The following is a 42,250-nucleotide window of genomic DNA, read 5'->3' as shown; positions in this document are numbered from 1 at the left end:
GCGAACCCATCATAAGGGGGAAAACTGTTACCTATGTATCCGGTTCAAAGTGTTACCCATCTATCGGCTGGACAAGCGATTGTTCCATCTTTGCCAATGTTGCTTCCGCTGGCTAGTATGGCGGCCAATCCCAATCCGAGACCACCGCCATGCACCTCACATCGCTGCTGATCTTCGCCGCCGCCCTGTTCGTCGCCGCCGGGTCGCCCGGCCCGTCGATCGCCGCCCTCGTCGCACGCGTCATCTCGAAGGGCTTTCGCGATGTCTTCCCGTTCCTGCTCGCCATGTTGATCGGCGAGGGCATCTGGCTGTCGCTGGCGGTGTACGGGCTCGCCGTCGTGGCGCAGACCTTCCACTACGCCTTTGTCGTGGTGAAGTGGGTGGGCGTCGCCTATCTCGCCTGGCTGGCGTTCAAGATGTGGACCGCGCCAGTGGATGCCAAGGAAGGCGAGATGCCGCGCGAGGATTCGCCTTTGAAACTGTTCTTTGCCGGCATGGCGGTGACGCTCGGCAACCCGAAGATCATGATGTTCTATCTGGCGCTGCTGCCGACCATCATCGATCTTGCATCGGTTAGCGTGGTCGGCTGGGTCGAGCTGACGCTGACCATGGCCCTGGTTCTGGTCGTCATCTACCTCGCCTGGGTGCTGGCCGCTTCCCAGGCGCGCCGGCTCCTGAAGAGCAAGCGCGCCATGAGGATCGCCAACCGCGTCAGCGCCACGACGATGGCGGGTGCTGCCGCGGCAATCGCCGCCCGTTCTTAGAGCAATTCCAGGAAAAGTGTGGGCGGTCAGGTTCGGCGTCTTCGCCGTAACCTTCCGCGAGGAATTGCATCAAAACAAAGGCTTAAGGCGCGTCGACTGAGACCGTTTCAGCGCGACGCGCTTTTAAGCGCTACATCATCTCGATGATCGGCGCGATCTCGACACTGAAAGCGGGGTCCATCAGGATCGGGCACTGCTTCGCCTTGGCGACCGCGTCATCGATATCCTTGGCTTCGACGATGGTGTAGCCGGCGGTCGGATTGCTGCCGCCATTGTTCTCGATTTTGCCGCTCGGCAGCACCGTCTTCGACATGCCGACCGGATTGCCGCCATCGACCACGGCCGAGCCGAGCTTGTCATACCAGCCGGTCCAGGCATCCATAGACGCTTTGCGTTCGGCTTCGTCGGTCGGCATCTTGCCGGTGCCGTGATAGACGTAGAGAAATTTCGCCATGTTCTCCTCCCTTGTTGGCGGCGTCGAACCGGCATGCGGCCGCGCCGCTTGGTCATGATCGGACCAAATGGGCTGAGAAGCAACGAGAATGCGCAACGGCTAATATAATGTGACCGCTACCTTGCCATGGCGTGGTATTCGGCGTTCGGGCGCATGTCGACGGCGGCCGCCACCCGGTTCGACATGTTGAAGAAGGCGGCGGTCGAGGCGATGTCCCAGATGTCGCGGTCTGAAAAGCCGGCCTTGCGCAAGGCGGCGCGGTCGGCCTCGACGATCCTGGCCGGCTCCTCTGTCAGCTTGACCGCGAATTCGAGCATCGCGCGCTGGCGGTCCGACAGGTCGGCGGCGCGGAAGTTCATCGCCATCATCTCGCCAAGCGCCGGCTCGCCCGACAGTTGGCGCACCGCCGCGCCATGCGCGGTCAGGCAGTAGTAGCAATGGTTGATCGAAGAGACGGCGACCGCGATCATCTCGCGCTCCAGCTTCGACAGGCCGGACTCGCCCAGCATCAGATCGTTGTACATGTCGGTGAAGGCGCGCAGCTTCTTCTCGTCGAAGGCGTAGGCCAGAAGCACGTTGGGGACGAGGCCGAGCTTCTCCTCGCATTTGGCGAAATAGGCTTTTGTCGACTCGCTGAGCTCCGCCTGGACAAGGTCGAGCGCGGTAATCTTGTCGGTCATGGGTCGTTCTCCTTGCAAGGCACGGCGTCAGCTCGAAATTTTTAATGCGTCGTCAAACCTTTGTCGCGAAACAACGGTCATCTGCTACGATAGTCGCAAAAGCATACGATGGGAGGGAATAGGCGTCATGGCCAGCGTGAAATCCAAGCCAAAGAAGAAAGCCGCCGGCGCGAAAGCGGTGGAGAAACCCGCAAGGCTTGCCGACTATCTGCTTGCCCGGGCGCCTGCCGAGGACATCGCAGCCTATGACGTGGCAGACCTCGAGCGCGCCGGTGAACTCGCGGGCCGGGCGGTCGCGAACCATAGGACGGGCGAAAGCGTCGTTGCCGTCGAAGCCGATTCAGGCGTTGCCTGCGACGGCCGGCCGGTCACAGTCATCACCGTCGTCAACGACAACATGCCGTTCCTGTTCGATTCCATCCTCGGCGAGATCACCGAGATCAGCGGCGAGCCGACGCTGGTCACCCATCCGATTGTCACGGTTCGCCACGGCAAGGCCGGTGTGGTCGATATTCTCAGCGATAGCGGCAAGGAGGATGACGAACACGACCGGCTGAGCGTCGTCCATGTCCATATCCCGCGACTGACCGCCGACCAGGCGAAGAACCTCACCGAGCGGCTTCGCAAGATGCTTTCCCAGGTCCGCGCCGCCGTCGTCGACTGGAAGCGCATGCTCGCCCGCCTCGATCAGGCGATTTCCGAATTCCGCTACTCGGCGGTGCCGCTCGACAAGCAGAGCGTCGCCGAGGCGATCGCTTTCCTCGAATGGCTGCGCGACGACAATTTCACCTTCCTCGGCATGCGCGAGTTCAAATATGTCGGCGGCGAGGAGAGCGGTTCGCTGGAGCGCGCCGAGAAACCCGGCATGGGTATCCTGTCGGATCCCGATGTGCTGGTGCTGCGGCGCGGCACCGAAGCGGTGACGACGACGCCGGAGATCCGCGCCTTCCTGCATGGTCCGGAGCCGTTGATCGTCACCAAGGCCAACGCCAAGTCGTCGGTGCATCGCCGCATCTATCTCGATTACATCGGTATCAAGACCTATACGTCGAAGGGTGCGCTGGCGGGCGAATTGCGCATCGTCGGCCTGTTCACCTCGACCGCCTACACGCGTTCGGTGATGAAGATCCCCTATCTGCGCTCGAAAGCCGAGACCGTGATCTCGAAATCCGGCTTCGACCCGCACGATCACTCGGGCAAGGCGCTGATCAATGTGCTGGAAAGCTATCCGCGCGACGAGCTTTTCCAGGTTCCGATTCCCATTCTGCGCAAGCATGCCAGCGCCATACTCGGGCTGATCGAGCGGCCGCGCGTCAGGGCGCTGGTGCGCGTCGACCAGTTCGACCGCTTCGTCTCGATCCTCGTCTTCGTGCCGCGCGACCGCTACGACAGCGTCGTGCGCGAAAAGATCGGCACCTATTTGAAGACCGTCTTCGAGGGCCGGCTTTCGGCCTACTATCCCGCCTTCCCGGAAGGCGGGCTGGCGCGCGTGCATTTCATCATCGGCCGTTCCGGCGGCAAGACGCCGAAGGTCGAGCAGACGGCCATCGAAGCGGCGATCCGCGACATCGTGCGCACCTGGGAGGACGCTCTTTCCGAAGCCGCCGAAGCCGCCGGCAGCGATCCGTCGCTGAAGGCGATCGCAGCGCGGTTTCCTGAAAGCTATCGCGACACTTTCTCGGCAGCCGTAGCGCTGGCCGATGCCGGGCGTATCGCCAGGATCAGCGCCGAAAATCCGATCGCCATCGACTATTACCGCCATGCCGACCAGAAGCCGCAGCAGGCGGCGCTGAAGATTTATCACCATGGCAGCCCGGTGGCGCTGTCGCGGCGCGTGCCGGTGCTGGAAAACATCGGCTTCCGCGTGATCAGCGAGCGCACTTTCGAGGTCGGCGACGATCCGGCCGGCAAGGTGTTCATCCACGACATGGAGCTGGAGAACAGCTACGGCGCGCGAATAGATCTTACCGATGGCGGCGCGCTGTTCGAGGACGCATTCCTCTCCGTCTGGCGCGGCGATGTCGACAATGACGGCTATAACGGCCTGGCGCAGACCGCGGGCCTGTGGTCGGGCGAGGTCACCATCCTGCGCGCCTATGGCCGCTATCTGCAGCAGGCCGGCATTCCGCAGAGCCAGGATTTCATCGCCGCCGCGCTCAACCGCTACCCCGAGATCGCGCGCGGCCTGCATGCGCTGTTCGTCGCCCGGCTCGGGCCGACGGCGCAAGGTGACGGCGTGGTCGCGGCCAAGCACCTCAAGGCCAAGATCAAGGACGCGCTGGAGGAGGTGCCCAATATCGACGACGACACCATCATCCGCCGCTACCTCAATTTGATCGAAGCCTCGCTCCGCACCAATCATTTCGTTGCCGATACGAAAGAAAAAGGGCAATCGCTGGCGATCAAGCTCGACTCGCAGGCGGTCGAGGGACTGCCCGCGCCGCGGCCATGGCGCGAGATTTTCGTCTACGGCTCAGAGGTCGAGGGCGTGCATCTGCGCTTCGGCCCGGTGGCGCGTGGCGGCCTGCGCTGGTCGGACCGCGCCCAGGATTACCGCACCGAGGTGCTCGGGCTGGTGAAGGCGCAGCAGGTCAAGAACGCGGTCATCGTGCCGGTCGGCGCCAAGGGCGGCTTCTATCCAAAGAAGCTGCCGATGAGCGCCGGGCGCGACGCCATCTTCGAAGCCGGTACATCGGCCTACAAGAATTTCGTCTCCAGCCTTCTGTCGATCACCGACAATATCGGCGTCGACGGGGTCATCCCGCCGGCCGGCGTGGTGCGGCGCGACCAGGACGATCCCTATTTCGTCGTCGCCGCCGACAAGGGCACGGCAACCTTCTCCGACACCGCCAACGCCATTTCCGAAAAGCACAATTTCTGGCTGGACGATGCCTTCGCCAGCGGCGGCTCGGCCGGTTACGACCACAAGAAGATGGGCATCACCGCCAAGGGCGCCTGGGAAGCGGTGAAACGGCACTTCCGCGAGATCAACCGCGACATCCAGACCTCGCCCTTCACCGTGGTCGGCGTCGGCGATATGTCGGGCGACGTCTTCGGCAACGGCATGCTCTTGTCGCCGCAGACCCGGCTGATCGCCGCTTTCGACCACCGCGACATCTTCATCGATCCCGATCCGGACATGGCGGCCTCGATGGCAGAGCGGGTGCGCATGTTCGCGCTGCCGCGCTCGTCGTGGCAGGACTACGACAAGTCGAAGCTGTCGGAAGGCGGCGTCATCGTCTCGCGCAACCAGAAATCGATCGCGCTGCCGCAGGCGGCGGCGGCCGCCATCGGCCTTACCAAGACGACGGCGACGCCGGTCGAGATCATGAACGCCATCCTCAAGGCGCCGGTCGACCTTCTGTGGTTCGGCGGCATCGGCACCTATGTGCGGGCTTCCGGCGAGAGCAATGCCGATGTCGGCGATCGCGCCAACGACGCCGTCCGCGTCACCGCGCTCGACCTGCGCGCCAAAGTGATCGGCGAGGGCGCCAATCTCGGCGTCACGCAGCGGGCGCGCATCGAGTTCGGCATGAATGGCGGCCGCTGCAATTCCGACGCCATCGACAATTCGGGCGGCGTCAACTGCTCCGACGTCGAGGTCAACATCAAGATCGCGCTGGCATCCGCGATGCGCAAAGGCTCGCTGACGCGGCCGGCGCGCAACAAGCTGCTCGCCGAAATGACCGACGAGGTCGGCGCGCTGGTGCTGTCCAACAACTACCAGCAGACGCTGGCGCTTTCGCTGGCGCGCAAGCGCGGACTGGCCGACATCGCGCACCAGGCGCGTTTCATGACGGCGCTGGAGGCGCGCGGCCTGCTCGACCGCGCGGTCGAGACACTGCCGTCGCCGGCAGCCCTTGCCGAGCGCGAGGCGCGCGGCGAGCCGCTGACCAGGGCCGAGCTCGGCGTGCTGCTCGCCTACGCCAAGATCGTGCTGTTCTCCGACGTCGTCGCTAGCGACGTGCCGGACGATGCGCATTTCGACCGCGACCTGATGGGCTATTTCCCGGAACGCATGGCAAAGAAATTCGCCGGCGAGATCCGCGACCACAGGCTGCGCCGCGAGATCATCACGCGCGTCATCGCCAACGATCTCGTCAATCGCGGCGGGCCGTCCTTCGTCAACCGGTTGCAGGAAGCGACGGGCCGCACCGCAGCCGATGTCGTGCGCACCTTTACCATGGTCCGAGACGGCTTTGCGCTGCCTGGGCTCTACAAGGAGATCGACGCGCTCGACAACCAGATCGACGGCCAGATCCAGCTCGATCTCTATCAGGCTATTAGCCGGCTCATCTTCGTGACCAGCGGCTGGTACCTGAAGAACGAAGCCGGTTCCGTACCGCTCGGCCAGCGCATCGCCGAACTGCAGGAAGCCCGCAAGGCGCTCGAGCCGAAGCTGGCGTCGCTGCTGCCGGCCTTCTCGCGCGAGCGCATCGAGGAGCGGCGGCACGGCCTGTTCAAAGGCGGCGCGCCGGAGAAACTCGCCGGGCAGCTCGCTCTGGCCGAGGTGGCCGAGCTGATCCCGGACGTCGCGCTCACCGCGCGCACGGCCAATGCCGACATCGTCAGCGCGGCCAAGGCCTTCTTCGCCGTCAGCGACGCCTTCCGCATCCCGCGCGTCGAGGAAGCGGCGCGCTCGATCATGCCGTCCGACTATTACGACCAGCTGGCGCTGTCGCGCGCAACCGACACGATCGGCGTGGCGCGCCGCGGCATCGCGGTGGCCGCCCTCACTAGCCACGGCTCGGCTGCGGATCCGGTGGCGGCCTGGCTCGAAGCGGGCGGCGAACGCGTCGCGCGCATCCGCGAGCGGCTGCAGGCGCTGACCGAAGGCGGCGACATCACCGTGTCGCGGCTGTCGGTGGCGTCGGGCCTGATGAGCGACCTGACGGGGATGTAGGCTTACCCTCTCCCTTGGGGGAGGGTCGCGGCGAAGCAGCGGGGCGGAGGTGCGGCGCCGACCCCCACCCGGACCTGCGGTCCGACCCTCCCCACAAGGGGGAGGTAGGGGTTGACGCTCTTCATCCCTCTGCCAGGAAAATCAGGATGAGCACCAATGGCAGGCGGCACTGCTTGTTCATTTGCGTCGCTGCGTGAAAACATGCAGACATGGCGCCCGACGCGAGCGATGCCAGGGGAATCAGCATGGCGGCAGTAGAGACAGTGCAGCGGGCATCGGGGCGCGGCATCTGGGGCTGGATGTTCTTCGACTGGGCGGCGCAGCCCTTCTTCACCGTCGTCACCACCTTCATCTTCGGACCCTATTTCGTCTCGCGCATGGCGAGCGACCCGACCAGCGGACAGGCCGCCTGGGGTTACGGTATCGCCGCCGCGGGGCTCGTCATCGCGGTGCTGTCGCCGGTGCTCGGTTCGATCGCCGACCAGACCGGGCCGCGCAAACCATGGATCGCTTTCTTCGCCGCGATCAAGATCTCCAGCCTTGCGCTTTTGTGGTTCGCCGCACCTGGCTCGAACCTGTTCCTGGTCGTGCTGTTGTTCTCGCTGGCTTCGGTCGCGGCCGAATTCTCCACCGTGTTCAACGATTCCATGATGCCGCGGCTGGTGCCGAAGGCCGAAATCGGCAGGGTCTCCAACATCGCCTGGGGGCTTGGCTATCTCGGCGGCATGATCGCGCTGATCTTCGTCGTCCTGTTCCTGGCCGGCAATCTGGAAACCGGCAAGACGCTCATCGGGCTCGACCCGCTGTTCGGGCTCGACCCGAAGCTCGGCGAGGACGCGCGCTTCACCGGACCGATGTCGGCCGGATGGTATTTCCTGTTCATCCTGCCGATGTTCTTCTTCACGCCCGACGCCATCAAGGGCATCCCGATCCGCCCGGCCGTGCGCGAGGGCTTGTCCGAATTGAAGTCGACCTTGGTGGAGGTGCGCCAGCGCAGCGGCATCCTGCGCTTCCTCCTGGCGCGCATGATCTACCAGGACGGCGTCAACGCGCTGCTGGCGCTCGGCGGCACTTTTGCCGCCGGCATGTTCCACTGGTCGATCACCGAGATCGGCCTATTCGGCATCATCCTCAATGTCGTCGCCATCTTCGGCTGCTGGATCGCGGCGCGGCTCGATACCGCGCTCGGCTCGAAGCACGTTGTGATGATTGCGCTGGTGATGCTTTCGGTCGCCACCATCGGCGTCGTCTCGACCGGCCCGGGGTTCACCTTGCTCGGCCTGATCCCCCTGTCGACCGCCGATTCAGGCGGCCTGTTCGGCACGGCTGCCGAAAAAGCCTACATCCTCTATGGGCTGCTGATCGGACTTGCCTTCGGTCCGGTGCAGGCCTCGTCGCGCTCGTATATGGCGCGCAGCGTGACGGCTGCGGAATCCGGCCGCTATTTCGGCATCTATGCGCTGGCGGGACGCGCAACCAGCTTCCTGGCGCCGTTCATGGTGGCGACCATCACCACCGTAAGCGCTTCGCCACGGCTCGGGATGGCGGCGATCATCCTGTTCCTCGGCATCGGCATGGCGATCCTCGTGGGGACGCCATATCCGGCGGACAAGCCGAGGGGGTAGCGTTCTCCCTTCTCCCACAAGGGGAGAAGGGAAAGGCGCTCAATGCCTGAAGTGCCTAACCCCAGTGAACACCATGGCGATGCCGTGCTCGTCGGCGGCGGTGATCACGTCCTCGTCGCGCATCGAGCCGCCGGGCTGGATGACGGCGGTGGCGCCGGCCTCGATCGCCGACAGCAGGCCGTCGGCGAAGGGGAAGAAGGCGTCAGAGGCGACGACCGAGCCCTTGGTCAGCGGTTCGGCAAAACCAGCCGCTTCGGCCGCATCCAGCGCCTTGCGGGCGGCGATGCGCGAGGAATCGACGCGGCTCATCTGGCCAGCGCCTATGCCGACCGTCGCCCCGTCCCTGGCATAGACGATGGCGTTGGACTTGACGTGCTTGGCGACGCGGAAGGCGAATTTGAGATCTTCCATCTCGGCGGCCGTCGGGGCGCGTTTGGTCACCACTTTCAGCTCGAGGTCGTCGACCACCGCATTGTCGCGGCTTTGCACAAGCAGCCCGCCGGCAACCGATTTGACCATGGTGCCGGCAGCGCGTGGGTCGGGCAGGCCGCGGGTGACCAGCAGGCGCAAATTCTTCTTCGCAGCGACGATCGCGGCCGCTTCGTCGGTCGCATCCGGCGCGATGATGACCTCGGTGAAGGTTTTTACGATCTCTTGCGCCGCTTCGGCATCGAGGATGCGGTTCATGGCGACGATGCCGCCGAAGGCCGAGACCGGGTCGCAGGCCAGCGCCTTGGCATAGGCTGCTTTCAGCGAAGAGCCTTCGGCGACGCCGCAGGGGTTGGCGTGCTTGATGATGGCGATCGCCGCCGAACGGGCGGGATCGAACTCGCCGACCAGCTCGAAGGCGGCGTCGGTGTCGTTGATGTTGTTGTAGGAGAGCTGCTTGCCCTGCAGCTGCCTGGCGGTCGCGACGCCCGGCCGCCTGTCGCCGGAGAGGTAGAAGCCGGCGCCCTGGTGCGGGTTCTCGCCGTAGCGCATCACCTGGTCGAGGCGGCCGCCGAAAGCGCGCCATGCCGGGTGCTCGATCGCGAGCGCCTCGGCGAACCAGCCGGAGATCGCCGCGTCGTAGGTAGCGGTGCGGGCAAAGGCCTTGGCCGCCAGCATCTTGCGGAAGTCGAGCGACAGCGAGCCGAGATTCATCTCCATCGCGTTGACGACGGAAGCATAGTCGGCCGGATCGGTGACGATGGCGACGTAAGCGTGGTTCTTGGCCGAGGCGCGGATCATCGCGGGCCCGCCTATGTCGATGTTCTCGACGATCGAGGCGTAGCCGGCGCCGGAGCGGCGGACTTCCTCGAATGGATAGAGATTGCTGACGACGAGATCGATCGGCTCGATGTGATGGTCGCGCATGGCCTTGGCATGCTCGGCGTCGTCGCGGATGCCGAGCAGCGCGCCGTGCACCGACGGATGCAGGGTCTTCACCCGGCCGTCCATGATCTCGGGAAAGCCGGTGAGGTCGGAAACGTCGCGGACAGCCAGGCCTGCCTCGGCGATGGCCTTCGCCGTGCCGCCGGTCGAAACCAGTTCGACGCCGGCGGCGGCGAGCGCCCTGGCGAAGTCGATCAGGCCGGTCTTGTCGAAGACGGAAAGCAGCGCCCGGCGGACCGGAACGAGGTCGGGCGCCGGAATGTTCTTGGCGGGGACGGCCATGGGCTGGCGGCCTTTCACGGCTGGATTGGAAGATGCCCGCGCCGTAGCACATGAGGCCCGGAAATCAAGCGCGGCACGCTATTTCCGGGACGTATCGCGACGTTCAAGACAGTTCGCCCTCGCTGGAGTAAGCTCGTTCATCACAGGAGGAAACCATGGCATTCGTGCGAGTCGGTCAGTTCAAGGCGCTCCCGGACAGGACCGAAGAGCTGCGAGCGATCTACGAAACGGAAGCGATCCCAGCCATTCGCGCGGCGAGCGGCAACATCAGCGCCGTCCTGCTGCAGCAGCACCAGGAGCGCGAAGAGTTCATGGCCGTCACCGTCTGGAAAACAGCGGAAGATGCCGAGCGCTATGACCGCAGCGGCCAGGCCGCGGCCATGGTCGACAAGATACGCTTCGCCTTCGCCGGCCCGCCTTCGCTCGGCACTTACGATGCCTTTGGCGTGCCGCAGCAGGGTTGAGCGGACCGTCGCTTCCGCAAGGCAGGGGCTTTTAAGGCGCGTCGTGCTGAAACGAATTCAACTGACGCGCTTTAAATCTTTGTTTTGATGCATGCCGTTTCCCCAAAACCGCTGCGCACTTTTGGGGCGACATGCATTAGTTGTTTTCGGGGTAGCCGGTGATGTGGGTGCGGGTCAGCTGCCAGTGGACCTCAGCAACCTCCGAGGCCTTGAAGGCGAGCACGATCTGCCGGTTGCGACGCGGGCCGCTCAGCCCGGCGAAATAGATCGATTCCTCGACCTCCGGCGCCACTTCGGCGCAGGTGAAAACCCAGGTGTCGCCTTGCGCGGCGGCAAGGGTCAGGCGGTCGTGGTCGTCCTGCAGCAGGCTAATGTCGGGGTGCACGTGGAAGCGCACCGTGACGAAGTCGCGGCCGCTGTTGCGGATCGCCGTGCCGCCCGGGCGCAGGAAACGGTCGCGGCCGGCAAGCACGTTGCCGTTCGTGGTCAGCTTCAGCTCGCGCTCATGCAGGAAGCCGAATTGCGGGATATAGCCGTCGTGGCGGGCGATGAAGCCATGCACGCCCTTCTGGTCGAGGCGCTTGCAGGGCACGTGTTGCGGGCCGCCGATCAGCGGTGAACCCAAAAGGTCGCTGACGCGCAGCGAGTGGCTGAAGCGCGCCGACGAGGTGTCGTTGACCGTGGCGGTCGAATGCGCGGCGGTGGCGCGCGCCAGCGGCCGGAATTCCGGGGCGCCGTAAGTGTCGATGCCGGCATTGACGATGAAGTGCTGGCGCCCGGAGGAGAGCTCGAAGGCGAGGCAGCCGGCATGCGCGGCGTTGGAGACGTCGACCGGCGGCGGCAGGCCGGTGTCGGCGATCACCGTCACGCCGCCCATCGAAAGGCGTTCATAGCCGGAATGCGGTGCGTGCAGCAGCGGCGCGCCGACCGTGTCGTCGTGGCGCATAATAGTGGCGATGCGGTCATGGATGGTGGCGCCCATGCCGTTGAAGCGGGCAAGGCTGCCGTCCTGGTGGCGGAAGAAGCGCAGCGCTGGCAACATGCGGTCGATGGCGCCGATCAAGGCCGCGGGCGGCGCCTCGGCCTGGTTGGCGTAGGTCTGGCGCAGCGGCAGAAGATCGGCCAGCAGCTCCAGCACCGCCATCGGGTTGCGCGAGATGTGGCCGCCGTCGGGCAGGATCTGGTGCTCCAGCTCTTCGGCCAGGTTGCGCGTCGCGGCGCGCAGCGCCGAGGCCGGCGCCGGCAGGGACAGCGCGGCGAAGGCGAGCGCGATGCGGGCGCGCAGCCTGCCCTCGCCATCCGGCATCTCGCGCGTCACCGAGCGCAGATAGCGGATCTGCACCGCAAGCGATTTGAGGAAGGCGCGATAGAAGGGGAATTCGGCGCCTTGCAGCACCACCGAGGAATGCTGCAGCCAGGCGATCACCCGCTTGGCCGTCGTTCCCGGTTCCCAGGCGATGCCGGAGATCTGGTTGCCATGCACGGCGATCCAGTCGCTCACCAGCGCCCTGGCGTTGGCGGCGGCGAGCTCGGTGCCGGTGGCGCGCATGTGGCGCAGCCAGCGGAAGCCGTGCAGCGATTTCTGCCAGCCGCGATTGGGTACGTCGAGCTGAAAGGGCGAGGTGCCGCCGGTCTCGACCAGATGGCCGGACAGCGGATAGCGGCCGTAATAAATCTCCAGCGCGATCTGCGGATCGGCGAGCCGCAAATCTGGCGGGGCGATCAGGACGCGTTCGGGCGTGCGGCCGGAATAGCGCCAGCGATAGACCGGGCCGGCGCGCAAACGCCGGCGCGTCTTGCGCCAGAACTCCTTCGCGACAAGCGTCCATAGACGCGTCGTGCTGCCGGCAACAAGTGCCAAAAGCCCTCCTGATGTCCCCATAACCCGAGCACAAGCTTATGCGATTCAAGAACTTATGCGAAGGCGGATTTCGCTGAAGTGAACCACTTCACGCCGCCGCAGCGGGGTCGTCCCGAAAAAAGTCATGGCTTGCCGGCGATACCGCCGGTGCGCCGCGGCCTATGTCCTCCTGTGATAGCGTCGGAACTCGCTCGGCGAACAATTTTCCCGGCTCCGAAAAAGCCGGGAAAAGTAGAAGGCATCACGAAAGCCCACGGCCTCCGCCACCGCATCGACGGGCCAATCGGTCGCGGCCAGCAGCTGCTTGGCGAGGTCGAGCCGGATGCGCAACTGGAATGACTTTGGTGACAGGCCGGTTTGCAGCGCGAACCTGCGCCGCAACGTCGCCGGCGACATGCCAAACCTGGCGGCAAACGCGCTGAAGTCGATGGGCTCGGCAGCGCGGTCGCGCAAACCCTCGATGGCGTTGCGGAAGTCGGGATGGACGTCGCCGCCGCTTCGGTCTGCTCCTTGGCGGGCGGCCTGCACGACCAGCCGATACATGGTGGCGGCAGCCTCCGCCTGGCTGAGCGGCGTGTCCGGGGACAGCTCGGAATGGAGCCTGTCGAACAGATGGCGCATGCCGCCGAGGTCGGACAAGGGAACGACCGGGGCCGGCTCGACGATGAGTCGCATGCGGGTGAAATCTCGCGTCAGGGCTCCACCGAAAAGCGCCCAGCGTTCGCTCCAGCCCGGGCCGTCGGGTCCATAGGAATGGGTCGTGTCCGGGAACAGCCAGAAAAGACTGGGCGCAACGATCGCCTGCCTGCCGGCGGCCCTGGTTTCCAACCAGCCTTGGCCTTCTTCAACCAGGACAACTGCAAAATCCGGCAGCTTTCGCCTGATGATGGCCCGGCCGACGTGATGCCGGCCTATTCCCCTCACCGACAGCCCACCCATGGCGGCCGGCGGCGATCGGTACAGCGCGTAGGACGAATCCGGCATGAGCGAAAAATCCAGGTTGGAATTTCTGTCCATGGGAGATGTCGTTAGATTAAGCCATTGTCCGGGGCAATTGGAAGAAGGCCGGATGATTGAAATGTCGATATCTTCCCTCGAGAACGTTTCCGCAAATGAAGTATCCAAGATCGCCCTGTCAGCCAATGGCAAGGCATTGTCCACGGCGCCGGATAGGCTGGGCTATCTCTCGCCAACCGATCCCTCGGCCGGCGTCGAGACCATTCGCCGTCTCTATGCAATGCAGGGCTATGTCTGGCTGAAGGGCCTTTTGCCGCGCCGCGACGTGATCGATTTTCGCGGCTTCGCGCTTTCGTATCTTGCCGCAAGCGGGTTGCTGAAGCCGGGGACCGACGCTTCGCTCGGCACAGCGTCCGCCAGCGCGTTCGATCGCCAGCTCGCCGACCGCCGGCTGATGTCGCTGGTCCGCTCGAGCGCCTATGAAGGCTTTTGCGCGCAGCCGCGTCTGTCCCGGCTGATGGATGCGCTTGTCGGAGGCCTGTCCTATCTGCACAAGCGAAAGATCATGCGCTTCACCATGCCCGGAACGGCAACCGCCACACCGGCGCATTACGACCTCGTCTACCTGCGCGGCGGCACAAGCCGCGTGGTGACGGTATGGATTCCCATCGGCGATACCTCCATCGACATGGGCGGGCTTATCTACCTGGAAGGATCGCACGCCGTCGGCGCCGCGATGGAGGCCCGGTTCAGCAGCGACGATGCCGGGCTCAGCCCGGAGGAGCGCGTCAGCGCCTACAACCGCAACATGAGCGAAGGCGGCTGGGTGTCGAAGGACCTGCCCGCGATGGCCGAGCGGTTCGACACGCGCTGGCTCATGGCGGACTACGAGGCGGGCGACGTCGTGCTGCACTCGCCCTACATGATCCACGCCTCCACGGCCAACCAGAGTGTCGATGGCTTGATCCGGCTGTCGACGGACATCCGGTACCAGAATGTCGACGACGAAATCGACGCCCGCTGGGGGAGCCACTGGAGCCTCGACGACATGCTTTAGGGTGGGTGGATATTCAGGTGAGGCCGGTCTGCAAACGAAGGCTTCCTGCGCTTCCGGTGCTCACGTACGAAAAGTACGCTCCGCTCCGGTTCTCGGAAGCCTTCGTTTTCGCCTCGGCCTGACCTGAATCTCCACCCACCCTTCGGCGTTATGCCATCCGCCGCATCCGCGCTGCGAAGAAGCCGTCCAGGCCGGAGATCGCCGGTGAGTCCAGCGCCAGGTCCGCAGGCGTCGTACGCAGCGTGCCCTCCGGCGTCAGGAACGGATCGACGCCGGCAATTTCGCCAGGCCGGATCGGATCGGCGGCCACGCCAGGGTTCCCGGCGAGGAAATTGCGATAGAGTTCCTCGCCCTCGATCGGGTCGAGCGAGCAGTTGGAAAAGACGATCCGGCCGCCGGGCCTGACGAGACCGACGGCATGGGCAAGCAGCCGGCGCTGGAGGTCGGCGAGTTTTTCGACATCGGCCATGGTCTTGGTCCAGGGCACGTCGGGATGGCGGCGCACGGTGCCGGTCGAGGAGCAGGGCGCGTCGAGCAGAACGGCGTCGAACAATTGCGCTGGCCGGTAATCCAGGAGGTCGGTCTGGACGAGATCGGCTGTCAGGCGCAGGCGGTCGAGATTCTGCGCCAGGCGCGCCAGCCGGTTCTTCGAGGTGTCGACCGCGGTGACCTCGGCGCCGGCCAGGATAAGCTGCGCCGTCTTGCCGCCGGGTGCGGCGCACAGATCGGCGACGCGCTGTCCACGGATATCGCCGAACAGGCGCGCGGGCAGGCTTGCCGCCGCATCCTGCACCCACCAGGCGCCGTCGGCAAAACCGGGCAGGTCGACAACATTGGCGGAGAGCTTTTCGACACGCACCGTGCCGGTCGGCAGCACGATGCCGCCTAGACGTTCGGCCCAGAGCGCGGGATCGGCCTTGACCGTGAAATCGACCGGCGCCTCGTGGCGATGCGCGGCAAGAATGGCACGCGCCGTGTCGGCTCCGTAGGCGGCGGCCAGCCGCTCGGAAAACCATTGCGGCGCCTCGCTGGTGGCGGCAAGCGCTGGGGCAAGCTCGGCTTCCTTGGCGCGGGCAAGCGAACGCAGCACGCCGTTGACGAGGCCGGAGAAGCGCAGCGTTCGCGGATCGGATTTGGCGTGGGTGACGGCAAGGTCGACGGCGGCGCTGTCCGGAACGTCGAGGAACAGGATCTGCGCCGCCGCCGCATGCAGGATGTGCGACAGCGCGGTGGCGTTGGGCGGCAACGGCTTTTCCAGCCGCTTTGACAGCAGCCCGGCAATGGCCATGCGATGGCGCAGCGCCGTGACCAGGATGGCGCGCACCAGCGCGCGGTCGCGGCCATCGAGCGCCTTGTATTGCGGATGGCCGTGCTCGTTGTCGGTCAAGCCGTCCAGCGGCGTGCGGGCATCGATGACGGCGGCAAGCAGGCGCGCCGCCGCTTTGCGCGCGGCAAGGCCGGCAACGCTCTCGTCATCGGCCTTGTGTTGCGGATTGCCTGGATGCCCGCGCCTCGGCGGCGTCATGACCAGGGACCCTTCGACCGCACATTGCGCGGCCCGGTCGGGTTGCGGCCCCAGGGATTGGATTTCGGCCGCGCCGATTCGGCAGGCGGCGCGGGCTCCGCCGGCTTGCCCCATGGGCCAGCCGGCGTTTCGTCGGCGGAGGTCGGCGCGGTTGCCTCGCGTCGAGCGGCCGGCGGTGCGCCCGCGCGCGCCATGTCCTGCAGCGCCGCGATGCGGTTCCCGGTGCTCGGATGGGTCGAGAACAGATTGTCCATGCGCTCGCCCGAAAGCGGATTGATGATGAAGAGATGCGCCATCGCCGGATTGCGCTCGGCGTCCGGGTTGGGGATACGCTCGGCCCCGCGCGCGATCTTGTCGAGCGCCGAAGCCAGCCACAGCGGGTGGCCGCAGATCTCGGCGCCGCGCCGGTCGGCTTCGTATTCCCGGGTGCGGCTCACCGCCATCTGGACGATCATGGCGGCAAAAGGCGCCACCAGCATGGCGACCAGCACGCCGACGAAGCCGAACGGGTTGTTGTTGTCGCGGCTGCCGCCGAAGAAGAAAGCGAAATTGCCGAGCATGGAGATCGCGCCGGCAAGCGTTGCCACGATCGTCATGGTCAGCGTGTCGCGATGCTGCACATGGGCAAGCTCATGCGCCATCACCGCCGCGACCTCTTCATGGGAGAGCCGCTCAAGCAGGCCCGTGGACGCGGCCACGGCGGCATTCTCCGGGTTGCGGCCGGTGGCGAAGGCGTTGGGCTGCGGGCTGTCGATCAGATAGGTCTTCGGCATCGGCAGGCCGGCTTGCTTCGCCAGCGCCTGGACGATGGCGTGATATTCGGGCGCGTTCTTCTCGTCGACCTCGACGGCGCGGTTCATCGACAGCACCATCTTGTCGGCGTTCCAATAGCTGAACAGGTTCATGCCGGCGGCAATCAAAAGCGCGATGATCATGCCGCCCGAGCCGCCGATCAGGAAGCCGACGCCCATGAACAGCGCCGTCATTGCGGCAAGAAGCATGGCTGTGCGAAGCGTATTCATCGTTTCATCCGTCTGACTTGGTGTCGGAGGGGCCAGAGCATCGGACCGAAAAGTGGAATCCGGTTTTTGGAATATTCCGATGCTCATTAATTAGGGTCGATCCTTCTGGCGTCATGGCTATATGATGGGAGACGCTGGTCCCGGTTTCAATCGGCGGGAGTATCGCATGACCGAAGAGCCAAACAAAAACGAACCAGTTGCGGGAACCGGCGCGCCGCGAAGGGCGCCGACGCCGGAAGCACAACGGGCGTTAGCAGAGGCGGAAGCTCGTCGTCAAAAGTATCGAGCGGCGGAAGCGCAATTACCGAAGGAAATCGGCGGCCGCGGCGGCAAGGAGCCCGGGCGCTACGGCGACTGGGAGGTCAAGGGCCTGACGAGCGATTTCTGACGAGAACTGGATTCCCGAGCGCGGATAGAGGTTACGCAGATTGCATGCGTTGGCGATTGGCCGAACCCCCATCGCTTCGTCATCCTATGGCGGAGCAAGGAGCGAAGCGACGCGCGCAGACCATAGGATCCATTCCGTGACGTCGAGGCGTTACTACGGTGCAGAATTCTGCTCCGCTGCTTTCCTCGGCCAAGGTCACGGCATGGATCCTCGGGTCTGCGCTCCGCTGCGCGTCGCTCCGCCCGTGGATGACGAAGTTCGTAGGCTTCGGCTAGGCCGCAGCTCGTGTTGGCGACAACGCGATGAAACCGCTGTCGTCGACCGTGATGCCGATTTCGTCATAGGAACGGATTGCCGGGTGCGGCGTGACGAGCGGGTGGACATGGGTGGCGCTGATCACCATCACCGAGGCGCCGGAAGCCTCGCCGGCCGCAATGCCCGCGGGCGCATCCTCGAAGACCAGGCAGTCGCGCGCCTCGACGCCGAGACGCTTTGCCGCGAGCAGGAAGCAGTCCGGCGCCGGCTTGCCATGGGTCACATCTTCCGCCGTGACCATCATGGCGGGAACCGGAATGCCGGCCGCCCTGAGGCGCAGCAGCGCCAGTTCGCGCGGCGCCGAGGTGACGATCGCCCAGCGCTCCGGCGGCAGCGATTCCAGGAAAGCGACCGCGCCGGGAATCGGGACGATGCCTTCGAGGTCGTCGGCTTCGGCCTTGAGCAGCGCTTCGGCTTCCGCAACCGCGTCGACGCCCGGAAGCATCAATCCGGCGATCGTCTCGATCGCCCGCTTGCCGTGGATCGTCGGCAGGAAGGTCGCCACATCGAGGCCGTGAAGCTTAGCCCACTTTGTCCACACCCGCTCCGCCGCGGCGATCGAGTTGAGCACCGTGCCGTCCATGTCGAACAGGAAGGCGGCGAACTTTGAGCCTGCGAACATCGGATTTCCTGGGGAATCGTTTTCGGGGAGGGCGAAACGCAAGCTCCAGCTTAAACCGGCCAGCACCGGCTGAGAAGGCGAGATGCCGGCATTTCGACCTGGCATGGGAACAACCTCGGTTTCGTGGCGTTGAACAGAAAGTCTTTCCAAAATCATGACGGGGGGAATTCGATGCTGATCCGGCTCGGCTATGAAATCGCCATCGAATGCGCGGCGGCGACGCCGATCATCTCGCTTCTCGACATCCATCCCGACCGCCATGCCGACATCAAGCGGCAGACGCGGGTCCTGACCTCGCCCTCGGTGCCGACCCGGGTCTATCGCGACCGCCACGGCAATATCTGCCGTCGTTTCACAGCGCCCACCGGAAGTTTCCGGGTCCTCTACGATGCGGCAATCGAGGACAGCGGCGAGACCGATACGGTCAATGCGCTGGCGCGGGAAACGCCGGTCGCGGAACTACCAGACGACGTGCTGGTCTATCTGCTCGGCAGCCGTTACTGCGAGACCGATCACCTCAGCAACATCGCGTGGCAGCTCTTCGGCCACCTGCCGCCCGGCTGGGGGCGCGTCCAGGCCATCGTCGGCTACGTCAACAGCCGGCTTTCCTTCGGCTACGGCTATGCGCGCGGCACCCGCACGGCGGCCCAGGCGCATGATGAACGGGTCGGCGTCTGCCGCGATTTCGCGCATCTGGCGATAACGCTTTGCCGCTGCATGAACATTCCGGCGCGTTACGTGAACGGCTATCTCGGCGACATCGGTGTGCCGGCCGATCCGGCGCCGATGGACTTCTCGGCCTGGATGGAAGTCTTCCTCGACGGCAAGTGGTACACGTTCGATCCGCGCCACAACCGGCCACGCATCGGCCGCGTCGTCGTAGCGCGCGGGCGCGACGCCACCGACGTGCCGCTCCTGCACAGCTTCGGTTTGCACCGGCTCACCTTGTTCAAGGTCTGGACCTACGAGCAGGAAGGCAACCGCTTCAATCCCCCGCACCATGGCGTCGACCGGACGGCCAGCGCGCAGATGCTGGCGTAGGGTCTGTTGATATTCACGTAATGCCGGCCCGCTGATCCGCTTCGGCACAGCCCGTTTGTGCCGAAGCGGGAACGCCCGCGACAGCCGCCGGCGTCATGGTAAGCGCTTCGTGAACGTCTCTCTGCCAGCGCATTTTCGTTTACTTCCCGTTCACCGAAAAATTCGCCGAAAACCAGCAAAAACAATGAATTAACCGACTGTTAAGTGTCTTTCGGCGGTCGTCGGCCGGGTCTGGCCGAAATCCTGCAGCGCCTTTGCCGAGCGGCACGGTGCGGCAGACAGTGGAGGCGGAAGGGATGCGGCAGTTCAGAGGTGTCGTTCGTGGGGTGGGCGGCTTTATCCGCAATCGCGAAGGCAATTTCGCGGTTCTGTTCGGAGTTGCCGCATCGGTCCTCGCGCTGGGGGTGGGATTCGCGGTCAATATCTCGCAGCTCTACAATGCGAAGTCGAGCTTGCAAGGCGTCGTCGACGCCGCTGTGACCTCGACGGCCCGCGATCTCACTCTCGGCGTCATCGAGGAGGCCGATGCCAAGACGACGGTGCAGGCGTTCCTCGACGCCAACAGCGCGGCAGGCCTCCTGCAGGCCAACCGGATCGTGCTGGACAAACTCACCGTCGACAGGACGGCCAGCACCGTGAAGGCGGATGTGCACACCGATATCAGTCTCTATTTCCCGCTGTTCAGCATCGGCAACATGCAACGCGTGACGTCTTCGACCACCGCGCTCTATTCGGACAAGACGGTCGAGGTGGCGATGATGCTCGACGTGACCGGCTCGATGGCAGGCCAGAAGATCAAGGACCTGAGGACAGCGGCGGGCAACGCGGTCGGTTCGTTCCTCGACGGCCAGAACGCCTCCCGGCCACGGATGCGGGTGGCGATCGTGCCTTATGCCAATTCGGTCAATGTCGGCTCGCTTGCCGCAAGCACCGTGTTTGTTGAGACCAAGGCCAGCGAGCGCAAGCAGGCGCCGGGCAATGACGACCCGAAATATGTCTCGGCGTCGACGCGGCCGGACAATTGCGCCACCGAGCGCAAGGGCGCCTATCAATATTCGGATGCGGGTCCGGATGTCAGCATGGTCAACCGGGACCTCTATTTGTCCGACTTCGCTAGGTCGAGCCACACACGAGCCTGCCCCGTCGCGACAATACAGCCGCTGACCACGGATGCGTCGGCTCTGAACAATGTCATCAAGGACCTTGATGCTTCCGGCGGCACCGCCGGCCATATCGGCGTGCAATGGGCGTGGTACATGCTTTCGGAAAACTGGGGCAGCGTCATGAAGGCATCGCAGCGGCCGGCCAAAATGGATCCGAAGAAGGTGGCGAAATACGTGATCCTGATGACCGACGGCGAATTCAACCTGTCCTATTTCGACGCCAACGCTCCGGATCAGGTCTATAACGACGCCGGCAAGGTGCAGACGCGGACCGCGGCAACGACGCTCTGCGCGGCGATGCGCGACCAGGGCATAGAGATATTCACCATCGGCTTTGCGCTCACCGAGAAGAACGCCAAGTCGACGCTGCAGTCCTGCGCCAGTCCCGATACCGGCACCAGCAAGCATTTCTACCAGGCGGCCAACGGCAGCGAGCTCGACCAGGCCTTCCAGGATATCGTGCGCAACATCGACAATCTGACGGTGACCAGATAGCGGCCACTGATCGAAAGCCGACGCCAAAAGGAAAAGGCCGCCGCTTCTTGCGAAGCCGGCGGCCTTCCGTGTTTCCGTCCATGACGCGGCTCTGGCGGCAGCCCCTCCGGGCTACCTGCCGCGCGTCTCGCGCCTTAACGGGAAGACTGCTTCCCGGAAGTGCAATCCGCTGAGCTCACGTTATGGAAAACGAAATCACTCGACATCGGATCACCTCCTTTCGGTTTGTTGAACACATCCAGATGATGGGGTGCGTCGCGGCAAAAGACAAGATGACGCCACGGAATGGCCATGCCTCAGGCGGGAAATCCTTCGCCCGCGGTGTTTTTGCGCAACAGATCGGGATTGCGGTCCACAGGCCGGTAGACGACAGTGGCGCTAGGGGGTGGGTACCGGGAGGTGGGAATGGACGCCGCCGACAGAGCCGCGCGGATCGTACGAACGGTCATCGAGACGCTGCAGCCGGGTTTCGCGGTCAGGCTGTGGACCGGCGAGCGGATCGGTCCCGCCACCGGCCCGGTGCTCACCATCAACGACCAGGACATCGTCTGGCAATTGGTGCGCCGGCCAGCCTTCTCGACGCTCATCGAGATGTGGATATCCAAGACGGTCGACATCGAGGACGGGACGCTGTTCGACTTCTACGCGCTGCCCGCGCAAGGCAAGCTCAAGACGAAGCTCAAATCCCTGCCGAAGCTGGCGATCCTGCGCGACCTGCCGGCGGTGCTGTTGTCGCGGAAACAAATGACGGCGCGCGGCGATCTTTCCGGCCGCAACCCTTATGTCAGCGGTTCGAGCCAGGAAGCGATCCAGCGCACTATGACATCTCGAACGCCTTCTACCGGCTCTTCCTCGACGAGCGCATGGTTTACAGCTGCGGCTATTTCACGGATTTCGCCAACGGCATCGATCAGGCGCAGAAGGACAAGCTCGACCATATCTGCCGCAAGCTCAGGCTGAAGCCGGGGGACCGGCTGCTCGACATCGGCTGCGGCTGGGGCGCGATGCTGATCCATGCGGCGAAGAATTACGGCGTCGTCGGCCATGGCGTTTCGCTGTCGCAGGCCCAGACCGAGCTCGCCCGCGAGCGTATCCGGGCCGAGGGGCTGGAGGACCGCATCACTATCGACATCAAGTCCTATGCCGAGCTCTCCGGCTCGTTCGACAAGATCTCGTCGATCGGCATGTTCGAGCATCTCGGGCTTGCCAACCACGCGGCCTATTTCTCGACCGTCCACCGCCTGCTGAAGCCCGGCGGCATCTATCTGCATCACGCCATCACCAGGCGCAGCAAGGGTGACATCAGGAAGACCTTGCGCAAGGGGCCGGAGTACAAGGCGCTGATCAAATACATCTTTCCCGGCGGCGAGCTCGACACGATCGGCATGACGCTCGGCAATCTCGAGGCGCACGGCTTCCTCGTCTACGACGTGGAGAATCTGCGCGAGCACTATGCGCGCACCTGCCGCCTGTGGGCCGAGCGCCTGCAGGCACGTTTCGACGAGGCGATCGCCGAAGTGGGCGAGGCGAAGGCGCGGCTCTGGCTGCTTTATCTCACCGGCTGCTCGATCACTTTCGAGCGGGCCTCGGCGCAAGTCTTCCAGACGGTCGCAACCAAGCGGGCGAGGGGGCCGAGCGGCCTGCCTCCGACACGGGCGGATTTGTATCGGGAGTGACTTGTGCGACCGGTCGCGGTCGACTTTGGAGGATGTTGCCACCCGCGCCTTCGTCATCCTCGGGCTTGACCCGAGGATCCATTCCGTGACCTTTGCCGGAGGGTGCTACGGAGTAGAATTCTGTAACCGTTGCAACGCCTTAGCGTCACGGCATGGATCCTAGGGTCTGCGCGCGTCGCTTCGCTCCTTGCTCCGCCCTAGGATGACGAAGGCGCGAAGGTTTTCGGCCAATCCCCAAGGTGCCCCGATGAAAGGGCCAACCTCCGATCGAAGGTCTACACCAACCGCATCGGCGCGCCGATCTCGACGTGCGCCGGCCGGTCCACCGTGCAATAGACGCCGAGATTGTGCGCGTTGTGGCGCACCAGGTTGCGCAGGATGCCGGGATCGGTGTCGAAGCCGTCCTGGGCGATGATGGTGAAGCCGCAGCGGCGGCAGGGTTCCGAGACGGTGAGCAGCAGATCGCCGACCGCGAGTTTCCTGCCGATCCATTCCGTCTCCGGAAAGGCGCCTTCGACCGGGTCCATGTCGACGACGATGTTAGGGCGGAAGCGGCGCGGGTCGGGTGTGCCCTCAGGATGCAGCGCCTTCAGCCTGGCCAGCGAGGCGGTGGTGAGCAGATGGATCGGCGCCTTGGCATAGCGGGCCTCGGTCAGCGGGCCGGCATAGGAGGGTGCCGTGTTCTGCGTGCCGAACGGCCGGATCGAGGCCTCGAAGCCGAGAAAGGCGGATACGGCGCGGTCGCTGTCTTGACCGGGCGCCGGCTGCCAATCGCCGTCGGGCACGGCCACTTCGAGCCGCCATTCCTTGCTCATCGGGGCCTCGCTCAGCCGGGTGCGGATCAGCGGCACCTTGTGCCATCTGGGCTCGCGGTCGGGCCGGGCGATCTCGCCGTCGGAGGCGTCGACCAGTCCGAACAGCCGGTCGCCGTCGATGGTCTTCTGCCCGACCGAGATGGCGTCAAGCCGCTCGCCGGCGAGCGAGCTCGCCGGGTAGCGCCAGAGCTGGCTGACGGTGCCGAGTGTCGCTTGGCCGGTCATCAACCCTTCTTGTTCTGCCGGTTGGCGACGAGGTCGTCGACGACGGCCGGATCGGCCAGCGTCGAGGTGTCGCCGAGCGCGCCGTAGTCATCCTCGGCGATCTTGCGCAGGATGCGCCGCATGATCTTGCCGGAACGGGTTTTCGGCAGGCCGGGCGCGAACTGGATCTTGTCGGGCGTGGCGATGGCGCCGATCTCCTTACGGACGTGCGAGACCAGCTCCTTGCGCAGATCCTCGCTGGACGCGGTGCCGGCCATCAGCGTGACATAGCAGTAGATACCTTGCCCCTTGATGTCGTGCGGGTAGCCGACGACGGCGGCCTCGGAGACCTTGTCATGGCTGACCAGCGCCGATTCCACCTCGGCCGTTCCCATGCGGTGGCCGGAGACGTTGATGACATCGTCGACGCGGCCGGTGATCCAGTAATAGCCGTCAGCATCGCGGCGGCAGCCGTCGCCGGTGAAGTACTTGCCCTTGTAGGTCGAGAAATAGGTCTGCACGAAACGCTCATGGTCGCCATAGACGGTGCGCATCTGGCCGGGCCAGGAATCGGTGATGCAGAGATTGCCGTCGGCGGCGCCTTCCAGCACCTTGCCGTCGCCGTCGACCAGCTGCGGCTGGACGCCGAAGAAGGGGCGCGTGGCGGAGCCGGCCTTGAGGTCGGTGGCGCCGGGCAGCGGCGTGATCAGGATGCCGCCGGTCTCGGTCTGCCACCAGGTGTCGACGATCGGCACCTTGGCGTTGCCGACGACGTTGTAATACCACTCCCAGGCTTCCGGATTGATCGGCTCGCCGACCGTACCGAGCACGCGCAGGGACTTGCGCGAGGTCTTCTTCACATGGCTGTCGCCGGCGCCCATCAGCGCGCGCAGCGCCGTCGGCGCGGTGTAGAAGATGTTGACCTTGTGCTTGTCGATCACTTCCCAGAAGCGCGGCTGCGAGGGATAGTTCGGCACGCCTTCGAACATCAGCGTCGTGGCGCCGTTGGCCAAGGGGCCATAGACGATATAGCTGTGGCCGGTGACCCAGCCGACATCGGCGGTGCACCAGTAGATGTCGCCGTCATGGTAATCGAAGACATATTGGTGCGTCATCGAGACATAGACGAGATAGCCGGCGGTGGTGTGCAGCACGCCCTTCGGCTTGCCGGTCGAGCCCGAGGTGTAGAGGATGAACAGCGGGTCCTCCGCCTTCATCTTCTCCGGCTTGCAGTCGGCCTTAACGGTCGCCGCCTCGTCGTGGTACCAGACGTCGCGCCCTGGAACCCAGTGGACCTTGCCGCCGGTGCGGCGCACGACCACCACCTTCTCGACCTTGGTGCCGGCCCTGGCGGCGATGTCGACCGCCTTGTCGGTGTTGTCCTTGAGCGGGATCGGCTTGCCGCCGCGCAGGCCCTCGTCGGCGGTGATGACGATGGTCGACTTGCAGTCGTCGATGCGGCCGGCCAGCGCGTCGGGCGAGAAGCCGCCGAACACCACCGAATGGATTGCGCCGATGCGCGTGCAGGCTAGCATCGCGTAGGCCGTTTCCGGGATCATCGGCATGTAGATGGTAACGCGGTCGCCCTTCTTGACGCCATGCTTCTTCAGCACGTTGGCGAAGCGGCAGACATGCGCGTAAAGCTCGTTATAGGTGACCTTGCGGTCATCATAGGGATTGTCGCCTTCCCAGATGATGGCGGTTTGGTCGCCGCGCTTCTTCAGGTGGCGGTCGATGCAGTTCCAGGAGACATTGGTCTGGCCGTCCTCGAACCACTTGATCGAGACCTTGCCGTCGAAGGAGGTATTCTTGACCTTGGTGAAGGGCTTGAACCAGTCGATGCGCTTGCCGTGCTTGCCCCAGAACTTGTCCGGATTTTTGACGCTGTCGGCATACCATTTGAGATACGTATCGTTGTCGATCAACGCGTTCTTCTTCCACGCCGGCTGAACGCGGTGGACATGCACATCGGACATTTCTTGCTTTCCTCCCGAACCATTCCGCCGGCTTGACGACCGACGGCATCGCGGCGAAGCGGCCGCGAATTCGCGGGCATTATTAACAGTTCCGCCGTGACGGCAACATTAGACGTTGGATTCGCGCGGCGGGATGACGCAGGGGCAAGCGCCAACCACTGTCAGCACTCGCCGTACGTCGCTGCTAACTAACTGTTTTGTCGAAGGAAATGGCGGGAAGGATCAACAAAAATCAATAGACAGTTAAGCAACTAAGCGCAGAATCGACATCGGGAGGAAAGGAGATCGACCCTAAGGGGGCTGCGATGCACGACCATTCCGAAATGGACCTGATGCTCAAAGGCTATGGGCTGACCACGGCCAAGATTCTCTACCATTACCCCGATCACCCGCATTTGCTGCAAAGCTATATCTGGCAGGACTACGACATCGCGCCGACGTTTCCGGTGCTGATCCGCTTCATCGAGTTCTGGAAGACGAAGCTCGACGGACCGCTGCATTCGGTCACCTATACGCACCAGAAATTGATCGCGCCGAATGAGTGGCACAAGGTCGATGGGGAGTTTTTGGTGCACTAGTTCCTCGGCACGGTTTGTACGAACTGCCTGCGTAACGGATCGCATGCCTTGGCGATTGGCGGAAACGTCCATCGCTTCGTCATCCACGGGCGGAGCAAGGAGCGTAGCGACGCGGCGCAGACCCGAGGATCCATGCCGGGACTCCGAAGCGTTACTACGGTCCAGAATTCTGCTCCGCCGCGCTCTACGATCAAGGTAACGGAATGGATCCTCGGGTCTTCGCGACGCCGCTTCGCGGCTGCTTCGCCCGTGGATGACGAAGCTCGGAGGCTGCAGCCAATCCAAATGTTCATGATCGCCTTGATAGGGACGGTCGCGACCGTCACACCGCCGGTGGATTGAGCCGGGCGAAACCTTCCTGGCGTCGATAGGGGAAATACGGGTAGGGCGCGGTCACTTCGCTTGCATCATCGAGCGCCTTGATCTGCTCCGGCGTCAACGCCCAGCCGACGGCGCCGAGGTTCTGGCGCAGCTGCTCCTCGTTGCGGGCGCCGATGATCACCGACGACACGGTCGGCCGCCGCAGGAGCCAATTGATGGCGACCTGCGGCACGGTCTTGCCGGTCTCGGCGGCGACCGCTTCCAGCGCGTCGACCACCCTGAAAAGATGCTCGTCCTCGACCGGCGGGCCGAAATTGGCGGTGCCGTGCAGCCGGCTGTTTTCCGGCAAGGGTTGTCCGCGGCGGATCTTGCCGGTCAGCCGGCCCCAGCCGAGCGGGCTCCAGACCAGCGCACCGACGCCCTGGTCGAGGCCGAGCGGCATCAGTTCCCACTCATAGTCGCGGCCGACCAGCGAATAATAGACCTGATGCGCGACATAGCGCGTGTAGCCGTGCCTTTCGGCAAGGCCGAGCGACTTCATCACCTGCCAGCCGGAGAAATTGGAGACGCCGACATAGCGCAACTTGCCTGAGCGCACGAGGTCATCCAGCGTCGACAGCACTTCCTCGATCGGCGTCGAGGCATCGAAGGCGTGAAGCTGCAAGAGGTCGATATAGTCGGTACCAAGGCGCTTCAGCGCCGCGTCGACGGAGCGGATCAGCCGCGAACGGGACGAGCCCCAGTCGGCCGGCCCGTCGCCCATCGGCAGCGCGGTCTTGGTCGAGATCAGCACTGCGTCGCGGCGGCCTTTGATCGCCTCGCCAAGCACCTCCTCCGAGGCGCCGTTGGAATAGACGTCGGCCGTGTCGAACAGATTGACGCCCGCTTCCAGGCAGATGTCGACAAGGCGGCGCGCTTCCTTCGCGTCGCTGTTGCCCCAATGGCCGAACAGCGGGCCGGAGCCGCCGAAAGTTCCGGCGCCGAAGGAAAGTGCCGGTACTTTCAGGCCGGACGCGCCGAGACGTCTATATTCCATGATCTTCTCCTTGGGATGTCGAAGGCGGAATTCAGCCGGTCAGCACTGCGCCGTGACCGGCTTGCCGATCGAGCGGCCGCGTTCGAGACGCAGCGCCATGAGCACCACGGCGAGCGCGGCGAGCGGCACCAGGCCGGCGACTAGGGGGACGGCGCCGAGGCCGGGGCCGTGGTCGATGACGAAGCCGCCGAGCCAGGCGCCGATGGCGTTGCCGAGATTGAAGGCGGCGATGTTGAAAGACGAGGCGAGGCCCTGGCCGGCGCCCTTGGCCTTCTCCAGCACCCACATCTGCAGCGGCGCGACGGTGGCGAAGGCGGCAGCGCCAAGCAGGCCGACGGCTACGATCGCGGCGATGGGCTGATGGATCGCCGCGGTCATGACGAACAGCACCGCCGACAGCGCGACCAGCGTGCCGATGACCGTCGGCACCAGGTGGCGGTCGGCAAGGCGTCCGCCAAGCAGATTGCCGGCGACCAGCCCGCCGCCGAAGACGAGCAGGATCGGTGACACGGCTCCCTCGGAAAAGCCGCTGACGCGGGTGAGGATCGGCGCCAGATAGGTGAAGGCGGCAAAGACGCCGACCCAGCTCAGCACGGTGGTCAAAAGGCCGAGCAGCACCGGCCGGCGGCCGAGCACGGCGAGCGTGCCTTCGGAGCTCTGCTCCTCGTTCGCCGCGGAGGGCTCGTCGCGCGGCACCAGCAGCGCGATCACGGCAAAGGCGATGACGCCGACCAGCGTGACGGCAAGGAAAGCCGAGCGCCAGCCATAGGCCTGGCCAAGCCAGGTCCCGAACGGCACGCCGAGGATGTTGGCGACGGTGAGGCCGGTGAACATCAGGGCGATGGCCGAGGCCTTCCTGTTGGGCGCGACAAGGCCGGTGGCGACGACCGAGCCGACACCGAAGAAGGAGGCGTGAGCGAAAGCGGTGAGCACACGCGCGGCCATCAAAGTCCAGTAGTCGGGCGCCAGCGCGCAGGCGAGGTTGCCGACGGTGAAGACCACCATCAGGGCGAGCAGCAAGGTCTTGCGCGGCAGGCGGCCGGTCAGCGCGCCAAGCAACGGCGCGCCGACGACGACGCCCAGCGCATAGCCGGAAATGAGCAGGCCCGCCGCCGAGATCGAGACGCCGAGATCGGCGCTGACATCGAGCAGCAGACCCATGATGACGAATTCGGTGACACCGATGCCGAAGGCGCCGGCGGTGAGGGCATAAAGAGCAAGAGGCATGGCGATCGTCCGTTGGTGCTGACGGGCGTTTCGGTCCCGCGACCCGGAAGATCGTGATCCGCCTGGCTGTGAACCAGCCTTGCACCAGGCATATTTTCTGTGAAATAGATTCACGAATGGCGAGGCCCGAAATCAACCGCTCCGGCGAGATCGAAGTGTTCGTCCGCGTCGTCGAGGCGGGCAGCTTCTCGGCAGCGGCGCGGGCGTTGCGCATGACGCCGTCGGCGGTGAGCAAGCTGATCGCGCGGCTGGAGGCGCGGCTTGGCGCGCGGCTTGTCAGCCGCTCGACACGCCGGCTGCAACTGACACCCGAGGGAACCGCCTTTTACGACAGCGGCATGCGCATCCTCGCCGATCTCGACGCGGCCGAACGGGAAGCCGCGGCGGGTGCGGCGCCGCGCGGCAGGCTCAGGGTCAATTCCTATGTGCCGTTCGGCCAGCACCGGCTGATGCCGCTGTTGCCGCGCTTCCTCGAGCGCTACCCGGAAATCTCCGTCGAGGCGGTGCTGACCGACAGCGTCATCGACCTGATGGAGGAGCGTGCCGACGTTGCGATCCGCGCCGGCCCGCTGCGCGAGTCACGGCTGGTGGCGCGCAAGCTCGGCCAGAGCCGGATGGTGGTCGTCGCCGCGCCCGCCTATCTCGAAGCGCGCGGCACGCCACGGACGCCGGCCGAATTGACCAGCCACAATCTGCTCGCCTTCGGCTTCGTGCGGCATATCGACGGCCTGCCATTCATGGATGCGGAAGGCGCGCCGATCATGGTTCCGATCGTCGGCAATTCGACGGTGAGCGACGGCGAGGCGATGCGGCTGACGGCATTGGCGGGCGCAGGCATCGCAAGGCTGGCACGCTGGCATGTCGAGCCCGACATCGCCGCCGGGCGGCTTGTGCTGCTGCTGGAAGAGTTCAATCCGGGCGATGAGGAGCAGACGCATGCCGTCTATGTCGGCCAGGGCAAGCATCTGCCGGCCCGGGTGCGCGCCTTTCTCGATTTCCTCGCGGAGACGGTTCGTATTTGAAAGAAAAGCCGCGCGTCCAGGGACGAGCGGCCGTCGAAGGGGGTCGGCTTGCTTGCGAAGACGGATTACGCCTTCGGCACGAATGGCGCCGGACGCCGGCCGGCGTCCTGCCGCTCCAGCATCCAGCCGGGATATTCGGCAGGCAGCGCGCTCACCTCGTCGAGTCTGCCAAGGTCGTCGGCATCGAGCTCCAGACCGGTCGCGGCGAGGTTCTGTTCGAGCTGGTCCATGCGGCTGGCGCCGATGAGGACGCTCATGACAAAAGGTTTTGCGAGCACATAGCCCAGCGCCACGGTGGCGACGCTGACATCGTGTTTCTTCGCGACCTCGCGCATGACGGCGACGGCCGCCCACGCACGATCCTCATTGACCGGCGGGAAGTTGAAGGAAGCGCGGCGGCCCTCGCCATTGCCGGGCGCGCCGGGGCCGTATTTACCGGAGAGCAGGCCGCCGGCCATCGGCGACCAGACCATCAGGCCAAGCTTCTCTTCGTTGATGAGCGGCACGATCTCGCGCTCGAGATCGCGGCCGGCGATCGAGTAATAGGACTGGATGGTCTCGAAACGGGCAAAGCCCCTGCGCTCGGCGACGCCCAGCGCCTTGGCTATGCGCCAGGCCTGCCAGTTGGAGACGCCGACATAGCGCACCTTGCCGCTGGCGATGAGATCGTCGAGCGCCCGCAGTGTCTCGTCGATCGGCGTCACCGTGTCGGTGCCGTGCAACTGGTAGAGGTCGATATGGTCGAGCTGCAGCCGCTTCAGGCTACCGTCGACCGAATCCATGATATGGCCGCGCGAGGAACCGCGCTCGTTCGGCCCGTTGCCCATGGCGCCATGCACCTTGGTGGCGATGACGACGTCCGAACGCTTGACGCCGAGGTCCCTGAGCGACTGCCCCAGCAGTTGCTCCGACTGGCCGAAGGAATAGACGTCCGCCGTGTCGAAGAAATTGACACCGGCGGCAATCGAGCGGCCGACGATCTCGTTGACGCCTTTCTGGTCGAGGCTGGCGATCAGGCCCCATTGGGCGTTCTCGCCGGCGGCGCCGAAGGTCATGGTGCCGAGGCAGAGTTCGGAAACGAACAGGCCGGTATTACCAAGCTGGTTGTAACGCATGTGGATATCCCCAGGAGAAAGACTGAATGACACGAGGCAAATAGGAACGGGCCGTTTCGTTTCAAGCTCCGGCGAAACACTATTGGCGACTTTGGCAGGGTCGGTAACGGGATCGTGACAACGAGCCCGCGGCCGGATCGCTCAGCTTTCAACCATTGCGAGGATCGCAAATGCCATCATGCCGAAGGCGACGGCCGCCAGCGGCAGCAGGATCTCGATCGTCGCCGTGCTGGCCTTCACCGGGCGGTCGCCAGTGTCGAATTCGCCGGCCATCCAATCGGGAAAAGCCTTGGTTCTGCCAGAAGCGCCAATTCGGTGATGGCGCCAGACACGGCCGGCGATGGCCGGCAGCGCCACCGACATCACGATGAATCCGGTCACGACGAAAAGCAGGTAATCATCATAGCCGCTGCCAGCGAAGCCGACCCAGGCAGAGAGCGCATAGCAGACCGCAAGCCCCACCATGGCGAAATAGACCCATCGGTGCAGCCCGCGGGAGACTTGCCGGTTCTGTGAGATATGCTGATCGTGGCATGGGACGGTCATAGAGGCCTCCTTTGGCTTGAGGAGCCGCTCGCTCGTTTCTACGCCCGCAGCTAACGCGAAGCTCCTGCACGACAATGCGGTGGGATGACGCGCCCGCCTCAGGGAAAAGAGTGCTTACGCTTCGTTGAAGCCTTCTATGTTCGGCTGCCGAAGATCGCCGAGCCGACCCTGACGCTGGTCGCGCCGAAAGCGATGGCGGTTTCGTAGTCGCCGGACATGCCCATAGAGAGTTTCGCGACGCCCGCTTCGCGCGCGATCTTCTCCAGCAGCGCGAAATGCGGGCCGGGGTTTTCATCGGCCGGTGGGATGCACATCAGGCCTTCTATGGCGAGGCCGTGCACGTCGCGGCAGCGTTCGACGAATCGAACCGCCTCGCGCGGCTCGATGCCGGCCTTCTGCGGCTCGGAGCCTGTGTTGACCTGAACATAGAGCTTCAGCGCCCGGCCCTGCCTGGCGATCTCCTTGGCGAGCTCGGCGGCGATCTTCTCGCGGTCTACGGTCTCGATGACATCGAACAGCGCCACCGCTTCCTTGGCCTTGTTGGACTGCAGCGGGCCGATCAGATGCAGCTCCAGATCGGGGAATGCCTGCTTCAGCGCCGGCCATTTGCCCTGCGCTTCCTGCACCCGGTTCTCGCCAAAGACGCGCTGGCCTGCCTCGACGACCGGGCGGATATCGTCTGCCGCGAAGGTTTTTGACACCGCGACCAGCGTGACGGCGCCGGGCTCGCGTTTGGCCTCGCGTTCGGCGCCTGCGATCTTTGCCTTGACCGCGTGAAGCTGCTCTACGGCGCTCGTCATGCCTATATCCTGCCTATAGTTTTCGTGGCCGGGCCGGCTCGCCGCAGTTGACGGGTCCGGCAATCCATGGTGAACACCGCGACGACATTTCCCAGGCTGCCGGCCATGTCCGGCGCCTTGTGCCAGCTTTTAAGTGAAAAACATCCGATGGCAACCGAACGTTACAATCCGCGCACGTCAGAGCCCAAATGGCAGAAGGCCTGGGCCGAAAAGAAGCTGTTCGAAGCTCAGAACGACGACCCGAAGCCGAAATACTACGTGCTGGAGATGTTCCCGTATCCGTCGGGCAAGATCCATATCGGCCACACCCGCAACTACACGATGGGCGACGTGGTGGCGCGCTACAAGCGCGCCAAGGGCTTCAACGTGCTGCACCCGATGGGCTGGGATGCTTTCGGCATGCCGGCCGAAAACGCCGCCATGCAGAACAAGGTCCACCCCAAGGACTGGACCTACGAAAACATCGCCGTCATGCGCGAGCAGCTCAAGATGATGGGCCTGTCGCTCGACTGGGCGCGCGAGTTCGCCACCTGCGACGTCGACTACTACCACCGCCAGCAGATGCTGTTCCTCGACTTCGTCGAGAAGGGGCTGGTGACGCGCAAATCCTCCAAGGTCAACTGGGATCCGGAGGACATGACCGTGCTCGCCAACGAGCAGGTCATCGACGGCCGCGGCTGGCGCTCGGGCGCGCTGGTCGAGCAGCGCGAGCTGACGCAGTGGTTCTTCAAGATCACCGAGTTTGCGCAGGATCTGCTGGACTCGCTCGACCGGCTCGATGAGTGGCCGGAGAAGGTCAAGCTGATGCAGCACAACTGGATCGGCCGCTCGGAAGGGCTGCTGATCCGATGGCCGCTGGCCGCGGCAAGTTCTGACAAGATTGGTGGCGACACCCGTGAGCTGGAAGTCTACACGACCCGGCCCGACACCATCTTCGGCGCTTCCTTCATGGCGGTCGCGGCCGACCACCCGCTGGCCAGGAAGGCCGCCGAAAGCAATGTCGAGCTGGCGAAGTTCATCGAGGAGGTCCGCCACATGGGCACCTCGGTGGCCGCGCTGGAGACGGCCGAGAAGAAGGGTTTCGACACCGGCATCCGCGTCGTACATCCGTTCGACGAGACCTGGACGCTGCCGGTCTATGTCGCCAATTTCGTGCTGATGGAATATGGCACCGGCGCCATTTTCGGCTGCCCGTCGGGCGACCAGCGCGACCTCGACTTCGCCAACAAATACGGCCTGCCGGTGATCCCGGTGGTGATGCCGGAGGACGCCGACGCAAAAACCTTCCAGATCATCGAGGAGGCCTATGTCGACGACGGCGTGATGATCAATTCGCGCTTCCTCGACGGCATGAAGCCCGAGAAGGCCTTCAACGAAGTGGCGAAGCTTCTGGAAGAAAGAACGATCGGCGGCCGGCCGATGGCGGAGCGCAAGGTGAATTTCCGCCTTCGCGACTGGGGCATTTCGCGCCAGCGCTACTGGGGCTGCCCGATCCCGATGATCCATTGCGAAGCCTGCGGCGTGGTGCCGGTGCCGAAGGCCGACCTGCCGGTGAAGCTGCCCGACGACATCGAGTTCGACCGTCCGGGCAATCCGCTCGACCGCCATCCGACCTGGCGGCATGTGAAATGCCCGCAATGCGGACGCGACGCGCGGCGCGAGACCGACACAATGGACACCTTCGTCGATTCGTCGTGGTATTTCGCGCGCTTCACCGCGCCGTGGGCCAACGAGCCGACCGAGCCGAAAGCGGCCGACGAATGGCTGGCGGTCGACCAGTATATCGGCGGCATCGAGCACGCGATCCTGCACCTGCTCTATTCGCGCTTCTTCACCCGCGCCATGCGCGAGACAGGTCATCTCAATCTGGCGGAGCCGTTCAAGGGCCTGTTCACGCAAGGCATGGTGGTGCACGAGACCTACCGTGTCGGCGGCCCGTCCAACAATGGGCGCTGGCTGTCGCCGAGCGAGGTCAGGCTCGAGGACATCGACGGCAAGCGCCATGCCGTCGAGATCGCCACCGGCGAGGAGGCGACGATCGGCGCGCTCGAGAAGATGTCGAAGTCGAAGAAGAACACGGTGAGCCCGGAAGAGATCACCGACGGCTACGGCGCCGATACCGCGCGCTGGTTTATGCTGTCGGACTCGCCGCCGGAGCGCGACGTCGAATGGACCGACGAAGGTGCCGCCGGCGCGCATCGCTTCGTGCAGCGCGTCTGGCGCCTGGTGCAGATCGCGGCCGAGCAGCTTCCCGGCGTGAAGCCCGCGGCAGCCAAGGATGGCGAGGCGGGTGCCGTTTCCAAGGCCGCGCACAAGATCCTGAAGGCGGTTGGCGAGGACATCGAGAAGCTCGGTTTCAACCGTGCGATCGCCCGCATCTACGAGCTCGCCAATGTGCTGGCGAGCCCGCTCAACGACGTTGCCGAAGGCAAGGCCGACGCCGCGCTGAAGGGCGCCTGCCGCGAGGCTGTGGAAATCATGGTGCAGATCATCGCGCCGGCCATGCCGCACCTGGCGGAGGAATGCTGGCAGGCGCTGGGCGGCGCCGAGATGGTCGCCGAGCGGCCCTGGCCGGTCTTTGATCCGGCGCTGGTCGTCGACAACGAGATCGTGCTGCCGGTGCAGGTCAACGGCAAGAAGCGCGGGGATTTGACAATTGCCCGCGACGCGGATCAAGGTGCCGTCGAAAAAGCGGTGCTGGCCCTCGACTTCGTGCAAAAAGCACTGGAAGGTAAGGCTCCGCGCAAGGTGATCATCGTGCCGCAGAGGATCGTCAATGTCGTTGCCTGATCCGGTGAAGTCACAAGCGGCCCGCCCGCGCGGCCGCGTGGCGGTTTGCGGCATGGTCGCCGCGCTGGCGCTGGTCTCGGCCTGCACCGTGCGGCCGCTCTATTCCAACCAGCCGCTGTCGCCCGGATTGCAGCTCAGCGCGTCCGCCGAGCTCGCCTCGATCTCGATCAAGCCGGTCGGCACCCGCTACGGGCAACAGGTGCGCAACAATCTGATCTTCGCCTTCGGGCAAGGCTCGGGCGAACCCGCCGCGCCGGCCTACACGCTCGATCTCGGCGTCGCCGAGCTGGTCGAATCGGCAGCCATCGTGCAGGTGCAGACCCAGGAAGACGAGCCGACAGCGGGCACGGTCACGCTGACCGCCAATTACGTGTTGCGCGATACCGCGACCAACACCGTGATTGCCGTCGGCAAGCGCTCGATACCATCGTCCTTCGACCGGCCGCGCCAGGAATACGCGGCCTACCGGGCGCAGATCGACGCCGAGAACCGCGCCGCGCGCGAATTGGCCGACCTGCTGCGGCTTTCGGTCGCCCAGGACTTGGCCAAGCACGGCAGAAAAGCCTAGTTCCTCGCCGGGGATTGGCTGAACCCTCCCCAACCTCGTCATTCCAGGGCGAAGCAGGAGCGCAGCTCCGTCGCGGAGACCCTGGAATCCATGCCGTTACCTTGATCGAAGGGCGCAGCGGAGCAGAATTCTGCACCGCACCGGCGCTTGGAGGTCACGGAATGGATCCTCGGGTCTGCGCGCGTCGCTTCGCTCCTTGCTCCGCCCGTGGATGACGAGGCTGGGCCGTTTTCGGCCAATCTCCAAGGTATGCGACCTGCCAAGGCATGGCACTCTGCCAAGAAAAAGGCCGGTTACCCGGCCTTTTTCTGTTTCTGACGAGTGACCGGCGTCAGCTGATCTTCTGGCCGGTCTTGGCCCAATCGGCGAGGAAGGCGACGAGGCCCTTGTCGGTCAGCGGATGATTGACCAGCGCCTTCAGCGTCGCCGGCGGCGCCGTGATGACGTCGGCGCCGATGAGCGCGGCCTGCTTGACGTGGTTCACCGTACGTACCGAAGCGACAAGGATCTCGGTCTGGAAATCGTAATTTTCGTAGATCTGCCGGATCTCCTGGATCAGCTCCATGCCGTCCGAGCCGGTGTCGTCGATGCGGCCGACGAAGGGCGAGATGAAGGAGGCGCCGGCCTTGGCGGCGAGCAATGCCTGGTTGGCCGAGAAGCAGAGCGTGACGTTGACCATGCGGTTCATCTCGGTGCGGATGGTCTTGCATGCCTTCAGGCCGTCCAGCGTCAGCGGCACCTTGATGCAGACGTTCGGCGCGATCTTGGCCAGCACCTCGGCCTCGGCCATCATATCCTTGAACTCGGTCGCCACGACCTCGGCCGAGACCGGGCCTTCGACGATATCGCAGATCTGCTTGGTGACTTCGGAAATCTTGCCGCCCGATTTCAGGATCAGCGACGGGTTGGTGGTGACGCCATCCAGCAGCCCCAGATCGTGCAGCTCCTTAATTTCCTTGATGTCAGCGGTGTCGACAAAAAACTTCATGGCTGTCTCCTTGGGGATCGCCTGGCGCCCGCCAGGCACATAAGAGGGTCCTCTTTGATCTAGAGCAAAGTCGGGGCAAGGTCACGCCTGATGATGGAAGATTCGCCCTTTGTCGCAGCCGCGCCCGTGCTGGTGCCGATGCCGGCCGAACGGCCCTACACCTATGCCGTGCCGCCCGGCATGCGCGTGGTGCCGGGCTCGATCGTGCGCGTGCCGCTGGGGCCGCGCCAGGTCGCGGGCATCGTCTGGGACGGCGCCGTCGAAACCGTCGATCCAAGGAAATTGCGACCGATCGAGGAGGTGTTCGACTGCCCGCCGATCGACAGGGCGATGCGCCGCTTCGTCGACTGGATCGCGCAATACACATTGTCGGCCCCCGGCATGGTTGCGCGCATGCTGCTGCGCGCGCCGGAGGCTTTCGATCCGGAACCCTGGATCGAAGGGCTGCAGCGCACACTGGCCGAACCGGATCGGTTGACCGACGCGCGGCGGCGCGTGCTGGAGACGGCGGAAGGTGGGCTGGCCTGGACGCGCTCGGGGCTGGCGCATGCGGCGGGCGTATCCTCCACCGTCATCGACGGGCTGCGCGCTCAGGGCGTGTTCGAGACGGTGATGATCCCGCCGAGACCGGTGGTGGCGCCGCCAGACCCCGATCATGCCGTGCCGGAGCTGATGCCCGACCAGAGGACCGCCGCCGAAAAACTGCGCGCGGCGATTGCCGCCGATGCCTTCAACGTCACCCTGCTCGACGGCATTACCGGATCGGGCAAGACGGAAGTCTATTTCGAGGCGGTGGCGGCGGCGCTCGACAAGGGCAGGCAGGTGCTGATCCTTTTGCCGGAGATCGCGCTCACCCATGCCTTCCTCGAACGCTTCCAGGACCGGTTCGGCGCCAAGCCGGCGGAATGGCATTCCGACCTGCCGCCCCGGATGCGCGAACGCGTCTGGCGGCAGGTGGCCGAAGGCGGCGTGCGCGTCGTCGCCGGCGCACGCTCGGCGCTGTTCCTGCCTTTCAAGGAACTCGGTCTGATCGTCGTCGACGAAGAGCACGACCCTGCCTACAAGCAGGAGGACCGCGTCTTCTACAACGCGCGCGACATGGCGGTGGTGCGCGGCCATATCGGCGGCTTCCCGGTCGTGCTCGCCTCGGCGACGCCGTCGGTGGAAAGCCGGGTCAACGCCAGCCAGGGCCGCTACGAGCGGGCCGTGCTGTCGTCGCGTTTCGCCGACGCCGCGCTACCCGACCTGAAGTCGATCGACATGCGGCGCTCGCCGCCGGCGCGCGGCGGCTTCCTGTCGCCGGTCCTGGTGGAACAGATGCAGCGCACGCTGGAGAGAAAAGAGCAGTCGCTGCTCTTCCTCAACCGGCGCGGCTATGCGCCGCTGACGCTGTGCCGCGTCTGCGGCCACCGCTTCGGCTGCCCGGTCTGCTCGGCCTGGCTGGTCGAGCATCGCTTTCGCGGCCAGCTCGTCTGCCATCATTGCGGCCACAATGAACGGCGGCCGGAAGCCTGCCCGGAATGCGGCACGCTCGATCACCTCGTCGCCTGCGGACCGGGCGTCGAGCGCATCGCCGAGGAAGTGGTCGGGCATTTTCCGGATGCCCGCACCATCGTGCTTTCCTCGGACCTCCTGGGCGGCGTGCGTCGGCTTCGACTCGAGCTTGAGGCCGTCGCCAATGGCGAGGCCGACATCGTCATCGGCACGCAACTGGTGGCAAAGGGACACAACTTCCCAGGCATGACATTGGTCGGCGTGGTCGACGCCGATCTCGGGCTTGCAAATGGCGATCCGCGCGCGGCCGAGCGCACCTTCCAACTGCTCAGCCAGGTGACGGGGCGCGCGGGCCGCACCGGCAAGAAGAGCCTCGGTCTCTTACAGACCTATCAGCCCGACCATCCGGTGATGCGGGCGATCGTATCGGGCGATTCGGAAGCTTTTTACGAGCGCGAGATCAACGAGCGGGAACGCGCTGCGCTGCCGCCCTTCGGCCGGCTCGCCGGCATCATCATCAGCGCCGCTACGCGGGGCGAGGCGGAAAGCCATGCGCGGGCCTTAAGGCGCGCGGCGCCGGCGGCCTCCGATCTCTTCGTGCTCGGCCCGGCCGAGGCGCCGCTGTCGCTGATCGGAGGCCGCCACCGCTTCCGCCTGCTGGTGCAGGGCGAGCGGCGCGCCGACATCCAGGGCTTCATCCGCGCCATGCTGGCCGATGGGCCGAAGCTGCGCGGCTCGGTGCGGGTTCAGGTCGACATCGATCCGCAAAGTTTCTTGTAAGAATAGGGTGGCTACTCGGGGCCCGGCGGGTCTTGCAGAATATTCCAGCACCAGACGCCAAGCGCCTCAAAATGCCTGAGGTTTGCCGTTATCACAGTGAGTTCGTTGGCTGCCGCCGTAGCCGCGATCAATATGTCCGCCAGACCCGGATTCTTTCCTTGCGCGGAGGCCGCTTCCTCCATTTGACCCGCCCTTCGCGCTATATCAGAATTGACCTCTAGAATTTGATCCGCAAAGTCTTCGATAGTTTCGTTGAGCCAAACAGCAAGACCCTCAGCGCGCTTTGCGGCCCCGGCGCGAGCCAGCTTGCATATGCCCTTCTCGATTTCGGTGATCGCAATAACCGGCACGAAGAGTGTTTGCTTTGCGCCTTCCGTCAGGATCCAGGTGGCGATGTCTTTTGCAAGCGGCGGCTTTCCAGGCGCGAATGCCGATAAGATGGAGGTATCGATAAGATAGCCGCTCAAAGGTCGACGTCCCGCGACGGTGACTCGTTCCTTTCAAGCTCGATCCCCCCCGGATAGGTCAGAAGGAACTCTCCAAAGTTTCGACGCTTGACCGGATAAAGCTTTTGCAAGTCCTCGACCGAAACGACAGCTGCTGCTGGCTTACCGTGCTTCGTGATGACGGTGGGCTCTCCGTTCTCGGCGGCTTCGACGAGCGCCGAGAACCCTGCCTTGGCTTCCCGAACCTGCATCGTTTTCACCGCAACCTCCTTGTGGTCTCATGTGGTCATAATATAGGATTTGCTGAGGAAGGGAACAACCCCGTTTAAGAAAACCCTCGGCCTCATCGACGCTCTCCTGATGCCTCGATGCGCTCTTTCTAAAGTACCGGCGGCCATCTGGCGTCCGGATTTTCCTCGGCTAGAATGCCGGCAATTTCAAAACAAGAATTTACGAGGGGAAAGATGGAATTCGCGTTTCCGTGGCCCGCCAGCCAGGGCGAGTGGCTGGCCTGGTCAAGCGCCGTCGTGACCTTGGCGCTCGGCCTCATTCTATTTCTGGCGCCGGGGCTTGCCTTTCGCGTGCTGCGCCTGCAGCCAAGGCCGGAGAAAGCGGCGGCGATCGCCGAGGGACGCGGCCGCATGTCGGGCTTTTATCTCGGCGTCAGCCTGTGCTGCATCCTTTTGGCGCAGCCGCTGCTTTACATGGCGTTGGGCTTCTCCTGGCTGTTCACTGCGTTCGGCCGGCTCTTGTCGATGATGTCGGACGGAGCCAACACCCCTTTCAACTGGGCTTCCATCGTGGTTGAATTGGCGCTGGCGGCGTTGCCGCTGGCCTTTGCCTTCGGCTTCGTGCCGTGAATTCGTGACTAAAGCGCGTCGCGTTGAAACGGATCCAAGCGACGCGCTTCAGGTCGTTGTTTTGATGCATGTCGTTCGCCCAAAACCGCTGGGCACTTTTGGGCGACATGCATTAATCCTGCGCTTAGGGTTGGTCTTCTTCGCCTGATGCGACAAAAGTGCCTGAAAAGCATGCCGGACGATGCATTGCGGTCTTAAAAAGCCTGTGCTAGACGGCAATCGACTTTCGACCGGGGATAGCGGAAGCCGCGCCTCCGTGCTTGGAAAAATGCAGTAAGGTCAAAGATTTAGCCAGAGTTTTCGCTCGCGCCAACAATCTGCGGCCTGTCAGACAAGAGAAAAGACGGTCCGTGGCCCAATCGTCATCGCCAATCTCAGCTGTCGCAGAGCGCTATGCGGGTTCGCTGTTCGAGCTCGCGCTGCAGGACAATTCGGTCGCCAAGGTCGAGGCCGACCTCGCCAGCTTCGAGGCGATGCTCAATGGCAGCGACGATCTTTCGCGGCTGATCAACAGCCCGGTGTTTTCCAGCGAGGACCAGGCAAGGGCCATCGCTGCCATCGCCGACAAGGCCAAGATCACCGGCCTGGTCGGCAATTTCCTGCGCGTAGTGGCCAAGAACCGCCGCCTGTTCGCGGTGCCCGGCATGATCAAGGCGTTCCGCCAGATCGCTGCCGACCATCGCGGCGAGGCATCCGCCGAAGTCACTTCGGCGCATGCGCTGACGGCCGCGCAGCAGACTGAACTCAAGGCGGCGCTGACGGGCATCGCCGGCAAGGACGTGGCCATCGCCATGACCGTCGATCCGTCGCTGCTCGGCGGCCTGATCGTCAAGATGGGCTCGCGCCAGATCGATACGTCGCTCAAAACCAAACTCAATTCGCTCAAGCTTGCACTGAAAGAGGTCGGCTGATGGACATCCGCGCCGCGGAAATTTCCGCAATTCTGAAAGACCAGATCAAGAATTTCGGCAAGGAGGCCGAGGTCTCCGAAGTCGGCCAGGTTCTGTCCGTCGGTGACGGCATCGCCCGCGTCTACGGCCTCGACAATGTCCAGGCCGGCGAGATGGTCGAATTCCCCGGCGGCATCCGCGGCATGGCGCTGAACCTCGAAGCCGACAATGTCGGCGTCGTCATCTTCGGTGCCGACCGCGACATCAAGGAAGGCGATACCGTCAAGCGCACCGGCGCCATCGTCGACGCGCCTGTCGGCATGGGCCTGCTCGGCCGCGTCGTCGACGCCCTCGGCAACCCGATCGACGGCAAGGGCCCGATCAAGGCCACCGAACGCAAGCGCGTCGACGTCAAGGCGCCCGGCATCATCCCGCGCAAGTCGGTGAACGAGCCGATGTCGACGGGCCTCAAGGCCATCGATGCGCTGATCCCGGTCGGCCGCGGCCAGCGCGAACTGGTCATCGGCGACCGCCAGACCGGCAAGACCGCCATCATCCTCGACACGATGCTGAACCAGAAGTCGGTGCACGACAACGGCCCGGAGAAGGAGAAGCTCTACTGCGTCTACGTCGCCGTCGGCCAGAAGCGCTCGACCGTCGCGCAGTTCGTGAAGGTGCTGGAAGAGCGCGGCGCGCTCGACTACTCCATCATCGTTGCCGCCACCGCCTCCGATCCGGCGCCGATGCAGTTCCTGGCGCCGTTCACGGCGTGCACCATGGGCGAGTACTTCCGCGACAACGGCATGCATGCGCTGATTTCCTATGACGACCTGTCGAAGCAGGCGGTCGCCTATCGCCAGATGTCGCTCTTGCTGCGCCGTCCGCCGGGCCGCGAAGCCTATCCGGGCGACGTCTTCTACCTGCATTCGCGCCTGCTGGAGCGGGCCGCCAAGCTCAATGACGACAATGGCGGCGGCTCGCTGACCGCGCTGCCGATCATCGAGACCCAGGCCAACGACGTGTCGGCCTACATTCCGACCAACGTGATCTCGATCACCGACGGCCAGATCTTCCTGGAAACCAACCTGTTCTTCCAGGGTGTCCGCCCGGCGGTCAATGTCGGCCT

At 64.6% G+C, this 42,250-nt stretch carries 34 protein-coding genes and 1 pseudogene (1 of these 35 cut by a window edge); 17 read left to right on the top strand and 18 right to left on the bottom strand.

The features are described 5' to 3' along the window. Positions 1-149 precede the first annotated feature (149 nt). The gene (locus tag AC0L2L_RS24860) at positions 150-764 is read left to right on the top strand and encodes a LysE family translocator (protein ID WP_473581993.1); all 615 of its coding nucleotides are present in this window, start codon (positions 150-152) and stop codon (positions 762-764) included. Between the two features lie 130 nt (positions 765-894). Here the strand turns inward: AC0L2L_RS24860 and AC0L2L_RS24855 are convergent, their stop codons facing one another. Beyond that, a complete protein-coding gene (locus AC0L2L_RS24855) occupies positions 895-1,218 on the bottom strand; it encodes a YciI family protein (RefSeq protein ID WP_473581990.1) in 324 nt (107 codons plus the stop codon). A 116-nt stretch (positions 1,219-1,334) separates the two neighbouring features. After that, entirely contained in the window at positions 1,335-1,898 is a 564-nt protein-coding gene (locus AC0L2L_RS24850) for a peroxidase-related enzyme (RefSeq protein WP_473581989.1), read from the bottom strand. A gap of 127 nt (positions 1,899-2,025) precedes the next feature. On the opposite strand from AC0L2L_RS24850, the gene AC0L2L_RS24845 reads away from it, so the two are divergent. Continuing rightward, positions 2,026-6,801 carry an NAD-glutamate dehydrogenase gene (locus AC0L2L_RS24845; RefSeq protein WP_473581987.1) on the top strand — a complete coding sequence of 1,592 codons (4,776 nt, stop codon included), beginning with the start codon at positions 2,026-2,028 and terminating at the stop codon, positions 6,799-6,801. Between the two features lie 245 nt (positions 6,802-7,046). Next, positions 7,047-8,426, top strand: a complete 1,380-nt coding sequence (locus AC0L2L_RS24840; RefSeq protein ID WP_473581985.1) for an MFS transporter — start codon at positions 7,047-7,049, stop codon at positions 8,424-8,426. 39 nt (positions 8,427-8,465) lie between these two features. On the opposite strand, the gene purH is transcribed toward AC0L2L_RS24840, so the two are convergent. Then, positions 8,466-10,082: a bifunctional phosphoribosylaminoimidazolecarboxamide formyltransferase/IMP cyclohydrolase gene (gene purH, locus AC0L2L_RS24835; RefSeq protein WP_473581982.1), complete on the bottom strand. Its 1,617-nt coding sequence runs from the start codon at positions 10,080-10,082 to the stop codon at positions 8,466-8,468. Between the two features lie 155 nt (positions 10,083-10,237). Between purH and AC0L2L_RS24830 the strand changes: the two genes are divergently transcribed. After that, positions 10,238-10,546 carry a putative quinol monooxygenase gene (locus AC0L2L_RS24830; RefSeq protein WP_473581980.1) on the top strand — a complete coding sequence of 103 codons (309 nt, stop codon included), beginning with the start codon at positions 10,238-10,240 and terminating at the stop codon, positions 10,544-10,546. A 136-nt stretch (positions 10,547-10,682) separates the two neighbouring features. On the opposite strand, the gene AC0L2L_RS24825 is transcribed toward AC0L2L_RS24830, so the two are convergent. Then, the gene (locus AC0L2L_RS24825; RefSeq protein WP_473581979.1) at positions 10,683-12,428 is read right to left on the bottom strand and encodes a heparinase II/III family protein; all 1,746 of its coding nucleotides are present in this window, start codon (positions 12,426-12,428) and stop codon (positions 10,683-10,685) included. A 138-nt stretch (positions 12,429-12,566) separates the two neighbouring features. Next, complete coding sequence (locus AC0L2L_RS24820; protein ID WP_473582000.1) at positions 12,567-13,391, bottom strand: AraC family transcriptional regulator; 825 nt, start codon at positions 13,389-13,391, stop codon at positions 12,567-12,569. A 94-nt stretch (positions 13,392-13,485) separates the two neighbouring features. Between AC0L2L_RS24820 and AC0L2L_RS24815 the strand changes: the two genes are divergently transcribed. Further along, a complete protein-coding gene (locus AC0L2L_RS24815) occupies positions 13,486-14,421 on the top strand; it encodes a phytanoyl-CoA dioxygenase family protein (protein ID WP_473581977.1) in 936 nt (311 codons plus the stop codon). Between the two features lie 148 nt (positions 14,422-14,569). Here AC0L2L_RS24815 and AC0L2L_RS24810 read toward each other — a convergent pair whose 3' ends face one another. Together AC0L2L_RS24810 and htpX are read right to left on the bottom strand one after the other, a co-directional pair. Next, positions 14,570-15,946, bottom strand: coding sequence for an RsmB/NOP family class I SAM-dependent RNA methyltransferase (locus tag AC0L2L_RS24810; protein WP_473581975.1), 1,377 nt, complete (start codon positions 15,944-15,946; stop codon positions 14,570-14,572). Continuing rightward, a complete protein-coding gene (gene htpX / locus AC0L2L_RS24805; RefSeq protein WP_473581973.1) occupies positions 15,943-16,968 on the bottom strand; it encodes a zinc metalloprotease HtpX in 1,026 nt (341 codons plus the stop codon). The genes AC0L2L_RS24810 and htpX overlap by 4 nt, the downstream gene beginning before the upstream one ends. 166 nt (positions 16,969-17,134) lie before the next feature. On the opposite strand from htpX, the gene AC0L2L_RS24800 reads away from it, so the two are divergent. Further along, a complete protein-coding gene (locus tag AC0L2L_RS24800; RefSeq protein ID WP_473581971.1) occupies positions 17,135-17,356 on the top strand; it encodes a DUF1674 domain-containing protein in 222 nt (73 codons plus the stop codon). A gap of 271 nt (positions 17,357-17,627) precedes the next feature. Here the strand turns inward: AC0L2L_RS24800 and AC0L2L_RS24795 are convergent, their stop codons facing one another. Next, positions 17,628-18,293, bottom strand: coding sequence for an HAD-IA family hydrolase (locus tag AC0L2L_RS24795; protein WP_473581969.1), 666 nt, complete (start codon positions 18,291-18,293; stop codon positions 17,628-17,630). 171 nt (positions 18,294-18,464) lie between these two features. Here AC0L2L_RS24795 and AC0L2L_RS24790 point away from each other — a divergent pair, with 171 nt between their 5' ends. From AC0L2L_RS24790 to AC0L2L_RS24780, 3 genes and pseudogenes are all read left to right on the top strand, one after another. Further along, positions 18,465-19,334: a transglutaminase-like domain-containing protein gene (locus AC0L2L_RS24790; RefSeq protein ID WP_473581967.1), complete on the top strand. Its 870-nt coding sequence runs from the start codon at positions 18,465-18,467 to the stop codon at positions 19,332-19,334. Between the two features lie 296 nt (positions 19,335-19,630). After that, entirely contained in the window at positions 19,631-20,992 is a 1,362-nt protein-coding gene (locus tag AC0L2L_RS24785; RefSeq protein ID WP_473581964.1) for a TadE/TadG family type IV pilus assembly protein, read from the top strand. 405 nt (positions 20,993-21,397) lie between these two features. After that, positions 21,398-22,668, top strand: a pseudogene (locus tag AC0L2L_RS24780) (class I SAM-dependent methyltransferase). A 275-nt stretch (positions 22,669-22,943) separates the two neighbouring features. Here the strand turns inward: AC0L2L_RS24780 and AC0L2L_RS24775 are convergent. Further along, positions 22,944-23,708, bottom strand: a complete 765-nt coding sequence (locus AC0L2L_RS24775; protein ID WP_473581962.1) for an MOSC domain-containing protein — start codon at positions 23,706-23,708, stop codon at positions 22,944-22,946. Next, a complete protein-coding gene (gene acs / locus AC0L2L_RS24770; protein WP_473581961.1) occupies positions 23,708-25,663 on the bottom strand; it encodes an acetate--CoA ligase in 1,956 nt (651 codons plus the stop codon). Before acs ends, AC0L2L_RS24775 begins: the two co-directional genes overlap by 1 nt. Positions 25,664-25,968: 305 nt before the next feature. Here acs and AC0L2L_RS24765 point away from each other — a divergent pair, with 305 nt between their 5' ends. Beyond that, positions 25,969-26,241 (top strand): usg protein, encoded by a 273-nt coding sequence (locus AC0L2L_RS24765; protein WP_473581959.1) that lies wholly within the window; start codon positions 25,969-25,971, stop codon positions 26,239-26,241. Between the two features lie 322 nt (positions 26,242-26,563). On the opposite strand, the gene AC0L2L_RS24760 is transcribed toward AC0L2L_RS24765, so the two are convergent. Both AC0L2L_RS24760 and AC0L2L_RS24755 read right to left on the bottom strand, forming a co-directional pair. Beyond that, positions 26,564-27,598, bottom strand: coding sequence for an aldo/keto reductase (locus AC0L2L_RS24760; protein ID WP_473581958.1), 1,035 nt, complete (start codon positions 27,596-27,598; stop codon positions 26,564-26,566). A gap of 39 nt (positions 27,599-27,637) precedes the next feature. Further along, positions 27,638-28,825: an MFS transporter gene (locus AC0L2L_RS24755; RefSeq protein WP_473581956.1), complete on the bottom strand. Its 1,188-nt coding sequence runs from the start codon at positions 28,823-28,825 to the stop codon at positions 27,638-27,640. A 116-nt stretch (positions 28,826-28,941) separates the two neighbouring features. Here AC0L2L_RS24755 and AC0L2L_RS24750 point away from each other — a divergent pair, with 116 nt between their 5' ends. After that, positions 28,942-29,847 (top strand): LysR family transcriptional regulator, encoded by a 906-nt coding sequence (locus tag AC0L2L_RS24750; protein ID WP_473581955.1) that lies wholly within the window; start codon positions 28,942-28,944, stop codon positions 29,845-29,847. Between the two features lie 65 nt (positions 29,848-29,912). On the opposite strand, the gene AC0L2L_RS24745 is transcribed toward AC0L2L_RS24750, so the two are convergent. From AC0L2L_RS24745 to AC0L2L_RS24735, 3 genes are all read right to left on the bottom strand, one after another. After that, positions 29,913-30,962, bottom strand: a complete 1,050-nt coding sequence (locus AC0L2L_RS24745) for an aldo/keto reductase (protein WP_473581953.1) — start codon at positions 30,960-30,962, stop codon at positions 29,913-29,915. A gap of 141 nt (positions 30,963-31,103) precedes the next feature. Continuing rightward, positions 31,104-31,508 carry a hypothetical protein gene (locus AC0L2L_RS24740; RefSeq protein ID WP_473581951.1) on the bottom strand — a complete coding sequence of 135 codons (405 nt, stop codon included), beginning with the start codon at positions 31,506-31,508 and terminating at the stop codon, positions 31,104-31,106. A 134-nt stretch (positions 31,509-31,642) separates the two neighbouring features. Beyond that, complete coding sequence (locus AC0L2L_RS24735) at positions 31,643-32,308, bottom strand: YggS family pyridoxal phosphate-dependent enzyme (protein ID WP_473581949.1); 666 nt, start codon at positions 32,306-32,308, stop codon at positions 31,643-31,645. Between the two features lie 147 nt (positions 32,309-32,455). On the opposite strand from AC0L2L_RS24735, the gene leuS reads away from it, so the two are divergent. After that, a complete protein-coding gene (leuS, locus tag AC0L2L_RS24730; protein ID WP_473581947.1) occupies positions 32,456-35,098 on the top strand; it encodes a leucine--tRNA ligase in 2,643 nt (880 codons plus the stop codon). Next, the gene (gene lptE, locus AC0L2L_RS24725; RefSeq protein WP_473581945.1) at positions 35,085-35,666 is read left to right on the top strand and encodes an LPS assembly lipoprotein LptE; all 582 of its coding nucleotides are present in this window, start codon (positions 35,085-35,087) and stop codon (positions 35,664-35,666) included. The genes leuS and lptE overlap by 14 nt, the downstream gene beginning before the upstream one ends. A gap of 331 nt (positions 35,667-35,997) precedes the next feature. Here lptE and fsa read toward each other — a convergent pair whose 3' ends face one another. Then, on the bottom strand, positions 35,998-36,654 hold the full coding sequence (gene fsa / locus AC0L2L_RS24720; RefSeq protein WP_473581943.1) for a fructose-6-phosphate aldolase: 657 nt from the start codon (positions 36,652-36,654) through the stop codon (positions 35,998-36,000). A gap of 90 nt (positions 36,655-36,744) precedes the next feature. Here fsa and AC0L2L_RS24715 point away from each other — a divergent pair, with 90 nt between their 5' ends. Next, positions 36,745-38,928 (top strand): primosomal protein N', encoded by a 2,184-nt coding sequence (locus tag AC0L2L_RS24715; protein ID WP_473581941.1) that lies wholly within the window; start codon positions 36,745-36,747, stop codon positions 38,926-38,928. A gap of 11 nt (positions 38,929-38,939) precedes the next feature. Here the strand turns inward: AC0L2L_RS24715 and AC0L2L_RS24710 are convergent, their stop codons facing one another. After that, positions 38,940-39,395 (bottom strand): PIN domain-containing protein, encoded by a 456-nt coding sequence (locus AC0L2L_RS24710; RefSeq protein ID WP_473581939.1) that lies wholly within the window; start codon positions 39,393-39,395, stop codon positions 38,940-38,942. Further along, complete coding sequence (locus AC0L2L_RS24705; RefSeq protein WP_473581937.1) at positions 39,392-39,634, bottom strand: type II toxin-antitoxin system Phd/YefM family antitoxin; 243 nt, start codon at positions 39,632-39,634, stop codon at positions 39,392-39,394. The genes AC0L2L_RS24710 and AC0L2L_RS24705 overlap by 4 nt, the downstream gene beginning before the upstream one ends. A 204-nt stretch (positions 39,635-39,838) precedes the next feature. Between AC0L2L_RS24705 and AC0L2L_RS24700 the strand changes: the two genes are divergently transcribed. The 3 genes from AC0L2L_RS24700 to atpA form a co-directional block, all read left to right on the top strand. Then, complete coding sequence (locus AC0L2L_RS24700; RefSeq protein WP_473581935.1) at positions 39,839-40,234, top strand: AGROH133_08824 family phage infection protein; 396 nt, start codon at positions 39,839-39,841, stop codon at positions 40,232-40,234. Positions 40,235-40,584: 350 nt separating this feature from the next. Next, positions 40,585-41,145 (top strand): F0F1 ATP synthase subunit delta, encoded by a 561-nt coding sequence (locus AC0L2L_RS24695; protein ID WP_473581933.1) that lies wholly within the window; start codon positions 40,585-40,587, stop codon positions 41,143-41,145. Continuing rightward, a protein-coding gene (gene atpA / locus AC0L2L_RS24690; RefSeq protein WP_473581932.1) for a F0F1 ATP synthase subunit alpha crosses the window boundary here: on the top strand, positions 41,145-42,250 show its 5' portion. 424 nt of this gene lie beyond the right edge of the window; 1,106 of the gene's 1,530 nt are visible here — the first part of the coding sequence; the start codon lies at positions 41,145-41,147; the stop codon falls past the right edge of the window. Before AC0L2L_RS24695 ends, atpA begins: the two co-directional genes overlap by 1 nt.

The sequence above is a fragment of the Mesorhizobium sp. WSM4832 genome (assembly GCF_055811115.1).
Note: the sequence above shows the minus strand (reverse complement) of the source record. Positions and strands in the feature narration are given on the sequence as shown.

Coding starts and splice junctions, on each gene's coding strand:
- AC0L2L_RS24860 (WP_473581993.1), top strand. CDS start 150: ATGCACCTCACATCGCTGCTGATCTTCGCCGCCGCCCTGTTCGTCGCC.
- AC0L2L_RS24855 (WP_473581990.1), bottom strand. CDS start 1,218: ATGGCGAAATTTCTCTACGTCTATCACGGCACCGGCAAGATGCCGACC.
- AC0L2L_RS24850 (WP_473581989.1), bottom strand. CDS start 1,898: ATGACCGACAAGATTACCGCGCTCGACCTTGTCCAGGCGGAGCTCAGC.
- AC0L2L_RS24845 (WP_473581987.1), top strand. CDS start 2,026: ATGGCCAGCGTGAAATCCAAGCCAAAGAAGAAAGCCGCCGGCGCGAAA.
- AC0L2L_RS24840 (WP_473581985.1), top strand. CDS start 7,047: ATGGCGGCAGTAGAGACAGTGCAGCGGGCATCGGGGCGCGGCATCTGG.
- purH (WP_473581982.1), bottom strand. CDS start 10,082: ATGGCCGTCCCCGCCAAGAACATTCCGGCGCCCGACCTCGTTCCGGTC.
- AC0L2L_RS24830 (WP_473581980.1), top strand. CDS start 10,238: ATGGCATTCGTGCGAGTCGGTCAGTTCAAGGCGCTCCCGGACAGGACC.
- AC0L2L_RS24825 (WP_473581979.1), bottom strand. CDS start 12,428: ATGGGGACATCAGGAGGGCTTTTGGCACTTGTTGCCGGCAGCACGACG.
- AC0L2L_RS24820 (WP_473582000.1), bottom strand. CDS start 13,391: ATGCCGGATTCGTCCTACGCGCTGTACCGATCGCCGCCGGCCGCCATG.
- AC0L2L_RS24815 (WP_473581977.1), top strand. CDS start 13,486: ATGTCGATATCTTCCCTCGAGAACGTTTCCGCAAATGAAGTATCCAAG.
- AC0L2L_RS24810 (WP_473581975.1), bottom strand. CDS start 15,946: ATGACGCCGCCGAGGCGCGGGCATCCAGGCAATCCGCAACACAAGGCC.
- htpX (WP_473581973.1), bottom strand. CDS start 16,968: ATGAATACGCTTCGCACAGCCATGCTTCTTGCCGCAATGACGGCGCTG.
- AC0L2L_RS24800 (WP_473581971.1), top strand. CDS start 17,135: ATGACCGAAGAGCCAAACAAAAACGAACCAGTTGCGGGAACCGGCGCG.
- AC0L2L_RS24795 (WP_473581969.1), bottom strand. CDS start 18,293: ATGTTCGCAGGCTCAAAGTTCGCCGCCTTCCTGTTCGACATGGACGGC.
- AC0L2L_RS24790 (WP_473581967.1), top strand. CDS start 18,465: ATGCTGATCCGGCTCGGCTATGAAATCGCCATCGAATGCGCGGCGGCG.
- AC0L2L_RS24785 (WP_473581964.1), top strand. CDS start 19,631: ATGCGGCAGTTCAGAGGTGTCGTTCGTGGGGTGGGCGGCTTTATCCGC.
- AC0L2L_RS24775 (WP_473581962.1), bottom strand. CDS start 23,708: ATGACCGGCCAAGCGACACTCGGCACCGTCAGCCAGCTCTGGCGCTAC.
- acs (WP_473581961.1), bottom strand. CDS start 25,663: ATGTCCGATGTGCATGTCCACCGCGTTCAGCCGGCGTGGAAGAAGAAC.
- AC0L2L_RS24765 (WP_473581959.1), top strand. CDS start 25,969: ATGCACGACCATTCCGAAATGGACCTGATGCTCAAAGGCTATGGGCTG.
- AC0L2L_RS24760 (WP_473581958.1), bottom strand. CDS start 27,598: ATGGAATATAGACGTCTCGGCGCGTCCGGCCTGAAAGTACCGGCACTT.
- AC0L2L_RS24755 (WP_473581956.1), bottom strand. CDS start 28,825: ATGCCTCTTGCTCTTTATGCCCTCACCGCCGGCGCCTTCGGCATCGGT.
- AC0L2L_RS24750 (WP_473581955.1), top strand. CDS start 28,942: ATGGCGAGGCCCGAAATCAACCGCTCCGGCGAGATCGAAGTGTTCGTC.
- AC0L2L_RS24745 (WP_473581953.1), bottom strand. CDS start 30,962: ATGCGTTACAACCAGCTTGGTAATACCGGCCTGTTCGTTTCCGAACTC.
- AC0L2L_RS24740 (WP_473581951.1), bottom strand. CDS start 31,508: ATGACCGTCCCATGCCACGATCAGCATATCTCACAGAACCGGCAAGTC.
- AC0L2L_RS24735 (WP_473581949.1), bottom strand. CDS start 32,308: ATGACGAGCGCCGTAGAGCAGCTTCACGCGGTCAAGGCAAAGATCGCA.
- leuS (WP_473581947.1), top strand. CDS start 32,456: ATGGCAACCGAACGTTACAATCCGCGCACGTCAGAGCCCAAATGGCAG.
- lptE (WP_473581945.1), top strand. CDS start 35,085: ATGTCGTTGCCTGATCCGGTGAAGTCACAAGCGGCCCGCCCGCGCGGC.
- fsa (WP_473581943.1), bottom strand. CDS start 36,654: ATGAAGTTTTTTGTCGACACCGCTGACATCAAGGAAATTAAGGAGCTG.
- AC0L2L_RS24715 (WP_473581941.1), top strand. CDS start 36,745: ATGATGGAAGATTCGCCCTTTGTCGCAGCCGCGCCCGTGCTGGTGCCG.
- AC0L2L_RS24700 (WP_473581935.1), top strand. CDS start 39,839: ATGGAATTCGCGTTTCCGTGGCCCGCCAGCCAGGGCGAGTGGCTGGCC.